This window comes from Streptomyces sp. NPDC006193, from assembly GCF_040613915.1.
GTDB lineage: Bacteria > Actinomycetota > Actinomycetes > Streptomycetales > Streptomycetaceae > Streptomyces.
Map to the genome: position 1 here is coordinate 56,340 of NZ_JBEXTB010000018.1, position 55,426 is coordinate 111,765.

47 protein-coding genes and 4 pseudogenes (1 of these 51 running past the window's edge) are annotated in these 55,426 nt (G+C 75.2%); 21 read left to right on the forward strand and 30 right to left on the reverse strand.

The window, feature by feature from the left end; translation table 11 throughout:
- Nucleotides 1–986 carry the 5' portion of an FAD-dependent monooxygenase gene (locus tag ABZ261_RS18165; protein ID WP_356860242.1) on the reverse strand. It extends 217 nt beyond the left edge of the window, so only the first 986 of its 1,203 coding nucleotides appear in the window; its start codon is at nt 984–986; the stop codon falls past the left edge of the window.
- Between the two features lie 4 nt (nt 987–990).
- On the opposite strand from ABZ261_RS18165, the pseudogene ABZ261_RS18170 reads away from it, so the two are divergent.
- Nucleotides 991–1,332: pseudogene (locus tag ABZ261_RS18170) on the forward strand (tyrosinase family oxidase copper chaperone); the annotation flags it as partial.
- A gap of 271 nt (nt 1,333–1,603) precedes the next feature.
- Here ABZ261_RS18170 and ABZ261_RS18175 read toward each other — a convergent pair.
- From ABZ261_RS18175 to ABZ261_RS18190, 4 genes are all read right to left on the reverse strand, one after another.
- Nucleotides 1,604–2,302, reverse strand: a complete 699-nt coding sequence (locus ABZ261_RS18175) for a ribonuclease H (protein ID WP_356860244.1) — start codon at nt 2,300–2,302, stop codon at nt 1,604–1,606.
- Nucleotides 2,303–2,335: 33 nt separating this feature from the next.
- Complete coding sequence (locus ABZ261_RS18180; RefSeq protein WP_356860246.1) at nt 2,336–3,130, reverse strand: VOC family protein; 795 nt, start codon at nt 3,128–3,130, stop codon at nt 2,336–2,338.
- A gap of 124 nt (nt 3,131–3,254) precedes the next feature.
- Nucleotides 3,255–3,737 (reverse strand): VOC family protein, encoded by a 483-nt coding sequence (locus tag ABZ261_RS18185; protein WP_356860248.1) that lies wholly within the window; start codon nt 3,735–3,737, stop codon nt 3,255–3,257.
- Nucleotides 3,738–4,652: 915 nt separating this feature from the next.
- Nucleotides 4,653–5,045: a helix-turn-helix transcriptional regulator gene (locus ABZ261_RS18190; RefSeq protein WP_356860250.1), complete on the reverse strand. Its 393-nt coding sequence runs from the start codon at nt 5,043–5,045 to the stop codon at nt 4,653–4,655.
- A gap of 282 nt (nt 5,046–5,327) precedes the next feature.
- On the opposite strand from ABZ261_RS18190, the gene ABZ261_RS18195 reads away from it, so the two are divergent.
- Nucleotides 5,328–6,218 (forward strand): RNA polymerase sigma factor SigF, encoded by an 891-nt coding sequence (locus ABZ261_RS18195; RefSeq protein WP_356860252.1) that lies wholly within the window; start codon nt 5,328–5,330, stop codon nt 6,216–6,218.
- Between the two features lie 57 nt (nt 6,219–6,275).
- On the opposite strand, the gene ABZ261_RS18200 is transcribed toward ABZ261_RS18195, so the two are convergent.
- Both ABZ261_RS18200 and ABZ261_RS18205 read right to left on the reverse strand, forming a co-directional pair.
- Nucleotides 6,276–6,728 carry an ATP-binding protein gene (locus tag ABZ261_RS18200; RefSeq protein ID WP_356860254.1) on the reverse strand — a complete coding sequence of 151 codons (453 nt, stop codon included), beginning with the start codon at nt 6,726–6,728 and terminating at the stop codon, nt 6,276–6,278.
- A gap of 526 nt (nt 6,729–7,254) precedes the next feature.
- Nucleotides 7,255–8,367 (reverse strand): annotated as a pseudogene (locus ABZ261_RS18205) (DUF6777 domain-containing protein); the annotation flags it as partial.
- A 179-nt stretch (nt 8,368–8,546) separates the two neighbouring features.
- Between ABZ261_RS18205 and ABZ261_RS18210 the strand changes: the two are divergent.
- Nucleotides 8,547–9,824 carry a streptophobe family protein gene (locus ABZ261_RS18210; protein ID WP_356860256.1) on the forward strand — a complete coding sequence of 426 codons (1,278 nt, stop codon included), beginning with the start codon at nt 8,547–8,549 and terminating at the stop codon, nt 9,822–9,824.
- A 16-nt stretch (nt 9,825–9,840) separates the two neighbouring features.
- Here ABZ261_RS18210 and ABZ261_RS18215 read toward each other — a convergent pair whose 3' ends face one another.
- The 4 genes from ABZ261_RS18215 to ABZ261_RS18230 all read right to left on the reverse strand — a co-directional run bounded on the left by ABZ261_RS18215 (nt 9,841) and on the right by ABZ261_RS18230 (nt 14,183).
- Nucleotides 9,841–10,812 (reverse strand): serine/threonine-protein kinase, encoded by a 972-nt coding sequence (locus ABZ261_RS18215; RefSeq protein WP_356860258.1) that lies wholly within the window; start codon nt 10,810–10,812, stop codon nt 9,841–9,843.
- A complete protein-coding gene (locus tag ABZ261_RS18220) occupies nt 10,812–11,354 on the reverse strand; it encodes a hypothetical protein (RefSeq protein ID WP_356860260.1) in 543 nt (180 codons plus the stop codon). Before ABZ261_RS18220 ends, ABZ261_RS18215 begins: the two co-directional genes overlap by 1 nt.
- Nucleotides 11,355–11,361: 7 nt before the next feature.
- Entirely contained in the window at nt 11,362–13,701 is a 2,340-nt protein-coding gene (locus ABZ261_RS18225; RefSeq protein WP_356860262.1) for an FHA domain-containing protein, read from the reverse strand.
- Between the two features lie 71 nt (nt 13,702–13,772).
- Nucleotides 13,773–14,183, reverse strand: coding sequence for a hypothetical protein (locus tag ABZ261_RS18230; protein WP_356860264.1), 411 nt, complete (start codon nt 14,181–14,183; stop codon nt 13,773–13,775).
- 325 nt (nt 14,184–14,508) lie between these two features.
- Between ABZ261_RS18230 and ABZ261_RS18235 the strand changes: the two genes are divergently transcribed.
- The gene (locus ABZ261_RS18235) at nt 14,509–14,892 is read left to right on the forward strand and encodes a nuclear transport factor 2 family protein (RefSeq protein ID WP_356860266.1); all 384 of its coding nucleotides are present in this window, start codon (nt 14,509–14,511) and stop codon (nt 14,890–14,892) included.
- Between the two features lie 228 nt (nt 14,893–15,120).
- On the opposite strand, the gene mgrA is transcribed toward ABZ261_RS18235, so the two are convergent.
- Complete coding sequence (gene mgrA / locus ABZ261_RS18240; RefSeq protein WP_356860268.1) at nt 15,121–16,113, reverse strand: L-glyceraldehyde 3-phosphate reductase; 993 nt, start codon at nt 16,111–16,113, stop codon at nt 15,121–15,123.
- A gap of 111 nt (nt 16,114–16,224) precedes the next feature.
- Between mgrA and ABZ261_RS18245 the strand changes: the two genes are divergently transcribed.
- Both ABZ261_RS18245 and ABZ261_RS18250 read left to right on the forward strand, forming a co-directional pair.
- A complete protein-coding gene (locus ABZ261_RS18245; RefSeq protein ID WP_356860270.1) occupies nt 16,225–17,139 on the forward strand; it encodes a LysR substrate-binding domain-containing protein in 915 nt (304 codons plus the stop codon).
- A 68-nt stretch (nt 17,140–17,207) separates the two neighbouring features.
- The gene (locus ABZ261_RS18250; protein WP_356860272.1) at nt 17,208–17,723 is read left to right on the forward strand and encodes a DUF664 domain-containing protein; all 516 of its coding nucleotides are present in this window, start codon (nt 17,208–17,210) and stop codon (nt 17,721–17,723) included.
- On the opposite strand, the gene ABZ261_RS18255 is transcribed toward ABZ261_RS18250, so the two are convergent.
- From ABZ261_RS18255 to sfnG, 8 genes are all read right to left on the reverse strand, one after another.
- Nucleotides 17,705–18,784 carry an adenosine deaminase gene (locus ABZ261_RS18255; protein ID WP_356860274.1) on the reverse strand — a complete coding sequence of 360 codons (1,080 nt, stop codon included), beginning with the start codon at nt 18,782–18,784 and terminating at the stop codon, nt 17,705–17,707. The two genes, ABZ261_RS18250 and ABZ261_RS18255, sit on opposite strands and share 19 nt — an antisense overlap.
- A gap of 91 nt (nt 18,785–18,875) precedes the next feature.
- Nucleotides 18,876–19,268: a VOC family protein gene (locus ABZ261_RS18260; RefSeq protein WP_356860276.1), complete on the reverse strand. Its 393-nt coding sequence runs from the start codon at nt 19,266–19,268 to the stop codon at nt 18,876–18,878.
- 389 nt (nt 19,269–19,657) lie between these two features.
- The gene (locus ABZ261_RS18265; RefSeq protein WP_356860278.1) at nt 19,658–20,008 is read right to left on the reverse strand and encodes a YciI family protein; all 351 of its coding nucleotides are present in this window, start codon (nt 20,006–20,008) and stop codon (nt 19,658–19,660) included.
- Nucleotides 20,009–20,186: 178 nt separating this feature from the next.
- Entirely contained in the window at nt 20,187–21,329 is a 1,143-nt protein-coding gene (locus tag ABZ261_RS18270) for an LLM class flavin-dependent oxidoreductase (RefSeq protein ID WP_356860280.1), read from the reverse strand.
- A gap of 13 nt (nt 21,330–21,342) precedes the next feature.
- Nucleotides 21,343–22,527, reverse strand: a complete 1,185-nt coding sequence (locus ABZ261_RS18275) for an SfnB family sulfur acquisition oxidoreductase (protein WP_356860282.1) — start codon at nt 22,525–22,527, stop codon at nt 21,343–21,345.
- A gap of 5 nt (nt 22,528–22,532) precedes the next feature.
- Nucleotides 22,533–23,087: an NADPH-dependent FMN reductase gene (ssuE, locus tag ABZ261_RS18280; RefSeq protein WP_356860284.1), complete on the reverse strand. Its 555-nt coding sequence runs from the start codon at nt 23,085–23,087 to the stop codon at nt 22,533–22,535.
- Nucleotides 23,088–23,150: 63 nt separating this feature from the next.
- Nucleotides 23,151–24,368 (reverse strand): acyl-CoA dehydrogenase family protein, encoded by a 1,218-nt coding sequence (locus ABZ261_RS18285; RefSeq protein WP_356860286.1) that lies wholly within the window; start codon nt 24,366–24,368, stop codon nt 23,151–23,153.
- A 57-nt stretch (nt 24,369–24,425) separates the two neighbouring features.
- Entirely contained in the window at nt 24,426–25,553 is a 1,128-nt protein-coding gene (gene sfnG / locus ABZ261_RS18290; RefSeq protein WP_356860288.1) for a dimethylsulfone monooxygenase SfnG, read from the reverse strand.
- 818 nt (nt 25,554–26,371) lie between these two features.
- On the opposite strand from sfnG, the pseudogene ABZ261_RS18295 reads away from it, so the two are divergent.
- Nucleotides 26,372–26,611, forward strand: a pseudogene (locus ABZ261_RS18295) (trehalose-6-phosphate synthase); the annotation flags it as partial.
- Between the two features lie 423 nt (nt 26,612–27,034).
- Here the strand turns inward: ABZ261_RS18295 and ABZ261_RS18300 are convergent.
- Together ABZ261_RS18300 and ABZ261_RS18305 are read right to left on the reverse strand one after the other, a co-directional pair.
- Nucleotides 27,035–27,211 carry a hypothetical protein gene (locus tag ABZ261_RS18300; protein WP_356860290.1) on the reverse strand — a complete coding sequence of 59 codons (177 nt, stop codon included), beginning with the start codon at nt 27,209–27,211 and terminating at the stop codon, nt 27,035–27,037.
- Between the two features lie 84 nt (nt 27,212–27,295).
- Nucleotides 27,296–29,416, reverse strand: coding sequence for an MMPL family transporter (locus ABZ261_RS18305; protein WP_356860292.1), 2,121 nt, complete (start codon nt 29,414–29,416; stop codon nt 27,296–27,298).
- 875 nt (nt 29,417–30,291) lie between these two features.
- Here ABZ261_RS18305 and ABZ261_RS18310 point away from each other — a divergent pair.
- Nucleotides 30,292–31,803: an SDR family oxidoreductase gene (locus tag ABZ261_RS18310; RefSeq protein ID WP_356860294.1), complete on the forward strand. Its 1,512-nt coding sequence runs from the start codon at nt 30,292–30,294 to the stop codon at nt 31,801–31,803.
- Between the two features lie 68 nt (nt 31,804–31,871).
- Entirely contained in the window at nt 31,872–33,248 is a 1,377-nt protein-coding gene (locus tag ABZ261_RS18315; RefSeq protein ID WP_356860296.1) for a deoxyribodipyrimidine photo-lyase, read from the forward strand.
- A 494-nt stretch (nt 33,249–33,742) separates the two neighbouring features.
- Here ABZ261_RS18315 and ABZ261_RS18320 read toward each other — a convergent pair whose 3' ends face one another.
- Nucleotides 33,743–34,834, reverse strand: a complete 1,092-nt coding sequence (locus tag ABZ261_RS18320; protein WP_356860298.1) for a MerR family transcriptional regulator — start codon at nt 34,832–34,834, stop codon at nt 33,743–33,745.
- A gap of 125 nt (nt 34,835–34,959) precedes the next feature.
- Between ABZ261_RS18320 and ABZ261_RS18325 the strand changes: the two genes are divergently transcribed.
- The 3 genes from ABZ261_RS18325 (at nt 34,960) to ABZ261_RS18335 (ending at nt 39,000) form a co-directional block, all read left to right on the forward strand.
- Nucleotides 34,960–35,619 (forward strand): sigma-70 family RNA polymerase sigma factor, encoded by a 660-nt coding sequence (locus ABZ261_RS18325; protein ID WP_356860300.1) that lies wholly within the window; start codon nt 34,960–34,962, stop codon nt 35,617–35,619.
- Between the two features lie 289 nt (nt 35,620–35,908).
- A complete protein-coding gene (locus ABZ261_RS18330; RefSeq protein ID WP_356860302.1) occupies nt 35,909–38,623 on the forward strand; it encodes a sugar-binding domain-containing protein in 2,715 nt (904 codons plus the stop codon).
- Between the two features lie 113 nt (nt 38,624–38,736).
- Entirely contained in the window at nt 38,737–39,000 is a 264-nt protein-coding gene (locus ABZ261_RS18335) for a GlsB/YeaQ/YmgE family stress response membrane protein (protein ID WP_356860304.1), read from the forward strand.
- Nucleotides 39,001–39,063: 63 nt separating this feature from the next.
- Here the strand turns inward: ABZ261_RS18335 and ABZ261_RS18340 are convergent, their stop codons facing one another.
- Nucleotides 39,064–39,918 carry a GNAT family N-acetyltransferase gene (locus ABZ261_RS18340; RefSeq protein ID WP_356860306.1) on the reverse strand — a complete coding sequence of 285 codons (855 nt, stop codon included), beginning with the start codon at nt 39,916–39,918 and terminating at the stop codon, nt 39,064–39,066.
- 636 nt (nt 39,919–40,554) lie between these two features.
- Complete coding sequence (locus tag ABZ261_RS18345) at nt 40,555–41,292, reverse strand: chaplin (protein ID WP_356860308.1); 738 nt, start codon at nt 41,290–41,292, stop codon at nt 40,555–40,557.
- Nucleotides 41,293–41,580: 288 nt separating this feature from the next.
- Here ABZ261_RS18345 and ABZ261_RS18350 point away from each other — a divergent pair, with 288 nt between their 5' ends.
- Both ABZ261_RS18350 and ABZ261_RS18355 read left to right on the forward strand, forming a co-directional pair.
- Complete coding sequence (locus ABZ261_RS18350; RefSeq protein ID WP_356860310.1) at nt 41,581–43,182, forward strand: alpha/beta hydrolase; 1,602 nt, start codon at nt 41,581–41,583, stop codon at nt 43,180–43,182.
- A gap of 154 nt (nt 43,183–43,336) precedes the next feature.
- Nucleotides 43,337–43,858, forward strand: a complete 522-nt coding sequence (locus ABZ261_RS18355) for a DUF4232 domain-containing protein (protein ID WP_356860312.1) — start codon at nt 43,337–43,339, stop codon at nt 43,856–43,858.
- Here ABZ261_RS18355 and asnB read toward each other — a convergent pair.
- Complete coding sequence (gene asnB, locus ABZ261_RS18360; RefSeq protein ID WP_356860314.1) at nt 43,851–45,692, reverse strand: asparagine synthase (glutamine-hydrolyzing); 1,842 nt, start codon at nt 45,690–45,692, stop codon at nt 43,851–43,853. The genes ABZ261_RS18355 and asnB overlap by 8 nt on opposite strands.
- A 484-nt stretch (nt 45,693–46,176) precedes the next feature.
- Between asnB and ABZ261_RS18365 the strand changes: the two genes are divergently transcribed.
- The 4 genes from ABZ261_RS18365 (at nt 46,177) to ABZ261_RS18380 (ending at nt 49,853) form a co-directional block, all read left to right on the forward strand.
- The gene (locus ABZ261_RS18365) at nt 46,177–47,268 is read left to right on the forward strand and encodes a chemotaxis protein (RefSeq protein WP_356860316.1); all 1,092 of its coding nucleotides are present in this window, start codon (nt 46,177–46,179) and stop codon (nt 47,266–47,268) included.
- Between the two features lie 91 nt (nt 47,269–47,359).
- Complete coding sequence (locus tag ABZ261_RS18370) at nt 47,360–48,385, forward strand: Gfo/Idh/MocA family oxidoreductase (protein WP_356860318.1); 1,026 nt, start codon at nt 47,360–47,362, stop codon at nt 48,383–48,385.
- Between the two features lie 139 nt (nt 48,386–48,524).
- Nucleotides 48,525–49,277: a TetR family transcriptional regulator gene (locus ABZ261_RS18375; protein ID WP_356860320.1), complete on the forward strand. Its 753-nt coding sequence runs from the start codon at nt 48,525–48,527 to the stop codon at nt 49,275–49,277.
- Between the two features lie 159 nt (nt 49,278–49,436).
- Nucleotides 49,437–49,853, forward strand: a complete 417-nt coding sequence (locus tag ABZ261_RS18380; protein ID WP_356860322.1) for a zinc ribbon domain-containing protein — start codon at nt 49,437–49,439, stop codon at nt 49,851–49,853.
- A gap of 84 nt (nt 49,854–49,937) precedes the next feature.
- On the opposite strand, the gene ABZ261_RS18385 is transcribed toward ABZ261_RS18380, so the two are convergent.
- Both ABZ261_RS18385 and ABZ261_RS18390 read right to left on the reverse strand, forming a co-directional pair.
- Nucleotides 49,938–50,324: a PPOX class F420-dependent oxidoreductase gene (locus ABZ261_RS18385; protein ID WP_356860324.1), complete on the reverse strand. Its 387-nt coding sequence runs from the start codon at nt 50,322–50,324 to the stop codon at nt 49,938–49,940.
- A gap of 58 nt (nt 50,325–50,382) precedes the next feature.
- Nucleotides 50,383–50,640 (reverse strand): annotated as a pseudogene (locus ABZ261_RS18390) (pyridoxal phosphate-dependent aminotransferase); the annotation flags it as partial.
- Between the two features lie 25 nt (nt 50,641–50,665).
- Here ABZ261_RS18390 and ABZ261_RS18395 point away from each other — a divergent pair.
- The 3 genes from ABZ261_RS18395 (at nt 50,666) to ABZ261_RS18405 (ending at nt 54,110) form a co-directional block, all read left to right on the forward strand.
- Nucleotides 50,666–51,706 (forward strand): hypothetical protein, encoded by a 1,041-nt coding sequence (locus tag ABZ261_RS18395; protein ID WP_356860326.1) that lies wholly within the window; start codon nt 50,666–50,668, stop codon nt 51,704–51,706.
- Between the two features lie 54 nt (nt 51,707–51,760).
- Entirely contained in the window at nt 51,761–52,588 is an 828-nt protein-coding gene (locus ABZ261_RS18400; RefSeq protein ID WP_356860328.1) for an SAM-dependent methyltransferase, read from the forward strand.
- 136 nt (nt 52,589–52,724) lie between these two features.
- Nucleotides 52,725–54,110, forward strand: coding sequence for a S1 family peptidase (locus ABZ261_RS18405; protein ID WP_356860330.1), 1,386 nt, complete (start codon nt 52,725–52,727; stop codon nt 54,108–54,110).
- A 116-nt stretch (nt 54,111–54,226) separates the two neighbouring features.
- Here ABZ261_RS18405 and ABZ261_RS18410 read toward each other — a convergent pair whose 3' ends face one another.
- Nucleotides 54,227–54,412 carry a hypothetical protein gene (locus ABZ261_RS18410; RefSeq protein ID WP_356860332.1) on the reverse strand — a complete coding sequence of 62 codons (186 nt, stop codon included), beginning with the start codon at nt 54,410–54,412 and terminating at the stop codon, nt 54,227–54,229.
- Nucleotides 54,413–54,581: 169 nt separating this feature from the next.
- Nucleotides 54,582–55,277 carry a L,D-transpeptidase gene (locus tag ABZ261_RS18415; RefSeq protein WP_356860354.1) on the reverse strand — a complete coding sequence of 232 codons (696 nt, stop codon included), beginning with the start codon at nt 55,275–55,277 and terminating at the stop codon, nt 54,582–54,584.
- Nucleotides 55,278–55,426: the final 149 nt, after the last annotated feature.

The window sequence follows — 55,426 nt, forward strand, 5'->3', positions numbered from 1 at the left end:
TACCACTGGGCGCTGTAGCGGGCCGCGCTCTGCACGGACAGCAGTTCGGCCTGTCGCCGGCGCTCATAGGCGGCGAGGGCCTCGGGCAGGGCGGCGTGCTCCCGCAGGGCGCCGGCCAGGCACACGGCGTCCTCCAGGGCGAGGGTGGTGCCGGCGCCGATGGAGTAGTGGGTGGTGTGGGCCGCGTCACCGAGCAGGACGAGGTTGCCGCGGTGCCAGGTGCGGTTGGTGAGGGTGCGGAAGTTCTGCCAGGAGGCGCCGGAGCGGGCGACGAGCGGGTGGCCGTCGAGGACGCCGGCGAACAGCTTCTGCAGCAGGACGAGCCCTTCGGCCGGGTCCGCGCGGTCGAGTCCGAGGCCGGTGAAGGTCTCCGGGGGGCATTCCACGACGCAGGTGCTGTGGTCGTCGCTGTAGCCGTAGCCGTAGGCCCAGATCCAGCCGTGGTCGGTCTCGGTGAAGGCGAAGGTGAAGGCGTCGAAGACCTTGGTGGTGCCGAGCCAGATGTAGTGGTTGCGGCCCGAGGTCGTCCGGGTGCCGAACTCGTCGGCACGGCGGGTGCGCAGGGCGCTGTGCACGCCGTCGGCCGCGACGACCAGGTCCGCGCCGGCGGGCGGCTCCGTCAGCTCGCTCTCGAACTCCAGGCGTACGCCGAGGGCGCGGGCCCGGCCGGCGAGCAGCTCCAGCAGCCGGTGCCGGCCGATGCCGAAGCCCTGGTCGCCGCGGTGACGGGTCGCCACGTCCCGCACCACGGCGATGCCGTCGCTCCAGCGCAGGGAGTGGGCCTCGATCGCCTGCGCCGATTCCGGGTCGTACGTCTGGAGCCGGTCGAGGAGACCGCGCCAGTACGTCACGCCCCAGCCGTACGTGGAGCCCTCGGGGTTGCGTTCGTGGACGGTGATGTCGTGGGACGGGTTCTGCCGCTTGAGCAGGATGGCGAGGTACAGGCCCCCGGGCCCGCCTCCGACAACGACGACCTTCACGCGCACACCCCTGACAGTCACCGAACGTGGCCGAACGGAACCGGAGGGTAGCAGGAAGGCGGTCCGCTCGATCGCGTCGGCTTGGCGCGGTGAGCCGCGTCACCCGGACGGACGGCGCCCGGGAAGGATCACCGGAAGTCCGGGCGGCCCGTCGGGCGGCGGGCACCACCACGGACACGGCGGCGCCTGCGCGGTGTTCGTCGACGGCGTGCGGCTGCAGGTGATGCGGAACGCCGACGGCAGCTGGATCAGCGCCGTCAGCCGCTACGACCCGGTGCCCACCCCGCGCGCTCCCGCCCGTGCCGCGGTGGACGAGCTGCAGGGCGCGCCGCTGCTGCCGTTCCCCGCCAACCGGCCGCCACAGCACAGGAATTCCGCGGCACCGCGCACCATGACCGTTCATGACGGACACCGACGAAGGCGAGCGGACCGGCCGCCGCTCCCCTCGTTCCTGCCCTGGCAGCGCAGGTTCCCGCTCGACTTCGAACGACGTACGACACCGCACAACCGCGTCCGCGTCCGGGTCGGCGGGCGCATGTCTCCCCCGACCACCCGGTGTTCTGGCTGCACGGCACCCGGACGCGGGCTACGCGCCCTCGGGCGGCACCGCGGACGACGCCTGATCAGTCCTCGGTGCCACGGCACTCGGGGTGGCCCCAGCCCTGCGCGTTCTTGGCGATCTTCTCGCCGGCCGCGTAGGACCGGCCGCACGGGCAGCGGCCGGGGAACTTCGCCTTGATGGTGCGCGCCCCACCGGCGCCGCCGGTGCGGCGGGGCGTCTTCCGGCGCGCCGCGCCGGCCGGCGCCGGGGTGTCGGGAGACGGCGGGGGCTCCGGCGAGCCGAGCGCGCTGCCGGCCGGTTCCTGGGCGGAGGCCGCCCGGCTGGCCGCGCGGTCGGCGAAGTCGTTCAGCGGGTCGCCGTCGACCTGGTGGGCGGGCACGTAGCGGAACCGGACGGAACGGCCGTCGAGCAGTTCGTCGATGCGGACCACCAGGTCCTGGTTGGCGACGGGCTTGCCGGCGGCGGTCCTCCAGCCGTTGCGCTTCCAGCCGGGCAGCCAGGTGGTGACGGCCTTCATCGCGTACTGGGAGTCCATCCGGATCTCCAGCGGCACGTCCGGGTCCACGGCCGTGAGCAGCCGTTCCAGGGCCGTCAGTTCAGCGACGTTGTTGGTGGCCCTGCCGAGCGGGCCCGCCGCCCAGCGGGCGGGGGTCCGCTCGTCGTCGTCGGAGACCACCCACGCCCATCCGGCCGGTCCGGGGTTTCCCTTCGAAGCCCCGTCGCACGCGGCCACCACACGTTCACGCATGCGTCCGATCATGCCATGGCCGTGCGCGCCGGCCGTCCGGGCGGGTCACACGTCTCTGATCTTCGGCTTCTCCCCCTCGGTGGTGGTGATGTCGATCACCGAGAAGCTGGCGCCCTGAGGGTCGCTCAGCGCGGCGAACCGGCCGAACGGGCTGCTCATCGGACCGAAGCGGAGGACGCCGCCGAGCTCGCCGGCCCGGGCGACGGCCGCGTCGCAGTCGTCGACGGTGAAGTAGACGTTGATGTACGACGGCATCTCGGGCGGGAAGTCGTCGGTCATCCGCATCCTGCCGAGAACGGTGTCCTCCCCGATGTCGAACATCCGGAAGTCCACCGCTTCGTCCTCGATCTCCTTCATACGGTAGGGGAAGACGGCGGAGAGGAAGGCGTCCGTCCGCTCCGGCTCGCGGGTGAAGACCTCGGCCCAGCAGTAGGCGCCCGGCGTGGCCGTGGCCTCGAAGCCCTCGTGGACGCCCGCCTGCCACACGCCGAACACGGCCCCGCCGGGTTCCCGCGCCAGGCACATGGTGCCGAAGTCACCGACCTGCATCGGCTCCATCAGCACCTCGCCGCCGTGCCGCCGGACCTTCTCCGCGGTGGCGGCGGCGTCCGGCGACGCCAGGTACAGGCACCACTGCGACTGGCCTTCCTGGCCGGGCATGGGCGGGACGACGGCGGCCACCGCCTTGCCGTCCGCGTAGGCCTGCGTGTAATTGCCGTACTGCGACGACGTCTCGCCGAAGGTCCAGCCCAGGACGCCGCCGTAGAAGCGCTTCGCTCCCTCGACGTCGCTGAACATCGCATCGGCCCAACAGGGGGTTCCCTCGGGTTGCACGGCCATGATCGCGGCCCTCCTGGTGTGGTGTGTCCCGCTTGTTCACGCTAGCCACACGGTGTCGGGGCCGCGCGCCGAACCGGAGGGGCACCGCTCGGCGGCCGGCCCGGCGCCGCCCGCGCGTGCGGCGCTACGCGCCGTCGTACGCCTTGTCCAGCGCGGCCGCGTCCAGCTTGTCCATGGTCATCATGGCCTGCACGGCACGCCCGGCCCTCCCGGGGTCGGGGTCGGCGATCATGTCGATCAGCCGGGCGTAGACCACCTGCCAGGAGACGCCGTACCTGTCCTTGAGCCACCCGCAGCGTCCGCCCTCGCCGCCGTTCTCGGTGAGCTTCGTCCAGTAGTGGTCGATCTCCTGCTGGTCGGAGCAGAGGATCTGGAAGGAGATCGCCTCGTTGAACGTGAACTGGGGGCCGCCATTGAGCGCGACGAACTTCTGGCCGTTCGCCGTGAACTCCACCGTCAGCACGGAGCCGGCCGGGCCGGGCCCGGACTCGGGGGAGCGGACGACGCGGCCGACGCCGGAGTCGTCGAAGACCGACGCGTAGTAGTGCGCGGCCTCCTCCGCCTGGCCGTCGAACCAGAGACACGTGGTGAATCCGTCGGTGGTCATGAGTACCTCCTGGGGGGACCCGGGCAGGGAACGGGGGACGAGGACGTATGTATGGACCGCTGCCGCGTCCCGTACTCATCGGCCGTGCCGCCGGAAAATGCGTACGGCCGAGGACGGCCCCCGCCGCCCGGACCCCGACCTCCCGCGCACCCGGTGTTCCGCCGAGCCGCCCGGTGCGGGCCGGCAGCATGCCGGGCGTCCGGCTGTCCGGCCCGCCGCCGGCCGGACCGGGAGGCCGGCCGGGTCGCCGGCGCCTGGGCGCGGCCGATGCGCGGGCCCGCTGTGAGCGGCTCGGCGTCGTGGGGGGCGACCGAGCGCGGCGATGCCCCGCGAGCCGGGCCGCGCCCGCCCCGGCCGGTGATCGGCGTCCGCCTCGGCCGGCTCCCGGCGGCCGAGCCGCCCGAGGAGGTGCCGGACCGGCTCGACCCGCAGAGCCGCGCCAGGACGCCGGGTGCCCGGCAGTCCACCCGGCCGGCCGGACACGGTCGGGTACGCCCTGGCGGACTCCCCCGTCCGCACCCCACGGCGACCCGATCCGCACGCCCGATCCGCACGCCAGGCACTGAGCGGGTTCGGCGGGGGCTGCCGCTTCGCGGCCGTGGCGAACCGGATCCGGGTGTGTCACCGACGGCTCCGGCGGGAGGAGGCGCCGGACCGGCTCGACCCGCAGGTCCGGGAGCGGACCACGGCCCTGGCGCGGCCGGGCCCGTGGCCGCGCCAGGACGCCGGGTGCCCCGCAGTCCATCCGGCCGGCCGGACACGGTCGGGTACGCCCTGGCGGACTCCCCCGTCCGCACCCCACGGCGACCCGATCCGCACGCCGGGCACTGAGCGGGGTCCGGCGGGGGCTGCCGCTTCGCGGCCGTGACGGAACCGGATCCGGGTGTGTCCGGCGGACGGGGCCGCGCGGCCGGGTCAGGCGGCCAGGCTGAGCCCCCGGTACGGCTGCCGGGGCGCGGTGGCCGGCCGGGCCGGTGCGGGCGTGCGCCGGACCAGTTCGCCGTGCACGCGCGACAGCAGGCCTCCGAGTCCCAGGCCGAGCGCCTCGGCCGCGGCGGCGAGGACCTCCGAGGACGCCTCCTTGCGGCCGCGCTCGATCTCCGACAGGTAGGGCACCGAGATCCGGGCCGCGTCGGCGACGTCCTTGAGCGTGCGCTCCTGCGCCCGCCGCTCGCGGCGCAGCACCTCGCCGACCAGGTCGCGCCAGAGCGGCTCCCTGCGTTTGGGAGCGGGCTCGGCCGCGTCGGGGCGGACGGGCGCCGGTCGGAGGGGGATCACGTGTGCTTCGTCGCTCAGCCGGTCGGTCATTCCGACAGCCTAGGACCGGGGGTGTTCCGGACGGCAAGGCCCGGGCGTTGCGCCCTGAGGGAAACCCCGTGCCGGCCCGTCCGGAAGCGGTGCTTTCCTGCCACTCCCGGCGGCAGGGCGCATGCGGCGCGTCACCGTGGGTACCCGCCGGGTGAGCTGCTCCGCGGGTATGCATGATCCGCGGCGTTCGGGGTACCCGACGGGGCACGCAACCTGCACAGGCTCGGCACGCTGAAGCCGCTGAAGGCAGACGTCGAACCGTGACTTTCGTGGGAGAGGTACATGAACACCGCCGCCGGGATCCGGTCGGAAGCAGAGGTCGCCGAGAGCACCGAGCAGGACACGACGGGCGGGGGGCCACTGCCCGGCATCGCGGACCCGGCGTCCGTCGCCCCGCGGGACGCACGCGAGCTGTCCCGCCAGTTCTTCCGCCGGCTGGCCGAGCTGGAGGAGGGCACGCACGAGTACCAGTACGCGCGCAACACCCTCATCGAGATGAACATGTCGCTGGTGCGGTTCGCGGCCGGACGGTTCCGCGGTCGGGGCGACGACATGGAGGACATCGTCCAGACCGGCATGATCGGCCTGATCAAGGCCATCGACCGCTTCGAACTGTCGCGTGAGGTGGAGTTCACCTCCTTCGCCCTGCCGTACATCGTCGGCGAGATCAAGCGCTTCTTCCGGGACACCACCTGGGCGGTCCACGTGCCGCGCCGGCTGCAGGAACTGCGGGTCGAGCTGGCCAAGGCCCGCGAGGAGCTGTCCAGCCGGCTGGACCGGGACCCGACGGTCGCGGAGCTGGCCACGCTCATGAACCTCACGCCCCGGGAGGTGGTCGAGGCCCAGCTCGCCTCCAACGGCTACAACTCCGCCTCCCTGGACGCGGCGCTCACCGGTGACGGACCCGAGGACGGCGAGGCCGTGCTCGCCGACTTCATCGGCGTCGAGGAGGAGGGGCTGCGGCTCGTCGAGGACTTCCACGCGCTGGCCCCGCTGATGGCGGAGCTCAGCGACCGGGACCGGCAGATCCTGCACATGCGGTTCGTGGAGGAGGCCACCCAGGCGGAGATCGGCGAGCGCCTCGGGTGCTCCCAGATGCACGTCTCCCGCCTCATCAAGCGGATCATCGCCCGCCTGCGCGAGGGGATGCTCGGCGAGCTCGGCTGCGCCTGACAGCGCGGCGGGGGCGCCGGCCCGGCAGGCGGCGTCCGCCGGGCGCTCCTCTCCTGCTCAGCGGCTGAGGTCGAAGCGGGCCCGCACTCGTTTGCCCACGGGCACGCGCTCCACGGTGACCTCCGACGCCAGGGCGTGCACGATCTCCAGACCGTGCCGCCCGACACGCCGGGGGTCCTTCGGATAGCGGCGGGGCACGGCGGTGCTGCTGTCGTACACGGACACGGTGACCGACGCGTCCGTGCCCTCCAGCTCCAGGATGTAGGGGCCGTTGCTGTGCCGGTCGGCGTTGGTCACCAGCTCGCTCACCACCAGCAGCAGCTCGCCGTCGGCACGGCTGTCGGCGGGGGCGCACCATTCCGTCCGCAGCTCCCGGAGGAACTGGGCGGCGAACGCACGTGCCTCGGCGATGCATCCGGATTCGCCGGTGTAGTGCGCCGCGCGCCGCAGCGGCTCCACGGGTACGTCGAAACCAGTCGGTATCACTGCCCCGCCCAGGTGCTCGGTCATGCTGTCTCTCTCGGGAAGCCCAGTCCGGCCGGTGTTGCACCACACCTCGTACCCCAACGCGGGGCCGCCAGTCCACTCGGCGTGTTCGCCGACCGCGCACAGGGACGAGGCTCACCCCGCCGGGGAGGGCAGCCGCGGGGGCCGGTCAGCCCTGGTCCGGGCCGGTGTCCTGCTGCTCGTTCCCCGGCTGCTGCCCGGTGTCCGGCGCCTGCGGGGTCTCCGGCCGGTCCGGGGCGGTCCCGTCGGGCTGCCCCGGTGTCTCCGGTCCGGGCGGAGACGGCTGCGAGGGCTCGGAGGGCTTCGTGGGCTCCGCGGGCTCGGTGGGTTGCGACGGCTCGGACGGCTTCACCGGCTTCGTGGGCTCCGACGGCTTCGAGGGCTCCGACGGCTCGGCGGGCTCGGAAGGCTTCGAAGGCTCCGACGGCTTCGAGGGCTTCGAGGGTTCGGAGGGTTTCGAGGGCTTCGACGGCTCGGCGGGTTCCGAGGGCTTGGCGGGCTTCGAGGGCTTCGAGGGCTTCGAGGGCTTCGAGGGTTCCGCGGGCCCGGACGAGGAGGACGGCCGCGACGACGGCGGGGTCGCCGGCGGCTCGGTCCGGCTCGACGCCGGCGGGCAGGGCTTCGAGCCCGGCGTCCCGGTCGCGCCCGGCTGCGGCGCGCAGTCGGCCGGCGGCCTGGACGGCGGGTTCGCGGGGTGCCACGGGTGCGCGGGCGGCTTCGCGGGCCGGTCGTGGCGGCCGGTGTCGCCGCTGGGGCGGTGGAGCCAGCCGTGATGGCGCGAGTCGTAGATCACGAACACCTCGACGGCCGTCGGGGCGGGCGTCACCCTGACGACGGTCGAGGGCCGGTACGACGCCCAGCGGTCGCCCGTCGTCCTCGGCGCGGTGGACCGGGCCTGCGCCGGGGTGAGCGGATTGCCGCAGGCGCAGCGCACCCGGGGCATGCCGCGGTCGTCCACCAGCACGGCGGTGCCCGCCTGCAGGACGGCCTGGTAGGGGGTGGCGGCCCCGTCCTGGTAGCCGTGGTTGGTGACGCGGGTGTCGGCACGCAACTGCAACGGGGTGAGGGAGCGCAGGTAGGCGGGGACGTCCGAGGGCCGGACGCCGGACACGGAGGCGAACGCCCGGTTCTTCGCGGGGTCGGCCCGCAGGGCCTTGATCTGCTTCTCCACGTCGCAGGCGGAGACGTTCCTGGTGCCGCCGTACAGACCCGGCGCCGCGCCGTCCACGCCCTGCACCACGTTGGCCGCCGTGGACGCCGAGGCGTCGTCCTTCCCCGGCGTGCCGGGCGGCGGTGACGCCGCCGGTGCCACCGCGGTCTCCTTCGCCGTCGACGGCGTGAACGGGTGCGGGCCGGTGCTGCCGGCGGGCTGCAGGAAGATTTCGCCGGCCTTGGCGGATCCGCCGCCCCCCGGCCGGACGAGGACCACCGCGAGGAGCGCGGCGACGACGAGGGCGGCGGCGAGGGCCACCACGCGGGGCGCCGACTTCCACCAGGGTCTGCGCGGGCGCGGCCCCTGCGGTCCGGGGCCGCCGGCCGGGGGCTGCGGGGGCGGTGGCCCCGACGGGGGCGGGGAGGAACCCGACAGGGGGCCCGAGGGAGGCCCGGTGGGGCGGCCGGAGGACGGAGGTTCGACGCTCACGAGGTCCTCTTCCCGTCGCGAGGCGCGGCTTTCTGCGATCGACCCGGTGGAAACCCTGTGTGAGGCGTTCGATTGTGCGTTCAGCCCCATTGTGTGCCGCAGTACGGCCGTGCTCGCAAGCCGGCGCGGACGGCGCACCCGGCGGGCGGGGCGCCCGGCCGCTGCCTAGCGTGGGGAGGGTGAGCCCCCCGACCGTCCCCGCCCGGGCCGGCGCCCGCCACGGCTGGGTGCGGGCCGCCGCCGTGGTGCTGGCGGCGGCGGCCGTGATGGCGCTGCCGGCGGCGCTCGGGCTGTGGGCGGCCGGCGCCGCCGGCCTGCCGGACGGCGCGTACCCGCGGGTGGTGGCCGCCACGGTGGTGGCCGCGGTCGGCGGCAGCGTGGAGGTCTCCGGTGACGCGGGGGTGTTCGCCGGGGCGCGGGCGGGTCCGACCGTGCTGCCGCTGTCGGTGACGCTCGCCGGCGCCCTGGCGCTGGGGGCGGGCTTCCTGCGGCCGCTGCGGCACCGGGCGGTCGTCCCGGCCGGGGAGCTGGCCGGCTGGGCGGCCCGGATCGCGGTGCTGTGGTCGGCGGCGCTGACCGGGCTGGGCCTCGCCGCCCGGCACACCTTCGCCGTGGACGTGGGCAGCGGTGACCTCCGGGACCTGACCGGCCTGTTCGACGCGGCGCCGGAGGCCGGCTTCGCCGCGGACGTGCCGCTGACCGTGCTGTTCGGGCTGCTGTGGCTGGCCGGGGTGCTGCTGCTGGCGCTGCTGGTCGCGCGCGGGGCTCCGCTGCCGGGGCGGCTGCTGCGCCGGCAGGAGTCGGTGCGCCCGGCGGCGCGCGCGATGCTGGAGCTGCTGCTCGCCTACGCCGGCGCGGGCCTCGTCACCGGACTGGTCGCGGCCGCCACCCGCGGGCCCGCCGCCGCGACGTTCGCGCTGATCCTGCTCGGTCTGCCCAATGTGGCCTGGCCGGCGCTGACCCTGAGCACGGGGGCGACCTGGGACGGCCGCCTGGACGGTCCGGCCGGTCTGCCGGTGCCGCACGTCCTGGACGAGCTCCTGCGCTGCCCCGGCGTCTGCGCGGTGAACCTGCGCTCGCTCGCCGGCCACGACGGCTGGATGTGGTGGCTGCCGGTCCCGGCGGTCGTCCTTCTGCTCGCCGTGGCCTTCCGGATGGCGGTGCGGTCGCCGGCCCGCGTCCGGCCCCGGCAGCACGCCCTGCACCTGGCCGTCGCGCTGGCCCTGACGGTGCTGATGATCTGCCTGACGGGCCGTGTGTCCGCGCAGTACGGGCTGTCCGTGCTGGGCATCGGCGACCTGGGCGGCTCTCTGTCCGGGGGGCTGTTCCTGCGGCCGCGGCTGTGGCAGGCGGTGGGACTGGGGGCCGTGTGGGGGCTGGCGGCCGGGTTCCTGGGCGGTCTGCTGGCGGGGCCGGTGCGGCGCAGGGGCCGCGTGGAGCACCCGCCCGCCCCCTGATCCGGACGCGGCTTCTCTACGTCCGGAACACCGGTCCGGCCCAGGGCGGGGGCGGCGGGGCCGCGCCGGGCGCCGTGCGGTCCGGTCGCGTGTCCGTGCGGGCGCTCGCGGGAGCGGCGGTCGCGGCGGCGCGCAGGGCGGCGACGAGGTCGAGGCAGGTGTCGTAGCGGGCGTCGGGGCTTTTCGCGAGGGCCCTGGCGAAGACGCGGTCGAGGCCCGGAGCGAGCCCGGGGCGGGCCGCGCTGGGCGGCGGCGGCTCGTCGTACTGGTGGGCCCACAGCAAAGCCATGTCGTCCTCGCGCTGGAACGGCGGGCGGCCGGTGAGGGTCTCGTACACGACGCAGGAGAGGCCGTAGACGTCGCAGCGGCCGTCGACCGGGCGTCCGGAGATCTGCTCGGGCGCCACGTAGTCGAGGGTGCCGACGAACTGGCCGACGCTGGTGAACCCGGTGAGGGACAGCGACTTCTTGGTGAGTCCGAAGTCGGTGAGGTACACGTGCTCGGGGTGGTCGCGGTCGGTGCCCTCGGCGATCAGGATGTTGCCGGGTTTGACGTCGCGGTGGACCAGGCCGTTGTCGTGGGCGGCGTCCAGCGCGGAGGCCACCTGCGCGGCGATCCGCACGGCGTCCGGCGGCGGCAGCGGTCCGCGCTCGTCGAGGAGGCGGCGCAGGTCGCTGCCGGGGACGTGGCGCATGGCGATGTAGAGCAGCCCGTCGGCCTCGCCGGCCTCGAAGACGGGCACGATGTGCGGGTGGTCGATGGCGGCGGCCACCCGCGACTCGTGGGTGAAGCGCTGCCGGAAGGTGTCGTTGCGGGCCAGTTCGGGGGCGAGCAGCTTGAGGGCGACCGTGCGGCCGAGGCGCAGGTCCCGGGCGCGGTAGACGACGGCCATGCCGCCGCGTCCGATCTCGCTCTCGATCAGGTAGCCCGCCACCTGCCGGCCGGCCGGCTCCGCGGGCGCTCCGGAGAAGAGGCCGGTCCCCGCCATCAGCCCTCGCCCTCGGGTGCGACCAGCCGGGTCGGGGCGTGCCCGGAGTCCGCCGCACCGGTGACCGTGCGGTCGGTGGCATAGGTGTGCAGGCTCCGTCCGTCGCCGTACACCCACCGTCCCTGCTGCGGGTCGTACAGCCACATGGACTCCCCGTCGACGACGACGCCGATCCGCAGGCCCCGGGTGCGGGCCCCGAAGGTCTCGCCGTCCAGGGCGCCGGCCGCCAGCGCCTCCACGGCGGCCCGGTAGTCGCCCAGCGCCCGTTCGGCCTGCGCGAGCAGGGGCCGGGGATCGGCGGCGCCGTCGGGGCCGCCGGCCGCAGGGGGGTCCTCGGGCACGGCGATCAGCCGCCGGCCGTCGACCCAGGCGCCCCAGCCGTTGGCGCAGCGGATGTGCCCCCAGTCGCCGCGCCGCTCCACGAGCTGCACGGGCAGCAGCGGGTCCAGGGGCAGGGTGGGCCGGGCCGGGTCGGGGGCCTCCCAGGCGGGCAGGCCGCGCGGGGGGACGACGTGCGTGGGCCGGAATCCGGGGGCGGTCATGGCACGTCTACTTCCGCATCACGGCCGGCTCGTGCCGGCGCAGCAGCCGGGCCACCGCGAACCCGCAGAGCGCGGACAGCACCAGCAGCATGGCCAGGTCGAGCAGCCAGACCCCGGTCGCGTGCCGCAGCAGCGGGTCGGAGGCCGGCTCGCCGGGCGCGATCCGGGCCAGCCCGACGGTGCCGGCCATGGCGCCGAGCGCCCAGCGGGAGGGGACCAGCCACGACAGCTGCTGGAGCCCGGCGACGCCGTGCAGGGGGAGCAGGGCGCCGCAGAAGACGACCTGGACGATGGCGAGCAGCACCAGCAGCGGCATCGTCACCTCCTCCTTGCGGACCAGCGCGGAGACCACCAGGCCCAGCATCATCGCCGTGAACGCCAGCAGGGCGACGGCGAGGGTGATCTCGGCGAGCGGCGGCAGCAAGACTCCCGTGCCACCGGGTGCGTTCAGGTCGACGCCGAACAGGGCGACCTGGGTGAGGACGACGGCCTGGGCGACCGTGACCGCGCCGAGCACCACCACCTTGGACATCAGGTAGGCGGACCGGGGCAGGCCGACGGCGCGTTCGCGCTGGTGGACGACGCGTTCCTTGACCAGTTCGCGCACCGCGTTGGCGGCGCCGGTGAGCACCGCGCCGACGCACAGGACGAGCAGCACGTCGACGGCGTTGTCCCGGGCGAGGCCGCCGTCGGCGAGGGCGCGGGCCATGGCGCCCATCACGAACGGCAGGGCGATCATGACGATCAGGAAGGTGCGGTCCGCGCTCAGGACGGCGGTGTAGCGGCGGACCAGCGTGCCGAGCTGGGCGCCCCAGCCGCGCGGGCGGGGCGGCGGCGCGGGGGCGACGGGGGCCGGGCCCGGGTGGTGGGGCCGGGAGGTGGCCTCGGCGACGTAGCGGCGGTGCGACGGCGACCTGCGGTACTCGCCGGCCCAGTCCCGGTCCGGGTCGCGGTCGAAGGCCTCGAAGGCCTCCGGCCACTGTGCGAAGCCGAAGAAGGCGAGGGCGTCGCCGGGCGGCCCGTAGTAGGCCACCCTGCCGCCCGGCGCCAGGACGAGGAGCCGGTCGCAGACGCTCAGGCTGAGGACGCTGTGGGTGACCACGATGACCGTGCGGCCGTCGTCGGCGAGGCCGCGCAGCATCTGCATCACCGACCGGTCCATGCCGGGGTCCAGGCCGGAGGTCGGCTCGTCGAGGAAGAGCAGCGAGGGCTTGGTGAGCAGTTCCAGGGCCACGCTGACCCGCTTGCGCTGCCCGCCGGAGAGGCTGTGCACGGGCTGGCCGGCGCGCTGTTCCAGGCCCAGTTCGCGGATGACCTCGTCGACCCGGGCGCACCGCTCCTCGCGGGCGGTGTCCTCGGGGAAGCGCAGCTCGGCGGCGTAGCGGAGGGCGGCGCGGACGGTGAGCTGGGGGTGCAGGATGTCGTCCTGCGGGACGAGGCCGATGCGCTGGCGCAGCTCGGCGTAGGCGCGGTACAGGTCGCGGCCGTCGTACAGCACGGTGCCGCGGTCGGCGGGCCGCTGCCCGGTCAGGGCGCCCAGCAGCGTGGACTTGCCGGCGCCGCTCGGCCCGACCACGGCGAGCAGGCACTTCTCCCCCACCGGGAAGGACACGTGGTCCAGCAGGACCTTGCGGCCGCGGTCGACGGCGACGGTGAGGTCCTGCACGTCGAGGGAGACCTCGCCGGTGTCGACGTACTCCTGGAGCCGGTCGCCGGCCAGGCAGAAGGCGGAGTGCCCGATGCCGATGATGTCGCCGGGGGCGACGGGGGCGCGGGTGACGGGCCGGCCGTTGAGATAGGTGCCGTTGTGGCTGCCGAGGTCGGCGATCTCGTAGGAGCCGTCCGCGAGGGCGCGCAGTTCGGCATGCCGGCGGGAGACGACCAGGTCGCGCAGGACGACGTCGTTGTCGGGGGCCCGGCCGATGCGGGTGGTGCGGGCGGGCAGCGGGCGGACGCTGGAGGGCCGGCGGAAGGCGCCGGTCAGCTCGGGCACGGACACCGCCGGGGGCCGGTCCGGGGCCGGCCGCGGGGGGCGGGCCAGGACGGCGCGGGGTCCGTCGGCGGGGTTGCCGAAGCGGATGACGGTGCCGGGGCTGAGGCCGCACCGCCGGATCCGGCGGCCGTCGGCGTAGGTGCCGTTGGTGCTGTCCTCGTCCGCCAGGGTCCAGTGTCCGTCGTCGCAGCGCAGCACGGCGTGGTGCCAGGAGACCCGCGGGTCGTCGAGGACGATGTCGCTCAGCGGGTCGCGTCCGACGTGGTAGTCGCGGCCCGGGCTCATCACCGTCGGACCCGCGTCGGTCTCCAGGACCAGTTCGGGCGCCGTGGGGGCGACCGGCCGCTCCGCCATGCCCCAGATTCTACCGATTCACCCGTCCACGTGCCGCTTTGTCCGGCTGTTGCCGCCTCCTCGGACGCGTGTCAGGCGACGGGCACGACGAGCGGCGGGACGGTGCGCTGCATCCGCAGGGCGTCGACGGACTCGGCGAGCAGTTCGTACTCCGTGGTGTCGTCACTGGCGGCGATGCGGACCAGCCGGCCGCCCGCCAGCTCCTCGGCCACCAGCTCCTGCCGCACGTCGTCGGCGCACCAGGAGCGCAGCAGGGTGGGGACGTCGGCCACCGTGTCCGCGACCGGCACCAGCGCGCCCGCCGGGAAGACCGGGTCGGCCGGGCTGGGGTCGAGCCGCTCGGCGATCCACGACGCCCGGTCCCGCAGCCACCACAGGGCCAGCGCCAGGGTCGGCGCGCGGTAGGTGCCGAGCGGCACGCCGATGCGCCGGCCGCCGCAGACGCCGTACGCCGTGACATGGCACAGGAATTCGTCGTGCACGTCTCACTCCCCCGTCGCCTCGCTGTCTGCCGGGCCGGCCTCTCGCTCTCCGTGCGGCTCCTGTGCGGTGAAGTGCCCCTGACCTTCGAGTATCGTCACTGCCGAAACAGTGTCACCATGCCTTTCCGGCCAGTCTGTTGGCATATTCGCCGCCCGTTCTGGCCGAAATGAGCCGGGCTGTGCGAAGCCCCTGGCGGAGCCGGGCATGACCTGCGGGGTAATCGACCCCTCCCCGGCCGCTCCGGCAGGGTGGTGCCACCGGATCGGCGAGACCCGCGTCCGGGGACCGACCAGGAAAGACGACCTCGATGGAGGATGCTTCGCCATGTCCGCGCACACCGACCGTCACGCTGCCGCCGCCGCCCGTTACTTCGAGGCCTGGAACGCCGTCGGGCCGGAGGCGGTCCGGAAGGCCGTCGCCGCCGCCTGGGCCGAGGACGGCGGCTACACCGACCCCCTCGCCGACGTCCGCGGGCACGAGCGGATCGCGGCCGTGATCGCGGCGGCCCACGAGCAGTTCCCCGGTTTCGTGTTCCGTCCGCTCGGCGCGGTCGACGGCCACCACGACACCGCGCGTTTCGCCTGGGAGCTGGTGAACGAGGCCGACGGCTCGGCGCCGGTGGCCGGGTTCGACGTGATCACGCTGGACGGGGAGGGCCGCATCCGGCAGGTGCTGGGCTTCCTGGACCGGGTGCCGGCGGCCGCCTGACGGCGCGGCCCGCGACGGGTTCGCCTCCGTCGGGGTTCCGGCGGCGGCAGGGGGCGGGGAGGGCGACCTGCCGTCGCCGGAGCGGCCCCGCCCGGAGGCGTCCCCGCTCTGCCGTCGCCGGAGCGGCCCGCCCGGAGGCGTCCCCGCGGCGCCTTCCGGAGCCTCCCCCCGGCCCTTCCGGAGCTCCGGCGCTTCCCCCGGTCCTCCCCGGACGGGCCGGCGCCGGCCTTACGGGCGGACCAGCGCGTCGATCCGCTTCAGCTCCTCGGCGTCGAAGTCCAGGTTGCGGATCGCGCCGACGCTGTCCTCGATCTGCCGCGGGCTGCTCGCGCCGACCAGGGCGGAGGTGACCCGGCCGCCGCGCAGCACCCAGGCCAGGGCCATCTGCGCCAGGGTCTGGCCGCGGGACCCGGCCATCTCGTTCAGCGCGCGCAGCCGGGCGACCAGATCCTCGGTGACGGCCTCGGAGTTCAGGAAGGGGCTGTCGCCGGCGGCCCGGGAGTCCTCCGGGATGCCGTCGAGGTAGCGGCCGGTCAGCAGGCCCTGCTCCAGCGGGGAGTACACGATCGAGCCGACCTGGAGCTCGTCCAGGGCGTCGAGCAGGCCCTCGTCCTCGGGGCGCCGGTCGAGCATCGAGTAGCGCGGCTGGTGGACGAGGAGCGGGGTGCCGAGGTCGGCGAGGATGCGGGCCGCCTCACGGGTCTGCTCGGCGGAGTAGTTGGAGACGCCGACGTACAGCGCCTTGCCCTGCTGCACCGCCGAGTGCAGCGCGCCCATCGTCTCCTCCAGCGGAGTGTCCGGGTCGGGGCGGTGCGAGTAGAAGATGTCCACGTATTCCAGGCCCATCCGCGCCAGGCTTCGGTCGAGCGAGGACAGCAGGTACTTGCGCGAGCCCCACTCGCCGTACGGGCCGGGCCACATCAGATAGCCGGCCTTGGTGGAGATCACCAGCTCGTCGCGGTACCGCGCGAAGTCGGCCTTGAGGGCCTCGCCGAGCGCGGACTCGGCGGCGCCGGGCGGCGGGCCGTAGTTGTTGGCCAGGTCGAAGTGGGTGACGCCCAGGTCGAAGGCGCGGCGCAGGATGGCGCGCTGGGTCTCGGCGGGCCGGTCGGGCCCGAAGTTGTGCCACAGGCCGAGCGACAGTGCGGGGAGCTTGAGGCCGCTGCGGCCGGTGCGCCGGTAGGGCATGTCGGCGTAACGGTCGGGGTGTGCGGTGTACAACGCGACTCCAGAGGGGTGGGCACATGATCTACCGGTTCCACTCTCACCCGGACGGCGTACAGCAGTCCAACAGGTGAATCCGATGGGATTCAGCGACTAGGCTGCTCAATCATGGAACTGCGCCACCTCCAGCACTTCGTCGCGGTCGCCGAGGACCAGCACTTCACCCGGGCCGCCGAACGCCTGATGGTGTCCCAGTCGGGTCTGTCGGCGTCCATCCGGGCGCTGGAGCGGGAGTTGCGGGCACCGCTGTTCGTGCGCACCACCCGCCGGGTGACGCTCACCGAGGCGGGGCGCGCGCTGCTGACGGAGGCCGAGCGGATCCTCGCCCAGGTGCGGGCGGCGCACGAGGCGGTGGCGGCGGTGCAGGGCGTGCTGCGCGGCACTCTGGCGCTGGGCACCGAGCAGTGCATCGCCGGGGTGCACGTGGCCCGGCTGCTGGCCGCCTTCCGGGGGCGGCACCCGGACGTGGAGATCCGGCTGCGGCAGGCCGGCTCGGGGGAGCTCGCCGAGGAGGTCGCCGCGGGACGGCTCGACCTCGCCTTCGCCTACCGCACCCAGGCGGACAGCGATCAGCTGCGCTCGGTGCCGCTGACCAGCGAGCCGATGACGGTGCTGTGCCATCCCAGCCACCGCCTCGCCTCGGCCGCGGCCGTGCTCGGCCCGGACGACCTCGCCGGTGAGGTCTTCGTCGACTTCCACCCGGACTGGGGCCCGCGCCGCAGCACCGACGCCGCGTTCGACGCGGCCGGCGTCCGGCGCACGGTCGCGCTGGAGGTCAACGACGTGCACAGTCTGCTGGACCTGGTGGACGAGAACCTCGGCATCGCGGTCGTCCCCCGGCACTTCCGGCACAAGCGGCCGGCGCTCACGGCGCTCCCGCTGAAGGGCACGGGCGAGGCGCCGTACGAGACCGTCGCGCTGCTGCCCCCGGAGCGGTCCACCAGCCCGGCCGCCCGGGCGCTGGTCGCCCTCCTGGAGGCGGACGGCCCGGCGCCGCCGCGGCACGGGTCCCGGTCCTCCTGACACGGCCGGCCGTCACGGATTCCTGGTTCCGGGCGCGTGAGCGGCGGCGGTTTGCGATGGTGGACGGTATGCACGCGAAGGACGTCCTCATCGACGGTTACGGCCGCATCCGGGAAGAAGTCCACGCCGTCCTCGACGGTCTCGGCCCGGACGCTCTGCACCACCGCCCGGCCCCCGGCGCCAACTCCGTCGCCTGGCTGGTCTGGCACCTGACCCGAGTCCAGGACGATCACGTCGCCGACGCCTTCGACCTCGACCAGGTGTGGCTCTCCCAGGGCTGGGAGAAGCGTTTCGGCCTTGGTCTGCCACGGCACGACACCGGCTACGGGCACACCCCCGCCAAGGTCGCCAAGGTGCGCGTCACCTCGGCGGACCTGCTGACCGGCTACTACGACGCGGTGCACGAGCAGACGCTGGGCGCCCTGCGCTCCCTGACCGCCAAGGACCTGGAACGGGTCGTGGACGAGCGCTGGGACCCCCCGGTCACGCTGGGGGTGCGCCTGGTGAGCGTCCTGTCCGACGACCTCCAGCACGTCGGACAGGCCGCCTACCTCAGGGGGCTGTGTCAGAGCACGGCCGCGTAGCCCGGCAGCACCACGTCCTCGATGAGGGCCTTGCGCTCGTCGAACGGGATGAACGCGCTCTTGACGGCGTTCACGGTGACCGTGCGCAGGTCCTGGGCGGTCCAGCCCGCCTGCTCGACCAGCAGGGACATCTCACGGGTCATCGTCGTGCCCGAGACCAGGCGGTTGTCGGTGTTCAGGGTGACCCGGAAGCCGAGGTCCTTCAGTGCGGTGATCGGGTGCTCGGCGATCGAGGCGGCGCAGCCGGTCTGAATGTTGGAGGTGGGGCACATCTCCAGGGCGATACGGCGGTCGCGCACCCAGGAGGCCAGACGGCCGAGCTTGCCGGCCGCCAGGTCGGGGATGTCCTCGGTCAGGCGCACGCCGTGGCCGATGCGCTGGGCCCCGCACACCTGGACGGCCTGGTGGATGCTGGGCAGGCCGTGCGCCTCGCCGGCGTGGATGGTGAAGGGCACGTTCTCGCGGCGCAGGTGCTCGAAGGCGGCGAGGTGGTCGGCGGGCGGGAAGCCGTCCTCGGCGCCGGCGATGTCGAAGCCGACGACGCCGGCGTCGCGGTAGGCGACGGCCAGGTCGGCGGCCTCGCGGACGCGGTCGAACATGCGCATGCCGCACAGCAGGGTGCCGACGCGGACCGGGGTGCCGGCCGCCGCGGCCTTGGCCATGCCGGCCGCCAGGCCCTCCTGGACGCTCTCCACGACCTCGCTCATCGTCAGCCCGCCGGCGGTGTTCAGCTCGGGGGCGTAGCGGACCTCGGCGTAGACGACGCCGTCGGCGGCCAGGTCGAGGACGTACTCCTCGGCGGTGCGCAGCAGGCCCTCGCGGGTCTGCATGACGGCGAGGGTGTGCTCGAAGGTGGCTATGTAGCGGACCAGGTCGCCGGAGCCGGCGGCCTCGACGTACCAGGCGGCCAGCTCGTCGGGGTCGGTGGTGGGCAGCGTGTGGCCGACCGCGGCCGCGAGTTCGACGACGGTGGCGGGACGCAGGCCGCCGTCGAGGTGGTCGTGCAGGACGGCCTTGGGGAGCCGGCGGAGGGTCTCGGTGTCGAGCGGGGACGCGGTCATGGCAGGGCTTTCCTCTGCGGGTGGTTCGGCGGGTCGTGCGGTGGGTGGTGCGGTGGGTGGTCCGGCGGGCCGTGCGGTGGCGCCCGGAGGGTCAGGCGGCGGGCTGGAGCAGGTCCCAGCGGTTGCCGTACAGGTCCTGGAAGACCGCGACCGTGCCGTACGGCTCGTGGCGCGGCTCCTCCAGGAAGGTCACACCGGCGGCGGTCATCCGGGCGTGGTCGCGGGCGAAGTCGTCGGTGTGCAGGAAGAACCCGACGCGGCCGCCGGTCTGGTCGCCGATCCGGGCCCGCTGCTCGGCGTCCCGGGCGCGGGCCAGGAGCAGTCCGGTGCCGGGCGCGTCGCCGCCGGGCTCCACGACGACCCAGCGCGAGCCGTCGGGGCGCGGGGCGTCCTCGGCGAGGCGGAACCCGAGGGCCCCGGTGTAGAAGCGGATGGCCTCGTCGTAGTCGTCGACGACGAGGGTGACCAGTGCGAGGCGGCGCATCGTGACCTTTCCGGCGAGGGTGGTTAGCCGGTGAGGTTATACGTAAAACTCGCGGGATGCCAGTCACGGTCTACGCGCGTCACGGCAGCGGCCGCGCGGGACGGGCACCGGCCGCGACGGGGGGGGCGGCGGTCAGGCGGGCCGGGACAGGCGGCCGGAATCCCCGGGGTCACGGTCCGGTTCCCCGGCGGCGGTGACGACCGAGGCGGCCGGATCCGGCGGCACGTGCCGGCCGCCCGGTCGGCGCGACGGCGAAGGCGCCGAGGGCCGCGTTCCCGGCGAGGCCGGTGTCCGCCGGGGAGGGGCCGGGCGCGGCGGCCGCGCCTCCGCACCCGGCGCGGCGGACGGCCTCGGCGCCCGGTGCCCCGCCCGTCGGTGCCGGTCCGCCGTCAGTGCTGGTCGACGAAGGGCCGTACCTCGATGGGCAGGGTGGTCGCCAGAGCGGCCTTGCGGCCCCACGCCAGCGCCTCGTCACGGTCGGCGGCCCGGATGAGGCAGAGTCCGCCCAGGTACTCGCCGCCCTCCGCGTAGGGGCCCTCGGTGACGAGCACGTCGCCGTCCCGGGGGCGGAGCACGGTCGCGGTCTCCGGGCCGTGCAGTCCGCCCGCGAACACCCAGGCGCCGGCGGCGCGCAGTTCGTCGTTGAAGGCCTCGACGTTGCGCATGATCCCGGCGAGGGCTTCCGGGCCGGGCGGCGTGCCGCCGGCCGGCTGGACCACGCTGAGCAGGTAGTGCTGCATGACGTCCTCCAAGGCGTCGGACCCGTGTGGGGCGCTTCGTCCCCTCCTACACGAGCCCGGGGGCCCCGGATCGACACCGCGCGCCGCGCCCGCGGAAAAAACCTCCGGAAGCGACGCGGGGGGGCGAGCCGGCGGGGCCGGGCGCCGCGGCGGCCGCGTCCGTGGCGGCGCAGGCCGCTCAGCCCGCGAACGGCACCTCCGCCGAGACGGCGTCCCGCCTGCCGTCGGGGTGCGCCCACAGCCCGCGCGCGGCGAGCCGGGGCAGTACGCCCTCGCCGAACCAGTACGCCTCCTCCAGGTGCGGATAGCCGGAGAGGACGAACTCGTCGACGCCCAGGGCGTGGTACTCCCCGATGCGCTCGGCGACCTCGTCGTGGCTGCCGACCAGGGCGGTGCCGGCGCCGCCGCGGACCAGTCCGATGCCGGCCCACAGGTTGGGGTGGATCTCCAGCCCCTCCCGGCTGCCGCCGTGCAGGGCGAGCATGCGCCGCTGGCCCTCCGACTCGCTGCGGGCGAGGCCCTCCTGGACGGCTCGCACGGTGGCCGGGTCGAAGCCGTCGAGCAGCCGCTCCGCCTCCGCCCAGGCCTGCGCCGAGGTGTCCCGCGTGATGACGTGCAGCCGCACCCCGAAGCGGAGGGCACGGCCGTGCTCCGCGGCCGTCTTCCGGATCCAGCCGGTCTTCTCCGCGACCTGGGCGGGCGGTTCCCCCCAGGTGAGGTACACGTCGGCGTAGCGGGCCGCGACCTGTGCGGCGGCGGGCGAAGAACCGCCGAAGTACACCTCGGGCACCGGATCGGGCAGCCGGCCGAGCCGGGCCTGCTCCACCCGCAGGTGCTCCCCGCGCAGGTCGACGGTCCTGCCCTGCCACAGGTCCCGCACGATGTGCAGGAACTCACCGGTACGGCGGTACCGGGCGTCCTTGTCGAGGAAGTCGCCGTAGGCCCGCTGCTCGTGGCTCTCACCGCCGGTGACCACGTTGAGCAGCAGCCGTCCGCCGGTCTGCCGCTGGAAGGTGGAGGCCATCTGGGCGGCGAGCGTCGGCGAGACGAAGCCGGGCCGGAAGGCGACGAGGAACTTCAGCCGCTCGGTGTGCTGGCTGACCATGGCGGTGGTGAGCCACGCGTCCTCGCACCAGGCGCCGGTCGGCGTCAGCACGCCGGCGAAGCCCAGATCCTCGGCGGCCCGGGCGATCTGGCTCAGATAGGCGACCGTGGGCGGCCGGTCCCGTCCGGAGGCCGTCGCCGGGGTGCCGTGGCCGCCGCCGACGACGTGGCGGCTGTCCCCGTTGGTGGGCAGGAACCAGTGGAAGGTGAGGGGCACGAGGGGTCTCCGATCAGAGCAGGCCGTGCCGGGGCGGCCGGGTGCCGTCGAGCACGTACCGGCCGATGTGCTGGATCTTCCAGCGGACCGGGTCGTGCAGGGTGTGCGTGCGGGCGTCCCGCCAGTGCCGGTGCAGGTTCAGCGAGTCGAGGGCCGACCGGGTGCCGGCCACCTCGAAGAGGGCGCCGGCCACCTCCACGGCGGCCTGCGCGGCCTCCGCTCTGGCGGCGGCGACCGCGATGGACGCCTCGGCCGCCGAGTCGTCCGTGAGGCGGTCGCGGGCCGCGTCGACCGTGCGTGCCGCCTCGCGCAGCAGCGCCTGGGCCGCCCGCACCCGCAGGCCGAGTTCGCCGAAGCGCTGCACGAGCAGCGGGTCGCCGCCGGCGGTCTCGGCCCCGCTCTCGAACCAGGGGCGGCTCCGGGTGCGCACGAACCGCGCCGCCTCCGTGAGCGCTCCGCCGGCGATGCCGGTGTCGATGGCCGCGTGCAGCAACTGGGCCACCGCTCCGTGCAGTTGCGGTCCCTCGAAGGTGAGGTGGTGGGGCAGCACCCGGTCCGCGGGCACCGGGACGCCGTCCAGCCGGACCGTGCCGCTGGCCGTCGTGCGCTGGCCCATGCCGTCCCAGTCGTCGATGACGGTGAGGCCGGGGGCGCCGCGGGGCACGTAGGCGACGTGCAGCTTGTCGTCCTCGGCGCGGGCCAGGACCGGGATCCAGTCGGCGAACAGGGCCCCGGTGCTGTAGTGCTTGACCCCGGTGAGCGTGTACGACCCGTCCGGCCGGGGTTCCAGGCGGGTGCGGATGTCCTGGACGTGCCGGGTGCCTGCCTCGGACTGGGCGTTGCCGAAGCGGCGGCCCGCGAGCACTTCCGCGAAGAAGAACTTCCGCTGCTCGTCCGTCCCCTGACGGCGGATCACATTGACGTACACGAAGTGGCTCTGCGGGATCTGGGCGATGCTGCCGTCGGCGGAGCCGAGCAGCCGGAAGATCTCCGCGAGGGTCTGTGCGCCGACGTCCGCGCCGCCGTGCCCGGCGGGCACGGTGACGGCGAGCAGCCCGGACGCGGAGAGGCGGTCGAGTTCGGCGCGCGGGAGCCGTCGTTCGGCGTCCCGCTCGGCGGCCCCGGAACGGAACTCGTCGGCCATGGCCCCGGCGACGGCGAGGGCCTCCGCGTCGTCGGCGATGACGTGGGCGGTCACGGCGGTCAGCTCGCCGCCGCCAGCACCGGGGCGCGGTGCAGGGCGGCCGCGAACTGGTCCACCACCCGGCCGAGCGCCTCCGCGGTGGCGGGCGGAAGGACCGTCGAGCCGTCCTCGGCGACGGTGATGTCCTTGTCGAGGGTGAACCAGCCCTGGACGACATGCGCGGCGCCCATGGAGCTGAGCACCGGGCGCAGGGCGTAGTCGATGGCGAGGACATGGGCCGTCGAGCCGCCGGTGGCCAGCGGCAGCACGGTCTTGCCGGTGAGCGCGTACTGCGGGAGCAGGTCCAGCAGCGCCTTGAGCACGCCCGAGTACGACGCCTTGTAGACGGGGGTGCCGACCACGACGCCGTCGGCGCGGGCGAACAACTCGCCGGCCTCGACGACGGCGGGGTGGCGGAGGTCCGCGCCGAGCAGGGCCTCGGCGGGCACGGTGCGGACGTCGAGCGGGATCACCTCGTGGCCCCGGGCGATGAGCCGCTGGTCCAGGTGGCGCAGCAGCAGGCCGGTGCGCGAGGAGGCGGAGGGACTGCCGGAGACGGACAGGACGGTGGCCATGGGTGCCTCTTCTCTGGGTGCGCCGGGCGCCCGTCCGCGAAGAGGCGCCCGGCAGAGGGTCGGTCAGGAGTACCAGGTGGGTTCGGGCAGTTCGCCCTCGAGGACCCAGCGGCCGACCTCGCGGCGCTTGTAGGCGACCGGGTCGTGCAGGGTGTGCGTGCGCACGTTCCGCCAGAAGCGGTCGAGTCCCTCGGCGGTGGCGGTGGAGCGGGCGCCGGTGACCTCGAAGATCCGGTTGGTGATCTCCAGGGCGACGTCCGTGGCGCGGGCCTTGACCGCGGCGACGCGGACCTCGAACTCGCCGCGGGCCCGCTCGGTGACCGCGTCGGGGTCCTCGTGCAGCCTCTGGCCCTCGGCGGCGACCGCGTCGGCGAGTGCCTCGACCGCCCACAGCTTGGCGGTGAGGTCGCCGTAGGCGTCGATGACGTACGGCTCGTCCACCGCGCGCTCGTGGCCGCCGTGCAGCCAGGGACGGGCCCTGGTGCGGGTGTAGGCGGCGGCCGTCTCCAGCGCGCCGGCGGCGATGCCGAGGTAGAGGCTGACGAAGACCAGCTGGATGGTGGGCACGTTGAGGGTGTTGTAGACCCGCGGCTGGAACTGCTTGTCCACGTAGCCTGCCGCCGAGGACCAGGGGGTGCGGACACCGTCGAGGGTGACGCTGCCGCTCTCCGTGAGCCGCTGGCCGATGTTGTCCCAGTCGTCGTGGAAGGTCAGGCCCGCGGTGTCGGAGGGCACGATGGCGAAGACATGCCGGTCGGTGCCGTCGAAGACGCCCTCCAGGACGGTGACGTCGGAGACCTTGCTGCCGGTGGAGAAGGACTTGCGGCCGGTGAAGACCAGGTCGTCGCCGTCCTCGGTGACGATCACGTCCTTGTCGCGCGGGTTGACGGCTCCGCCGAAGAACCAGCGGCCCCGGGTGGCCTCGGCCTCGACCTGTTCCCACTGCGCGCGGGTGCCGACCAGGCGGGCGGCCCAGAACCACAGGTAGTGGTAGCCGAGGAGCTGGCCGATCGACCCGTCGGCCTTGGCGATCTCACGGACGACCCGGTAGGCGGTCGGCCAGTCCTGGCCCCCGCCGCCGTGCCCGGCCGGGCCGAGCAGGGTGACGAGGCCGGCGTCCTTGAGCAGCCGGACCTCGGCGTACGGAGTGGCGCCGGCCCGGTCACGGGCGGCGGCGTCGGTGGCGAGGACGGCGGCCACCTCGGTGGCGCGGGCGATCCAGTCCTGGGCGGTCTGCGGGGCGGGGCGAGTGGTGAAGTCGGTCTGCGGGACGGTGCTCATGCCGGGTGACCTCTTTCGCGGTGCGGTGCGGTGCGGCGGGGCGCGGTGGGCGGGTGGTCAGGCGTGCGCGGGCACGGCCTCGGACGTGGCGTCCGGTCCCGGCTCCTGCGCCTCCAGCTCGCGTACGAGCGGCAGCACGCGCCGGCCGAAGTACTCGACCTCCTCCTGGTAGTGCAGGAAGCCGAGCAGGAGGAGGTCGACGCCGAGCCGCTTGTAGGCGACGATGCGCTCGGCGATCTGCTCCGGGGTGCCGATGAGACCGGTGCGGAAGCCGTCGTTGTACTGCACCAGGTCCTCGAAGGCGGAGTCCTGCCACATGCCCTTGCCGTCGGCCGTCGACCGGCCGGCCTGCCGCACGGCCGCGCCGAATCCCTCGACCGCCTCGGTGTCGGCCTTGGCGACGATCTCGCGCAGCGTCCCGCGGGCCTCCGCCTCGGTGTCGCGGGCGATGAGGAAGCCGTTGAGGCCGAACCTCGGTGCCGTGCGGCCGGCTCGGGCGGCGGACCGGCGGACGTCCTCGATCTGCTCGGCGACCCCGTCGGGGTCCCTGCCGTTGGAGAGGTACCAGTCGGAGACCCGGCCGGCCATCCGCCGGGCGGCGGTGGAGTTGCCGCCCTGGAAGATCTCCGGGTGCGGCCTACCGGGGGTGCTCAGGGGTTTGGGTTTGAGGGTGAAGTCACGCAGCCGGTAGAAGTCCCCGGCGAGTTCGGCGTGGTCCTCGGTCCAGACGCGCCGAAGGGCGGTGATGAACTCCTCGGAGCGGCGGTAGCGTTCGTCGTGCTCCAGCCAGGGTTCGCCCAGGGCGGTGAACTCGCCCTTGAACCAGCCGGAGACGACGTTCACGGCGAAGCGGCCGTTCGACAGGTGGTCGGCGGTGGCGCCGAGCTTGGCGAGGACACCGGGGTGCCACAGGCCGGGGTGGACGGCGGCGATGACCTTCAGCCGCTCGGTGGCGAGCAGCAGGGCGAGGCTGAAGCTGGTGGACTCGTGCTGGTACTCGGCGCCGTAGCTGGCCGTGTACCGGACCTGGCTGAGGGCGTACTCGAAGCCGTTGTTCTCAGCGAGGACGGCGAGCCGGCGGTTGTAGTCGTAACCCCAGTCGGTGCGCTGTTCGATCGTGCTGGTGACGAGTCCCCCGCTGACGTTGGGAACCCAGTAGGCGAATTTCAGGGGAGCTGCGGGCATGCGGAACTCCTGTCGCGGATCTCAGGATGCCGACCCCCGGGCGCACCGCACTCCGCGCCTGCGAAGACGGAGGTCATGCAGGCGGTGCGGGCGGGAAAGGGCGCGGCGGATCGTGCGGGACGTCGGCGATCAGGCCGCGGCACGACAGGAGGCGCTGGAGACGCGGGCGAGGTCGACATGGCGTCGCCGCGTGAGGTCCAGTCGCATCGTCATGCCGTCGATCGTGGCAGCGGCCGGTGGCGCCGTCAAGGAGAAGGCGGCCGGTCCCGTGTCGCGGACCAGTGATTTCACGAGCGTGTGACAGGAGAACCCCCCGAGCCGGCGCCGGCGGTGCGCGCATCGCGCGGCGGTGCGGACCGAACGGCTGGAACACGCCGGGGCCGTGACCCGGCTCGGCATGTCGCGCCGGGCGGCCGATGGGCCGGGCCGCCACCGGCCGGTGAGCGACAGCGTGCGGACCGCGGAGCGGCGGTCATCCGCCCGTCCGGCGAGCCGGGTGAGCGCGTGGGCGCTTACCCGGACAGCGCTCCGGGCGCGGTCGGCGACGGGCCGCCCGGCGTGCCGCTGGGCGTTCCGCTCGACGTGCCGCTGACCGGGACGCGCCGGTCGTGTGAGGCGTCGTCGTGCGCACGGGGGCTGTCCCGCGCGGAGGATCCGGCCGATGCCGCCGAGGGGCGCGGGGTGACGGGGTCGCCGGACGGCCGCGTGGCCGGAAACCCGCCGGAGCGACTTCCGCTCACCGACGACACCGTACGGGTGCGGCCGACGGCCGGCGCCTCAGGCGGCCCAGGCCCCGCACACCGCGCCCGCGCCGGGCGGACGGCGGCCGGGAGGCCGTACGGCGCGCGGATGGCGGGCTGCTGCCCGCCGAGGACACCGGCGGGCAGCGGGTGCGGATGCTGGACATCGACGCGGCCGTGCACGCCGAGGCGTACAACGGCATCGCCAACTCGGTGCTCTGGTTCGTGCACCACATGCTGTACCAGACGCCGCTGGAACCGGTCTTCGACGCGGAGTTCCGGCGGCAGTGGGCGTCCTGCAAGGCGTACCACCGGGCCCTCGCCTCGCCGCCGAACTGCTGACCGGCATCCTGAGCGCCGACCGCGCGGAGCTGTGCGACGGGCGGCCCGCCGGACCTGAGCGGCGGCCGGGGACGGACGGAGTCCGGGGGCGGACGGGACGCCCGGCCCCCGGCAGGGCCGCGAGACCGCGCCGGGCCCCGACACGGCGGCGGCGCCGGAGCACGGGCGCAGGTTTCCTGTGGAGGCCGACACGACCACGGGGCTGAGGGCCGCGCCGAGGACGACCTTACGCCCGACGCCGTGCGGAGCACGTCGCAGCGCAGGCACCCGACCGCGGCGCGGGGCGCGGGCTCCACGCCGCAGCCGGCGACGGCCGCACGGCCGACCGGCGGAGTCGCAGCACGAGCCGCAGGGCCTGCCGGCGCAACCCCGCGCGCTGGTCGGGACGGTGACCCCGCCTCAGGCGCGGCCGTCCTCCTCCTGCCCCTCGACCACGACGAGGAACGCGTCCGAGTTCAGGTCCATCACCACGGTCGCCGGTTCGCCCTCGGCGCGCCGGGCGGCCGCGAACTCCTCCGCCGGCCACGATCCGCGCGGAGACCCTGCGGGGAAACGCTCCAACACCTTCGCACTCATGACGGCGGCCACCTCCTGCGACGCTGACCCGGACGGGATGTACAGGGTGTACCGATCCTGTTGCCCCGGATCGGTAGGGGCATGTCATGGATCGCGGTGCGCCGTCTCCCGGAGCCCCGCCCCCTCCCCCGGGCGCCGGCTCGGCCGGCCGGGCCACCAGGCCGGGCGGCCGATGTCGCGCACCAGCGCGGGCACCAGCAGGGACCGCACCACCAGCGTGTCGAGCAGGACGCCGAAGGCGACGATGAACGCGATCTGGGCGAGGAAGGCCAGGGGGATGACGCCGAGGGCGGCGAACGTGGCCGCCAGCACCACCCCGGCCGCGGTGATCACCCCGCCCGTCGACACCAGTCCCCGTACGACGCCCTCCCGCACTCCGTGGCGCAGGGACTCCTCGCGTACGCGGGACATCAGGAAGATGTTGTAGTCGACCCCGAGGGCCACCAGGAACACGAAGGCGTACAGCGGCACGGACGGATCGGTGCCGGTGAAGCCGAACACGTACCGGAAGACGAGGGCCGAGACGCCCAGTGTGGCGAAGAAGTTGAGCGCGACGGTGGCCACCAGGAGCACCGGCAGGAGCAGGGAGCGCAGCAGGCCGGCCAGGATCACGAGGATGACGGCCAGGACGACGGGGACGATCTGCGTCCGGTCGTGTTCGGCGGTGCGCAGGCTGTCGTACTGCTGGGCGGTGTAGCCGCCGACCAGGGCGTCCGCGCCGGGGACCGCCCGCACGGCGGTGCGCAGCCGGGCGATGCCGTCCTTCGCGTCGTCACTGTCCGCGGCGGAGCGGAGGGTGACGTCGATGCGGACCCGGCCGCCGGCCACCAGGGGCTGTCCGCCGGGGCGGCCGGAGGCCGTGACGCCGGAGGCCGAGGCGACGCCCTCCGTCGCGCGGGCGGCGGCCAGCACCTGCGGCAGCCGGTCCGCGTCGGCGACCACGACGGCGGGATTGCCGGAGCCGCCGGGGAAGTGCCGGTCGAGGGTGTCCTGGGCGGTGACGGACGGAGCGTCCTTGAGGAAGATCTCGGACAGCGGCACGCCCTTGGAGGTGAGGGCGGGCGCGAGGGCGGCGCAGGCCAGCAGTGCGACGAGGCTGCTCGCCCACACCGTGCGCGGCGACCGGTCGACGACGCCGGCGACGCGCCGCCACACTCCGCGGGCGGCGTCCGGGCCGTCGGCGGGCCGGGGCCGGGCGGGCCAGTAGGCGGCACGGCCCAGGAGGAGCAGCACGGACGGCAGGAAGGTGAGGGCGCTGAGCACGGCGCAACCGACGCCGATGGCGCCGACCGGGCCGAGCGCCCGGTTGTTGGTGAGGTCGCTGAGCAGCAGGGCGAGCAGGCCGAGGGCCACGGTGGCCGCGCTGGCGGTGACGGGGCCCCAGGACTGCCGCAGGGCCGCCGTCACGGCCGTGAACCGGTCGGCGTTGCGGGTGAGTTCCTCGCGGTAGCGGGCGCTGAGCAGCAGCGCGTAGTCGGTGGCCGCGCCGATCACCAGGATGGAGAGGATGCCCTGCACCTGTCCGTCGACGCGGACCGCTCCGCGGTCGGCGAGGGCGTAGACGACGGCGCAGGCCAGCCCGAGGGCGAAGACGGCTCCCAGGATGACCAGGAACGGGAGCAGCACGCTGCGGTAGACGAGCAGCAGGATGACCAGGACGGCGGCGAGCGCGACGCCGAGCAGCAGGCCGTCGATGCCGGCGAAGGCGTCGGCCAGGTCCGCCTCGACGGCGGCGGGTCCGGCCAGGTGCGCGGCGGTGCCCGGCACGCGGTCCACGGCGGCGCGGACCCGGTCGAGTGCCGCCGGGACCCGGTCCCCGAGGTCGGGCCGCAGCGGAACGACGCCCTGCAGCGCCTCGCCGTCCTCGGAGGGCAGGGCCGGCGAGGGGCGGCCGGCCACGTCCGGGTTCGCGGCGAGCGAGGCGAGGGCGGCCGTGGCGGCGGCCCTGCGCCCGCGCACGGATCCGTCCCCGTCGGCGGTCCACACCACGATCACGGGCAGCGTCTCCTGCTGCCGGAAGGCACGCTGCTCGGCGAGGACCCGGGTGGACTCGGCGCTGCGCGGGAGGAAGGCTGCCTGGTCGTTGGTGGAGACCTCGTCCAGCCGCCCGGCGAACGGGCCCAGGAAGGCGCCGACGGCGAGCCAGACCGCGAGCAGCGCGAAGGGGACGAGCAGGCGGGCGGTGCGCAAGGGGCGGGCGGGCATGTCCCTCCAGGCGGCGATGCGATGTCCGACATCCCGGTCGGGAAGCCGTCTCGATGATCGGTTGCCTCGTCGCCGCGATCGTGACGCGACACCCGCTGCTTCCCGTACGGCGGGGCCGGCGGATGCGGAAGGGTTCCTCGGTGAGCGCGGCCGGGAACACCGCCCCCGTCGTCAGGCCGGCCGGGGCGGGCCGTCACCGGAAGCCCCGGCCGGCTCCCCGGGCGACAGGGAGCGGAACCGCGTCACCGGACACCCGCCGCCGCCCCGGCACGGGCGCACGGCAGTCCGGCACGGGCGGACCGCGCGAGCCCGGCAGGGGCGGACGGGAGTCCTGGCACGGGGGCACAGCAATCCCGGCGCGGATGGACCACGGGCCCCGGCACGGGCGGACGGCAGCCCCGGCACGGATGGACCACGGGCCCCTGGCACGGGCGGACGGCAGCCCCGCACAAGCGGACGGCGGCCCTGGCACGAGTGGACCGCGAGCCCTGGCACCGGTGAACGGCAGCCCGGCACCGGCGGACCGCGGGCCCCGTGCCGGTGGGGCGATGGCGTCGGTGCGCCCGCGCACCCGGTGGCCGTCGCCGGCGCGTCCGGCCGGTCGGGGCGGGCGGTCACGCCGCCGTAGGCCAGCACGTGCTCGCGGGCGGTCCGGGGTCATCGGCCGCTGGAGTGCGGGGTGGCCGACGACCCCGGCGGCCACCCCGCACGGCGAGGGACCGCGGGCCCGAAGCGCGCCCCCGCCACCGCCCGGCGCGCCGCCGCCGGTCGTCCCCGGCACCCCGCGTTCAGCCGAAGGGAGGACGCGCATCCGCAGACCGGGCCGAGCGGGAACCCATGGTGGGGGAGACACCGACGCGGAAGGCCTGGAAGCGATGGACCACGACGTCTCGGCGGGCGGGCTGCGCTGCCTGGTGACGGGAGCCACGGGCTACATCGGCGGCCGGCTCGTGCCCGAACTGCTCGCCGCCGGGCACCGGGTGCGCTGCCTGGCCCGCTCCCCCGGCAAGCTGCGCGACCACCCGTGGGCGGGTGAGGCGGAGGTGGTGCGGGGCGATGTCACGGACGCCGGTTCGGTCGCCGAGGCGATGCGGGACGTCGACGTGGCGTACTACCTGGTGCACGCGCTCGGCAGCGGCGGGGACTTCGAGGAGACCGACCGGCGTGCCGCCCGCGTCTTCGGGGAGCGGGCGAAGGCGGCCGGCGTGCGGCGCATCGTCTACCTCGGCGGTCTCGCACCGGCCGGGGTGCCCGAGGACCGGCTCTCCCCGCACCTGCGGTCCCGGGCCGAGGTGGGCCGCATCCTGCTGGCCTCGGGCGTGCCGACCGCCGTGCTGCGCGCCGCCGTCGTCATCGGCTCCGGGTCGGCCTCCTTCGAGATGCTGCGGTACCTCACCGAACGGCTGCCGGTCATGATCACCCCCAGCTGGGTGCGCACCCGGCTGCAGCCCATCGCGGTGCGGGACGTGCTGCGTCTGCTGGTCGGCAGCGCGCGCCTGCCCGAGGACGTGAACCGGGCCTTCGACATCGGCGGTCCGGACGTCCTCACCTACCGGGACATGATGATCCGGTACGCGCGCGTCGCGGGGCTGCCCCGGCGGCTCATCCTGCCCGTGCCGGTCCTCACCCCCCGCCTGTCCAGCCACTGGGTGGGGCTGGTGACGCCCGTCCCCGCGTCCATCGCCCGGCCGCTGACCGAGTCGCTGCGCCACGAGGTGGTCTGCCGCGAGCACGACATCACCCGGTACCTTCCTGACCCGCCGGGGCATCCCCTCGGCTTCGACGAGGCCGTACGGCTGGCCCTGCGCCAGGTGCGCGAGGCGCGGGTGAGCACGCGCTGGTCGTCCGCGGCGGTGCCCGGGGCGCCCAGCGACCCGCTCCCCACCGACCCGGGCTGGGCCGGCGGCAGCCTGTACACCGACCGGCGGGAGGCGGCGGTGGCCGCCCCGGCGCACGAGCTGTGGCGGGTGATCGAGGGCGTGGGCGGGGAGAACGGCTGGTACTCCTTCCCGCTCGCCTGGAGCCTGCGCGGCCTGCTGGACCGGCTGGCCGGCGGGGTCGGACTGCGCCGGGGCCGGCGGGACGCCGAGCGGCTGCGGACCGGCGACTCCCTGGACTTCTGGCGGGTGGAGGAGATCGAGCCCGGTCGTCTGCTGCGGCTGCGGGCGGAGATGCGGCTGCCCGGCCTGGCCTGGCTGGAGATGTGCGCGGAAGCGGACGGCGACGACCGCAGCCGGTACCGCCAGCGGGCCCTGTTCCATCCCCACGGGCTGCTCGGCCACGCCTACTGGTGGGGCGTCTCCCCCTTCCACGCCGTGGTCTTCGGCGGCATGGCCCGCAACATCGCGCGGACGGCCGCCCGGCGGGCCTCCGCGTCCGCCCGCTGACCCGCATCCGCCGGGCCCGCCGCGCCCGAACCGCCCAGCGTCCGCCTTCCTCGTCCCGGAGCCGCGCCATGTACGTCTCGGTCGTCCTGTTCACCGCCGATCTGCGCCTGCACGACCACCCGCCGCTGCGGGCCGCCCTGGACGGCGCCCGCCAGATCGTCCCGCTGTTCGTCCGCGACCGGCGGGTGGACGCGGCCGGCTTCACCGTCCCCAACCGGCTGGCGTTCCTCGCCGACTGCCTGCGGGACCTAGACGCCGGGCTGCGCGCGCGGGGCGGCCGCCTGGTGGTGCGCTCCGGCGACGTCGTCGAGGAGGTGTGCCGGGTGGCCGCGGAGGCGGACGCCGACGAGGTGCACCTGGCGGCCGACGTCAGCGCCTACGCCCATCAGCGGGAGCGGCGGCTGCGGCGGGCCCTGGAGGCCGAGGGCCGCCGGCTGCACGTCCATGACACGGTGACCACCGCGGTGGCGCCGGGCGCGGTGACCCCGGCCTCCGCGGACCACTTCGCCGTCTTCACGCCGTACTTCCGGCAGTGGTCGGGGCAGCGTCTGCGGGACGTCCTGGACGCGCCCGGCGCGGTCGGCGTCCCCGAGGGCATCGGCTCCGAGGAACTGCCGGCCAGAGCGGCGGTGGCAGGGCTCTCGCCGGGCCTGGCCGAGGGGGGTGAGACGGAGGGCCGCAGGCGGCTCGACGCGTGGCTCCGCAGCGGGGTCGCGGCCTACGAGGACCGGCACGACGACCTGGCCGGCGACGCGACCTCCCGCCTCTCGCCGTACCTGCACTTCGGCACGCTGTCCCCCGTCGAAGTGGTCCGTCTGGCGCGCCGGGCGGGCGGACCGGGAGGGGAGGCGTTCGCACGGCAGATCGCCTGGCGGGACTTCCACCGCCAGGTCCTGGCGGCGCGGCCGGCCGCGGCCCGTGCCGACTACCGCACCAAGCAGGACCGCTGGCGGTCCGAGCGGACGGCCGGGGACGACATCCAGGCCTGGCGGGAGGGCCGTACCGGCTACCCGGTGGTCGACGCGGCGATGCGGCAGCTGCGGCACGAGGGGTGGATGCACAACCGCGCCCGCCTGCTCGCGGCTAGCTTCCTCGCCAAGACGCTGTACGTCGACTGGCGCATCGGGGCCCGGCACTTCCTGGACCTGCTGGTCGACGGGGACCTGGCCAACAACCAGATGAACTGGCAGTGGATCGCCGGCACCGGCACGGACACCCGCCCGAACCGCGTCCTCAACCCTGTCACCCAGGGCCGACGGCACGATCCGGACGGCGTGTACGTCCGGCGCTGGGTGCCCGAGCTGAGGGAGGTCGCGGGCGCGGCGGTGCACGAGCCGTGGCGGCTGCCGGACGCCGACCGGGCGCGCATCAGCGGCTACCCCGACCCGATCGTGGACCTCGCCGACGGGCTGGCCCGCTTCCGGCAGGCCCGGGAACGCGGCTGATCCGGCCGCCTGCCCAGTACGGGTACGGGTGGGGCCCCTCGGGCGGGCCCCGAGGGGGCGGAGGCTCCGCAAGTCCGCTGCCGTCCGCGCCGGCCGCCCGACACCGGGGCGGATCCCACGACAGGCCTCCCGCGGCCCGACGCGACCGGCGTCAGGCCGGCCGGTCGGCCGGGGCCGGTCCGTCGGGGGTCGCCGGGGGCCGGGGTGCAGATTGGCTGGTGGGGCGGGCGCGCAGCAGCGTGGCCGGCGGTACGGCTAGGAAGGCGGTCACCACCGCGGGCCCGGCCTCCGCGCACCCGGTGCGGCCGGCATCAGGCCGCGCACCCGGCCGCGGCGGTCGCTTCGGCGCGGCCGGCGGGGGACTTCAGCCCCGCGTGCCCCCGCACGACCGGCCCCCGGCGACTCCCTGGGCGTCGGCGACCGCCAGGGCTCCCTGCGAGGTCCCTAACCGGGCGTGACCGCCAGGGCTCCCTGCGAGTCTCCCGTGACCGGCGTCAGGCCGGCCGGTCGGCCGGGGCCGGTCCGTCGGGCGCCCGCAACGGGGCGGGGCGCCGGGTGGGCCGGCGGCGAGCGGCGGGCGGTGCGGTTCCGCAGGCGGCCGTCAGGGGGTCGAGGGCCTCGGACAGGGCGGTCGGGCGGAGCATGCCGCGGGCGGGCCGTCCCGCCCAGCCGGGGCCGCCGAGCAGCATCAGCGGCCGGGCCCGGGCGCCCCTGACACCCCACTGCATCGCGGCGACGTGCTCGGCCAGCGGCGGACTCGCGGTGGAGCGCGCCTGGGCCCACAGCACCACGGCGGCCGGGCCGAGACGCCGTACCGCCGCCACGAGCGCCTCCGCCGGGACCGCGGCGCCGAACATCCGGGTCGGGACGCCGAGACTGCTCAGCGCGGCGTTGAGCGCCTCCAGCGGAAGGGTGTGCTGCTCGCCGGGGACGCAGGCCAGCAGTACGGGGCCCGCCTCGGCGGGTCCGGCCGGCGTCGTCAGGGGGCGCGTGTGACGGCGCAGGACGGTGGACACGTGCCAGGACAGCAGGTGCTCGACCTCGACGTACCGGTCCCCGGACGAGGCCCATCTGCGGCCCACGGCGTGCAGCGTCGGCACCATCACGTCCTGCCAGGCGGCGATGACGCCGTACCGGGCCACGGCCGTCTCCAGCCGCTCCTCGACGGCCGCGGCGTCGAGCCGGACGGCGGCCCGGGCCAGGCCCCGTCCCTGCTGCCGGAGGTCGCCCGCGGCCGGTGCGGCGACGGCGGGCGGCGCGGCGGCGGGCGGCGCGGCGGCGGGCGGCGCGGCGGCGGCCGGGTCGGCCGGGCGCGGGATCGCCGGGGGGTGCGTCCGCTCCTTCGCCGTCCGGGCCGCCTCGGCGGGCGGCACCCCCGCGGCGGTCAGCCGGCACATCGTCTCCAGCACCGTCACGTCCTGGGGCGTCCAGCGCCGGTGCCGGCCGTCGGTGCGGGCGGCGGGGCCTATGCCGTAGCGGCGGTCCCAGGAGCGCAGTGTGGTGGGCGGGACGCCGAGCCGGCGGGCCAGCGCACCGGTCGTCATCCTCGGCTCGGGGGCGGCTTCCGCGGTGTCGCTCGCGTCCATGCTCCGACCATACGACGCAGAATCGATGCACGTTGTCCTCCCTGTGCACCGGCTCACACGATGGAGTCGCCGGGGCGCCCCGACCACCCCGATGCGCCGCACGCCGAGGCGAAGGAGCCGTCGTCATGAGCCCGCACCCGACCGCCGTCGCGCCCGGCCCCGCGGCCAAGGGCGGGCGGCCCGCCGCCGCACCGCCGTCCCCGGCCGCCGGGGAGCCGCTCACGGACGAGGAACTGGTGCGGGGGCTGGTGGCCGGCGACGACGCCTGTCTCGCCGCGGTCCACCGGCGCTGGTCGCGGATGGTGCACGCGCTGGCGTGGCGCACGCTGGGCGACGCCGCGGAGGCCGACGACGTCACCCAGCAGGTGTTCCTCGGGGTGTGGCGGGGGCGCTGCGGCTACCGGCCCGAGCGCGGGACGGTGGCCGGGTGGATCGTCGGCATCACCCGCCGCAAGATCGCCGACGCCCTCTCCGCGCGGACGCGCCGCGGGGAGCTGCTCGCGGCCGCGGGCGCGGCGCTGCCGCCGGACGACAGCGCCGCCGGGCGGCCCGAGGCCGTCCTGGACCGGGTCCTCGTGCGCCGCGAGCTGGCCCGGCTCTCCGCGCCCCAGCAGCGTGTGCTGTGCCTGGCGTTCTACGAGGACCTCACCCAGACCCAGATCGCGGAGCGCACCGGGTGGCCGCTGGGCACGGTCAAGAGCCACGCGCGCCGGGGCCTGCACCAGTTGCGGAGCAACCTGCAGGGCAGGCCCGGGACCGGCGCGGAGGCGATCCGGACCGGGTGAGGGGCGCGGGCGGGCGGCGGCGTCCCCGGCCCCGGACCGCGAGGGAAGGCCGCGTCGGCGCGCGCCGCTCGCGCCCGGCGCGCCTGCGAGCGGATGCCCGGCATCCGGTTGATCTCCGCCTCGTCGGTCGTGGGCGGCGGCCCCGGACCCGGCATGATCGTCACCGGTCCGCCTCGCTGTCCTGCGACGGCGCCGTGCACGGCGGCCGGGTTCGTTGACACCGCCGGGGGCCCGCCCTAGCGTGACGGGGTTAGTAAAGTTTCCTAACTTTACGAGGCTGGAGACCGCCGTGTTCCCTCGCCGCGTCCGCCGGCTCACCGTCGCCGCCGCCCTCGTGGCCCTGGCCGGTTCCCTCACCGCCGGCGCCTGGGTGGCCCCCGGCGACACCGCCGAGCCCCTCCGGGCCACCCCGGTCACGCACGTCTCCTCGGCCGCCGGCGCCGGCACCCCGCTCGCCGGGTACGCCGTCCGGTCCACCGCGGAGGTGAGCGACCCGCCCGCCGCCGTGTCCTCCCCCGGCTACCCGGCGACGGGCTGGTACCCGACGGGCCCGCGCTCCACCGTGCTCGCCGCGCTGCTGGCGAACGGCGTGTACCCGGACCCGTTCCACTCCACCGCCCAGCAGCGGATCCCGCGGGCCCGCTTCGAGGTGCCCTGGTGGTTCCGCTCCGACTTCACCGTCGGCGACACGCGGCAGCGCACCCGCCTCGACTTCAGCGGCGTCGTCTCGGCGGCGGACGTCTACGTGAACGGCCGCCGGGTGGCCGAGGCCGCGCAGGTGACCGGCGCCTACACCCGTCACGAAATGGACGTCACCCCGCTGGTCAGGCCCGGCGTCAACACGGTCGCCTTCCGGGTCCGGCCCAACGACCCGGACAAGCACCTCACCATGGGCTGGCTCGACTGGCTCCAGCCGCCGCCCGACCGGAACATGGGCCTGGTCCGGGACGTCGTGGTCCGCAGGGGCGGCCCGGTCGCCCTGCGCGACGCGCACGTCGTCACCGAGCTGGCCGTGCCGTCGCTCGCCACGGCCGACCTGACGGTCAAGGCCCGGGTCCGCAACGACTCCGGGGCGCCCGTCACCGCGACGATCTCCGGCACCGCCGGCGGCACGCACCTCGCGCGGACCGTGCCGCTCGCCGCCCACGAGAGCAGAACCGTCGCCTTCACCCCCGCCGACACCCCCGGCCTGCACCTCACCGCGCCGAAGGTGTGGTGGCCGGCCGGCATGGGCGGACAACCGCTGTACGACCTGGAGTTGACCGCCTCCGTCGCCGGTGCGGTGTCGGACACCGCACACGAGACCTTCGGCATCCGGGACGTCCGCGCGCCGCTGAACGCGGACGGCGCCCGGCAGTACCGCGTCAACGGCCGCCGACTGCTGGTCAAGGGCGGCGGCTGGTCCCCCGACGAGTTCCTGCGCTGGGACCGCGCCTATGTCGAGGACCGCCTGAGGTACGCCCTCGACCTGGGTCTGAACACGCTGCGCCTGGAGGGTCACCTGGAGCCGGACGAGTTCTTCGACCTGGCCGACCGCCACGGCCTGCTCACCCTGCCGGGCTGGGAGTGCTGCGACAAGTGGGAGGGCGACGTCAACACCGACGGTTCCGGGGAGCCGTGGACCGCCGCCGACCACGCGGTGGCGAAGGCCTCCATGGCCGCCGAGGCCGCCCGGCTGCGCAACCACCCCAGCGTGCTGTCCTTCCTGATCGGCAGCGACGTCGCCCCCGACGCGGCGATCGAGGAGACCTACCTGGACGCGCTGCGGGCCGCCGACTGGCAGGCCCCCGTGGTGCCCGCCGCCTCCGACGACTCCTCGCCCCGACTGGGCCGTTCGGGCATGAGGATGACCGGCCCGTACGACTGGGTGCCGCCCGGTTACTGGTACGCCAAGCGCGAGGGCGGCGCCACCGGTTTCAACTCCGAGACCAGCGCGGGCCCGAGCATCCCCACCCTCGACACGCTGCGCCGGATGCTGACGCCCGCCGAACTCGACACCCTCTGGCGGGATCCGGACGCCCGGCAGTACCACCGCTCGCCGTCCCCCGTCTTCGGCACGCTCGCGATCTACGACAACGCCCTCGCCGGCCGCTACGGCGCCCCGACCGGCCTCACGGACTACGTGCGCAAGGCCCAGCTGGCCCAGTACGAGAACGTCCGCGCCCAGTTCGAGGCGTACGGGCGCAACGCCACCGACTCCGCCGAGCCCGCCACCGGGGTGGTGTACTGGCTGTTCAACAGCGGCTGGACCTCCCTGCACTGGCAGCTGACGGACCGCTACCTCGACCAGAACGGCGCGTACTTCGGCGCGAAGAAGGCCAACGAGCCCCTGCACGTGCAGTACTCCTACGACGACCGCTCGGTCGTGGTGGTGAACGGCCGGCACGCCCGGAAGCACGGCCTCACCGCCCGTGCCACCCTCTTCGACCCCGACGGCACACAGAGGTACGACCGGACCGTCGCCGGGATGACCGTCGGCGGCGACGGCGCGCGCCGCACGGCCCTCACCCTGCCGGCGTCGGTGCCCGGCCCGGCCCGGACGCACCTGCTGCGGCTGGTGCTGACCGACGCCGCCGGCAAGGAGGTGAGCCGGAACGTGTACTGGCTCTCCACCCGGCCGGACACCCTCGACTGGGACGGCACCGACTGGTACCACACGCCGACGACGGGCTACGCCGACCTCAAGGGCCTCGCCGGGATGACCCGGGTCCCGGTGTCGGTCGCCGCGGCCACCGCGTCGGCGGACGGCACGTCGACCACCACGGTGACCCTGCGCAACACCGGGACCGGCAGGACCCCGGCCCTGTTCACGGACGTCCGTCTCGTGGACGCGCACGACCGGCCGGTGCTACCGGTGCGCTGGTCGGACAACGAGGTGAGCCTGTGGCCCGGTGAGTCGGTGACGCTGACGGCTACCTACCGGAGCGGTGACCTGCACGGATCGGCGCCGCACGTGCGGGTGTCCGGCTGGAACACGCCCGCCCGCACCGCGCCGGCCGGCTGAGCGGGCGCGGGCGGCGGCTCGCTCCGGTTCCCGGCGCGGAGTGGCCGCGCCCGCAGCGGGCACACGGCACACCAGCGGTGTCCGTCGATCAAGGACGTGAGGGAGGGACGGCCATGGAGGTCTCCGGCGTCGTCAGCGCCGTCGTCATCGGCTTGCTCATCGGCGTGCTGGGCCGGCTGCTGGTGCCCGGGCGGCAGCACATCGGCGTTCTGTGGACGCTCGTCGCGGGCATCGCGGCCGCGCTGCTCGGCTCCGCGCTCGCCGCCCTCCTCGGCGTCGCCGCCACCGACGGCCCCGACTGGACCGAGTGGTTCGTGCAGATCGCCCTGGCGGCGGGGGCCGTGGCCGCGCTGAACCGCGCGCTCGCCCCGCGCTGATCCCCGCCCCGGGCGTGTCCCGCCCGGGGCACGCGGCCGCTGCTCCCGCAACGCGCCCGCCAATCAGCCCAGTTCGAGTGTGGTGACGCCGAACACGCGCTCCCGGGCGTGCTCGCGCACCGGGCCGGTGTACATGCGGGCGGTCTCGAACGAGGGGCGCAGTCCCGCCTCCTCGGCGAGGGCGACGCCGGCCGCGTTGGGCTCGGGGACGTCGAGGGCGACCTCGCGGCCGGCGACGTCCGCGGTGAGGGCGGCGAACAGGGCACGGGCGTCGTCGGCGCCGTCCGCGAAGAGGGGGCCGATGCGCAGGGTGTCGTGGCCGGGGCGGATCACGCCGTAACCCGTCAGCCGCCCGCCGACCTCGCGGACGACGGCGCGGTGGCCGGGCGCGGTGAGCCACGCGGCGAGGAAGCGCGGGCGGTCCGCGGGAAAGCAGGCGCTGTCGTAGGCGGTGAGCGCGGCCAGGTCGGCGGGCCCGGCCGGGCGGACGCCGGCCGGTGCCTCGGCCGCGGGGGCGGCGCCGGTGAACCGGACCGTGCGGTGCGCGAGCCGGAAGCCGGACCGGCGGTAGTTGTCCTGCTGGGCGACGACCCCGTCGAGGCCGACGGTCCGGTCCCCGGCGTGCGCCAGGGCGGCCTTCCAGGTGGTGAGACCGTGTCCGCGGCCGCGCAGGTCGGGGCGGACGAGGTAGCAGCCGAGGAAGGCGTACGACCGGCCGTAGGTGACGACCGACACGGCCGACGCGGGCTGCCCGTCGATCCGGCCGAGGAAGAACCCGTCGGGGTCCTGGGCGAAGAACGCGGGCCCGTCGGACAGCCCGGGGTTCCAGCCCTCCGCCGCCGCCCACCCGCTGATCACCGGCCAGTCGGCGAGGGTGGCCTGCGTGACGACGAGGTCCTCGGGGGGCGCGGCGGTCATGGGTGTGCTCCGTTTCGGTCGGCCGGTCTGCCGCGCAGCATCCTGACGGATCGACGGGGGGCGGCGCCACAGGAAGATCGGCCGCCGCGCGGGCAGGGTGCCACGGCCGGCACGGAGGCTGGGCCGGGCCGTCGGAGCGCCGGGGGCCGCAGGAGGCGGGACTCCCCGAACTCCTCGAGACGGAACCTGTGTTCGGCGGGCCGCCGTGGCCCGGGCGAGCGACTCGTCCGGTGAGGCGCGCACCCGGCGCCCGCGTCGCTGCTTGCCCGGGGCGGCCGCTCACTGAGACCACTGGTGCGCGGAGGCCGGCGAGCCGGTGCGTGCGGCCGCCGCCAGCCGGAAGCAGCTGGCCGCCGGTGCGACGCGGCCGCCGCATCGTGTCCCTGGCACCTGGCGGCCGCGTTCTTCGGCCTGCTCGGTGGCGGTCCGCCGGACGCCGGGCGGGACGGGTCCGGCGGCGCCCGGCCGGCCGTCCCGCCGGGCGCCGCGGACCACGGCAGGGCCGCCCGGCCGGACCGTCCGCGGCTGTGCGGCCGGGCGCACCGGGTGTTCCGGGCGCCGCTCCCCCGCGTCCGCCCGGAGGAGCACGGCGCGCCGACCGGCTGACCCGCTCAGCGCCCGGTGCGGCCGCGCGGGTCAGCGGGTGGGGCGGAAGCGGCGGTACAGGACCGCGCCCGTGACGATGAGCGCGGCGCTCCCGGCGACGGCGGGGGCCGTCAGGTCCGCTCCGGTGCGGGCGAGGGTGGCGGACGCCGGGTCCGGGGTGCTCGGCGCCTTCGGGCCGGCCGGGGCCGGGGCCGGGGGCTCCGGAGCGGGCTCCGGGTCCGGGGTGTGCGGGGGGCGGCGCGGCTGGTCGCCGGGGCCGTTGACCGACTCGTTGCCCACGGCCGGATTGCCCACGCCCACCACGTCGACACTGTTCCCGGAGACGTTCACCGGAAGATCGACGGGGAGCTGGACACCGTTGCCCGAGAGCACGCCGGGCGAACCCTCGGCGACACCTTCGGCGGACGCCCCGCCGGACCCGGCGGAGCCGCCGTCCTTCCCGGTCCCGCCGTCCTTCCCGGTCCCTCCGCTCTCGGCGGACTCGCTGTCCTTCCCGGCCCCGCCGTCGCCGTCCGTGCCGTTCGCGCAGGTGTTGCCGGCGGCCGGGTTGAGCAGCCCCACGACGTTCACCGTGTTGCCGCACACGTTCACCGGGACGTGCACCGGGAGCTGGATGTCGTTGCCGGAGATCACCCCGGGCGAGCCGACCGCTGAGCCCTGCGCGGCGGCCCCGCCGGCCGCGAAGGCGGCGGACGCCGGCAGCGCCACGGCCATCGCGCCGGATGCCGCGGCGACGGCGATCACACCGTTCCGGGTGGCCCGTTTCATAGGTTCCCTGCCTTCCAGACGTCGTCGCGGGCGCTTGCCCGCTCCTCTGCAAACGCGGCCGGACCGCCCGGGTTATGGCTTGTCGGCGTTTCACCCCATCGAGTGGCATCGCGGTCGGACCGCGGGCGGAGCCCGGCGAGGGTCCGCGGGGCGCGGGGCGCCCAGGGTGCGCAGGGTACGGCGGCCGGGGGCGTCCCGCTCGTCCGGAGGCGGGCCGTCCGGGGCCCGCTTATGGTGATCCAGGGCGCCGGCCCCGGTCTCGGCGGCCGCCGCCCCTGGAGGCGATCGATGCTGGCCAAGCTGTGCACACGGCTCGCCGTGCGGCGCTGCGCGGGCGCCTCGGTCCTCGCCCTGGCGCTGCTGGGAGCGGGACTGCCCGCGGCTGCCGCCGAACGGCCGCAGCCCGACCTGTCCCGGTTCTACCGGCAGAAGGTGGCGTGGAGGGCCTGTGAGGGCCCGGACATGCCGAAGGACCTCCAGTGCGCCGAGGTCACCGTCCCGCTCGACTACGCGAGGCCGCGCGCCGGCACGCTGGACGTGGCACTGGCCCGCTACCGCGCCACCGGCAGGTCGCGGGGCTCGCTGCTGCTGAACTTCGGCGGTCCCGGCGGCGCGGGCATCCCCCAGCTCGCCTCGGAGGGCCGGCAGTTCATGGACCTGACCAACGGCTACGACGTGGTCACCTTCGACCCGCGCGGCGTCGGACGGTCCTCCCCGGTCAGCTGCGGCGAGGGCGGCGAGGGGGCGTCCGGGGCGACGGGTGAGGACATCGACCTGGGCCGCCCGCAGGCGCTGCTGCGGCAGGTGCGGCAGGTTGCCGACCGGTGCGCGCGCCACTCCGGCCCGGTGCTGCCCCACATCGGCACCGTGAACGCCTCCCGCGACCTGGACGTGATCCGCCAGGCGCTCGGCGACGACAAGCTCAACTACCTCGGTTTCTCGTACGGCACCCGGCTGGGCGCGGTGTACGCGGCGCAGTTCCCGGGGAAGGTCGGCCGGGTCGCCCTCGACGGTGTGGACACGCTCACCGAGCCGCTGTCCGAGCAGGGCGCGGCGGGCGCCGAGGGACAGCAGACCGCACTGGACGGCTTCCTGGACTGGTGTACGACGGATGTCGGCTGTCCGTTCGGCCAGGACCGGCGCGCCGCCGGGGACGAGGTGGTCCGGCTGGTGCGCTCGCTCGACGAGAACCCGGTGCCGACGGACTTCGGGGGCGCCTTCTCCGGCCAGGACCTGGTGGGCGCCATCGGGCAGGCCCTGTACAGCAAGGAGATGTGGCCCTCGCTGGAGCGTGCGCTGGCCTCGCTGGTCGAGGACGGCGACACCCGGCGGGTGCTGGCCTTCGCCACGGGCGGCATCGGAGTGCTCCGCGACGGGCTCCGCGGGGACGGCGGGCTGACCGACGCCGAGGACGTCCCGCCGGACAATCTGCCCGCCGCGCTGATGGCGATCAACTGCGCGGACGACCCCGACCGGCCCTCCGCGGCGCGGATCGCCGAGGACCTGAAGGACCTGCGGGCCGCGTACGACAAGGCCTCGCCCGTCTTCGGCCGCTACCGGCTCACCCAGTTGCTGATGTGCTACGGCCGGCCCCGGGGCACGACGTTCATCCGGGACCGGGTGAAGGACGTGCACTCGGCGAAGATGCTGCTGGTGGGGACGCGCGGTGACCCGGCGACGCCGTACCGGTGGACCGTGGAGACCGCCCGGCGGCTCGGCCCGTCGGCCGTGGTGCTCGACAACAAGGGCGAGGGGCACACCGGCTACTCCTCCTCCACGTGCGTGCACCGCAAGGTCGACGACTTCCTGCTGTACGGTTCGCTGCCCGCGAGCGGCAGTTCGTGCCCGGCGGACGAGGCGCGCGGGAGCGGCGCCCGGACCGCCCGCTGAGGGCCGGCCGCGCGGCCGTGCAGGCGGCCGGGGCCGCGCGATCGGGTGACGGGCGCGGCTCCGGGCAACCTGCCGGCCGTCCCGTTCGTCACACTGGGCAGGGCGTGCTCCGGCCGCCGTATCCCGTTCCGGGCAGCTCCGAGGGGACACCGTCATGCGCATCCGCACCGCCGTCGCCGTACCCGCCGCATCCGCCGTCGCGGCCCTGCTGCTGACCGCACCGCAGAGCGAGGCGGCCGCGGGCCGGGACCGGCCCGCCCGCTGCGCCCCGGAGGTCCTCGCCTACCGGGCGAGAGCCGTGCCCGGCCACCCCACCGTGCTGCGGGCCGGCGTGACCAACCGCGGCTCCCGCGCCTGCCTCGTGGACCGCGTGCCCACGGTCACGTTCGGGGACCTGGACGGGGCCGCGCTGCCGGTGCCGGAGGGCCCCACCGGCGGGTACCGGCTCGCACCGGGCGGCACCGCCCACGCCGACGTGCGCACCATCGCCGACCCGGCGGACCCCGAGGCCCGCCGGGTGGACACGGTGACCGTGGCGGCGTCGGCCGCGCACTGGGGCCGCTCCTTCACCGCCGCCCGGCTCGGCGCCGGGCGGCAGGTCCTCGTCTGGGAGCCGGTGACGACGTGGTGGCAGCGGTCCGCGGCGGCCGCCGACCGGGCCATCGGGCTCAGCTGAGCTCCAGGTCGGGGCTGTAGAGGTCCAGCCACCCCGCGAAGTCCAGCGTGCGTTCCAGACCGCGCCGGGCCGCCTGGGTGCTGACCGGTTCGTCCCGCTCGGCGGCCTGCCGGACCCGGTCCCGGTCCACCAGGTCGAAGACCGGGTGGGAGGGCCGGGCGAGCAGTTCCTTGGCCTGCTCCTGCAGCGCGCGGGCGTACTGCGGGTCCTGCGTGGACGGGTACGGGCTCTTGACCCGCTCGTAGACCGAGCGCGGCAGGACGTCCGCGGCCGCCTCCCGCAGCAGGCTCTTCTCCCGGCCGTCGAAGGACTTCAGCGCCCACGGGGCGTTGTAGACGTACTCGACGAGCCGGTGGTCGCAGAAGGGAACCCGGACCTCCAGGCCGACGGCCATGCTCATCCGGTCCTTGCGGTCGAGCAGGATGCGCACGAAGCGGGTGAGGTGCAGGTGGCTGATCTGCCGCATCCGGTACTCGAAGTCGCTCTCGCCGTCCAGCCGGTCGATGCCGGCCACGGCGGTGCGGTAGCCGTCGGCGACGTAGCTGCGGAGGTCGAGGGACTTGGCCAGGTCGGCGCGCAGCACGTCGCTGTCCTCGCCGAAGTGGCGGCCCATGGTCGCCAGCCACGGGAAGGTGTCGGCGCGGCGCGCCTCCTCGTCGAAGAACTGCAGGTAGCCGCCGAACACTTCGTCCGCGGACTCACCGGACAGGGCGACCGTGGACTTCTCGCGGACGGCCCGGAACAGCAGCAGCAGCGAGGCGTCCATGTCGCCGAGGCCGGCCGGCAGGTCGCGGGCCCTGATCACCTGCTCGCGCACGGCCGGGTCGGCGAGGGACTGGGCGTCGAGCACGATGTCCTGGTGCTCGGTGTCGGCCAGCCGGGCCACGTCGTGCACGAAGGGCGTGTCGGGGGTGCCGCGCAGTTCGTCGGCGACGAAGTGGTCGGCCAGGCCGGCGAAGTCGACGGCGAAGCTGCGCACCTTCTCGCCGTGCGCGGCGAGCTGCCGGGCGGCGATCGCGGTCATGGCCGAGGAGTCGAGGCCGCCGGAGAGCAGCGTGCAGCGCGGCACGTCGGCGACCAGCTGGCGGCGCACGATGTCGTCGAGGAGCGAGCGCACGGTGGCGACGGTGGTGTCACGGTCGTCGGGGTGCGGGCGGGTCTCCAGCCGCCAGTACACGCGGGTGGACAGGCCGGAGCGGTCGACGGTGACGACGGTCCCGGGCTCCACCTCGCGCATCCCGTCCCAGACGGCGTGGCCCGGCGTCTTGACCGGGACGAACAGCTCGCGCAGACCGTCCAGGGTGACGCGGGGCCGGACGAGCGGGTTGGCGAGGATCGCCTTGGGCTCGGAGCCGAACAGGACGCCGTCGGCGGTGGGGTGGTAGTAGAACGGCTTGATGCCCATGCGGTCGCGGATCATCACCAGCTTGTCGTGCCGGCCGTCCCAGACGGCGAACGCGTACATGCCGTTGAGCCGTTCGGCGACCGCGTCGCCCCACTCCAGGTAGCCGTGCAGGACGACCTCGGTGTCGGAGTCGGTGGTGAAGCGGTGGCCGCGGCCCTCGAGTTCGCGGCGCAGCTCGGTGAAGTTGTACGCCTCCCCCGAGTAGACGAGGGCCACGGTTCCCCGCGGGGTCGGCAGGGACATCGGCTGGCGCCCGCCGGGCAGGTCGATGATGGCGAGCCGGCGGTGTCCCAGGGCGGCGGGGCCCTCGGTCCAGGTGCCGCGGTCGTCCGGGCCCCGGCAGGCCATCGTCTCGGTCATCGCATGCAAGGTGGTGGCCTCCGCGGTCAGGTCACGGTCGAAGGAGACCCACCCGGTGATGCCGCACATGCGTTACCTCCTGCCTCGGCTCCCCGTCCGCCCCGCCCACCTGCGCTTCTCCGCGAGGGCGTGGACGGCCGGGAAACCAGTTGTATCGAGCACCTATGTGATGAGCGTCCGTCAGGCGCTCGGCCCGGTCAACGCGGTCGCGCCCCGCCGCGGCCGGACACCCCATTGTTTCGGCCGTGTTTTGCCTCGGTGAAAAGCGCGGACAGGCGTGTCGCCGGGACGGGGGCGAAAGGAACCGGCCACAGGTAAAGACTTGCTCAAACCGCCTGCGCGCCGCGGTGTCGCCGCGGGAACCCGCCGATCGCCCCGGCGGTGGCACGGCCCTCGCCGGGGCACGGCAGGGCGCGGTCACCGGCCGGCGTGCCGTCCCGGCGCGGGTTCCGCGTGCGGGACGCCGGGGGCGCGGCGGACGGTCGGCGCAGCCCCGTCCGGGGCCCCGGTCACCCCGAATGCCGTACGGGGCAATGGGTCATATCGTGCTGTCATGGAGCACGCGCTGAGTCCCGCGACCCTCACCGAACTGCGGCGTCCGCGCCCTTATCCGGCGGTCTCCGTGCTGACCCCGACCCACCGCCGGGAACGGGGCGGCGGCCAGGATGCGGTGCGGCTGCGCAATGTCGTGACCGAGGCGCGCAAGCGCCTGGAGTCCGACCCCGCCGTGACCCGCGAGCGGCGCGCCGACGTCGTGGCGCAGCTCGACCGCGCGCTGGCGGAGGTGGACCTCACCCGCGCCGAGGACGGTCTGGTGATCTTCGCCGCGCCGGGCGAGCACCAGGTGTGGTCCCTGGCCCGTCCCGTGCCCGAGCGGGTGGTGCTGTCGGACACCTTCCTCACCCGCAACCTGGTGGCAGCGCAGTCCGCCGAGCGGCGCTTCTGGGTGCTGTCCGTCGCCGCGGACCGCGTCACCCTGTGGAGCGGCGGCCCGGACCGGGTCGTCGAGGACCGCTCCCGCGGCTTTCCGCTGCACCGCGGCCGGGAGAACTTCGACGCCGAGCGGCAGGGCCGGGTCGGCGACGCGCGCGCGTTCCGGGACGAGGGCACGCGCCGCTTCCTGCGCGAGGCCGACAGCGCGCTGGGCGCGGTGCTGCGCGAGCGGCCCCGCCCGCTCTACGTGCTCGGCGAGCAGGCGGCGCTCGCGCTGCTGGACGAGGTCGGCGGCGCCGCCGCGGGCGCCGTGCGGGTGCGGCACGGCGGGCTGGCGCACGCCGGGCCCGAGGCCGTGTGGCAGGCTCTCCGCCCGGTGCTGGAGGCGGCGGCGGAGGAGGAGGCCGCCTCCGTGGTCCGCGAACTGACGTCGGCGCGCGGCCACCGGACGTTCGCGGCGGGCCTGGACGAGCTGTGGCGCAGCGCGCGGGAGGGCCGGGTACGGCTGCTGGCGGTGGAGGAGAACCACCGGGCGGCCGTCCGCGACGTCGGCGGCCATCTGGTGCCGGCCGAGTCCGGGGACCTGGACGTCCGCGAGGACATCGTGGACGAGATCGTCGAGCAGTGCCTGGAGACCGGCGCCGAGGTCCGTTTCGTGCCCGACGGCACCCTGGGCGACGCGGACCGGATCGCGGGAGTGCTGCGGTACTGACCCGGCGCGCCTGCGGCACGGGCTGCGCCCACCGCGTCGGCGTACGCTGTCGCCGTGGTCGCCGGAGGGCGCCGACGGCAGGGAGGCGCACATGGGTGAGCTGCTGGGCGTGGCGGTACTGGGGGCCGGGCACATGGGGGCGGACCACATACGACGTCTCGACCGGGTGGTCAGCGGAGCGAGGGTCGCGGCCGTGGCCGATCCGGACGCCGACCGGGCCGGGGAAGCGGCCGCGGGCCTCGCCGGAGTCACCGTGCACACCGATCCGCCGGCCGCTCTGGACGCGCCCGGCGTGCACGCGGTTCTGATCGCCTCCCCCGGCCCCGCGCACGAGGAGGCGCTGCTCGCCGCCTTCGCCCGTGGGCTGCCGGTGCTGTGCGAGAAGCCCATGGTGCCGGACCCCACAGGCGCGTTGCGGGTCGTGGAGGCCGAGGCGCGGACCGGCCGCCGGCTGGCGCAGATCGGCTTCATGCGCCGCTACGACACCGAGTACCGCCGGCTGAAGGCGCTGCTGGACGCGGGCGGCCTGGGCCGGCCCCTGATGCTGCACTGCACCCATCGCAACGTCTCCTCCCCCGCCGGATTCACCAGCGCCATGCTGATCGACAGCTCGGTCTCGCACGAGATCGACGCGGCACGCTGGCTGCTCGGGCAGGAACTGACGGCGGTCACCGTGCTGCGGCCGGCGCCGTCCGCGGGCGCGCCCGCGGGGCTGGCCGACCCGCAGTTCGTGCTGTTCGAGACCGAGCGGGGCGCGCTGGTGGACGTCGAGGTCTTCGTCAACTGCGGTTTCGGCTACCAGGTGCGCTGCGAGGCCGTGTGCGAGGCGGGCAGCGCCCGGATCGGCGAGGGGCACACCATGGTGGTCACCGCCCGGGGCAGCGCCCGGGAGGAGGTGCCGCAGGACTATCTCGTCCGGTTCGCCGACGCCTACGACCGCGAGGTGCAGGCCTGGGTCGACGCGGCCCGGCGCGGGCAGGTCACCGGGCCCGACGTGTGGGACGGCTACGCGGCCTCCGTCGTCGCCGAGGCGGGGGTCAGGGCGCTGGGGACCGGCGCCCGGGTGACCGTCGACCTCCCTCCGCGCCCGCGCCTGTACGCGGCGCCGCCGCGATAGCCGCCGCCCGCCCGGAGCGGCGTCGCGGGCACGGGGGGAGGGCGGCTGCGGACGCCTGGACAGCACTCAGTCCCCCCGGATCGGCAGCTGCGCTGCACGGGGTGCCACGCGGCCGGTTCCGGGTGCTACGTTCCCGTCCATGAGCTCCAGCACCGCGGCGCCGGCCGCGAAGCCGCCGATGCGGGACGCCCTGGTGGAGGCGGCGTTCCGGCTCTTCCTCCGGCACGGGTACGAACGGACCACCGTGGACGACATCGTGGCGCTGGCCGGGGTCGGCCGGCGGTCCTTCTTCCGGTACTTCCCCACCAAGGAGGACGTGGTCTTCCCCGACCACGAGCGCTGCCTCGCCGACATGACCGCCTTCCTCGCGGCCGGCGGCCCGGAGCACGATCCGGTGCGGCGGGTGTGCGACGCGGCCCGGCTCGTGCTGCGGATGTACGCCGAGAACCCCGCCTTCTCCGTGCAGCGCTACCGCCTGACCCGGCAGGTTCCGGGCCTGCGCGCCTACGAGTTGTCGGTGGTGTGGCGCTACGAGCGCGCGCTCGCCGAGTATCTGCGCGGCCGGTTCGCCGGACGGCCGGACGGGACGCTGCGCGCCGACGTGATCGCGACCGCGGTGGTCGCCGCCCACAACAACGCCCTGCGGTCCTGGCTGCGGTCGGGCGGCACGGGCGACCCGGGCGCCGCGGTGGACCACGCGCTCGGGTACGTGCAGGAGACGTTCGGCCGGCCGGCGGGCGCCCCGGCGGCGCCGGTCTGGGCGGGGCCGGTGCGGGACGGTGAGCCGGCAGGGCGGTCCGGGCCGGACGACGTGGTGGTGCTGGTGTCCCGCCGGGACGCGCCGCTGTGGCGGATGGTGCAGGAGCTGGAGACGGCGCTCGGGCGCGCCTGACGCGTGCGGCTGCCGCCGACGTGTGGTACGGAGTGTCTTTACGAGTGACACTCAGTGCCATACCCTGTCGGCGTGCGCGGCGGCACGGCACTCGCGCACACGCGTGCACGGCCCGCCCCGGCACGCGGGATTCCGGCCCAGCGCAGGGAGTTGACCAGCGTGTTCCACCACTCAGCAAGCACCTCGCAACCGGCGGCCGGTTCCGCGGCGGGTGTTCTCGATCCCGCCTCCGCGGACTCCCAGGACGCCCTCCTCTTCCAGCGCTGCACCTGGTGCGGCACCGCGACCTACCACCGGCTGCTGTGTCCGGTGTGCCAGGGCAGCGAGCTGCGCACGGAGCGCAGCGAGGGCGTCGGCACGGTGCGGCACTCGACCGTGGTGCACCGCAACACGCCCGCCGCGCGCAATGTGTCGCTGATCGAGATGGCCGAGGGGTTCGTCGTACGGGGCCGGGTCATGGGCCCGCCGGTCGGGATCCACAGCGGGGACCGGGTCCGGCTGACCACCGCCGAGGACCCGGTGCGCGGTGAGCCCGTCTTCCAGCTCGTGGACGAGCCGTACCGGGCCTGGACCTGACGCCCCGACACCGCGACGCCGCGGCGCACGACCCCGGGTCCTTCGCCTCGCAGTCCCCGTCCCGCAGCCCGGTCGCGGGGGGCCCTACTCGGCGAGGGTCACCCGGATCCCGACCGTGCCGTCCTTTCCGCGCCGCAGCCGGCTGCCCAGCAGGGTGAGACGGCCGAGGAGGCCGTACTTGCGGGCGATGAGGGCGCGATAGCGGTCGGTGGTGACCGGGTCGGTGATCTCGGCGGTGGCCGGCTGCTGGTCGCCGGTGGGGTTGCCGCGCACGTCGCAGGGTCCGACGAGGACGCCGGGGCGCTGCCGGATCCGCTTGACCTTCCAGCTGTCGGCGGCCGTCCACACGCCGAGGGCGCCGCCGTCCCGGACCACCCACACCGGGGTGGCGACCGGGGTGCCGTTCTTGCGGTAGCTGGTGACCAGCAGGTACTTGCCGGAGCCGAGCCGGTCGAGCCGCGTGTCGTCCATGCCCGGCAGTCTAGAAGCCCGCGCGCCGCCCGGGGAGGGCCGCAGACCCGGGACCGGCGCCGAGCATCACGTCCGGGACGAGCGCGGCGCGCTCGACGGCGACCCCGTCCCAGCTCCACCGCTCGGCGGCGAGCGCGTCGGTGACGGCGCGGACGACGGGTTCCGCGAGCGGGACGTCCATCTCGGCCACCCACAGCGGCAGCACGTCCTCGGGGCAGGTGCGCCACTTCATGCCCGTACGGCGTCGCAGCCGCTCCAGGCCGAGCGCGCGCAGCGGATCCGGTTCGCCGGGCGCGCCGTGCGGGATGCTGGTCATGGGGCTCAAGACAGGGGGTCGTGGCGTGAGCGGAGACGGGGCCGACGGGACGGGCGGGCGGCACGGGGCGGCGGCGGGCCGCTTGCCGGAGATCGCCTGCGACGAGTCCGGTTCGGACGGGGAGAACCTGGTCGGCGGGAACACCGACGTGTTCGCGCACGCCAGTGTGGCGCTGCCGGTCGACGTGGCCGCGGAGTGCGTCGCGGAGATCCGGCGGCGGATCCGCTCGCCCGCCGAGGAGTACAAGGCGAACCATCTGCTGCGGGAGAAGCACCGGGCGGTGCTGGAGTGGCTGCTGGCGCCGGGCGGGCCGATCCACGGGCGGGCCCGGGTGCTTCTGACGGAGAAGGCGTTCCTCCTGGTGGACCGGACCGTGGGACTGCTGCTCGGGGACCCGGCGGACGCCGTCCCGCTGTTCCGGCAGGGGCCGGACGCGTTCGGGGAGGAGGGGTGGCGGGAGTTCCTGGCGGCCGCCAACGGGCTGCTGCGCGTCCGCCACGGCGCAGACCCCGCGCCGAGCGGCGAGCCGTTCTTCCGGACCGTGGACGCCCTGGTGCGGGCGCACCCGGAGGCGGAGGCGGCGTCGGTCCTGCGGCGCCTCGCGGCGGGCCGGGCGCACGCGGATGCCTACCTCGCCCGGACGCGGTCCGTGCCTGCGCTGTTCCCGGTGCTCAACCCGCTGTTCCCGGCGATCCGGCTGACGGCGGCCCACTGGAGCGCCGGCGGCCGGACGGTCGTGCTGGTGCACGACCGGCAGAACGCGCTGACGCCGGGGCGGATCGCCCGGCTCGTGCAGGCCGCGCGGCGGGACGGGATCGGGCTCGGCGGGCTGCGGCTGGTCGATTCCCGGGACGACGCCCGGGTGCAGATCGCCGACTTCCTGGCCGGCATCGCCCGCAGGATCGCGTCCGACGAGCTGGCCGGCCGCGGGGACGCGGACCTCACCGCATGCCTGCGGCCGTACGTGGCCGCGGGGTCGGTGTGGGGCGACGAGCGCAGCTGGTCCCGGCTGGCTCCGGCGGCGAACGGCCCGGGGCGCGCGACGGAGATCAACTCGGGCGTCTAGATTGCGTCTTGAACGGTGTAACTCCCGCCCGGCATCCCACAGGAGCTGACCCACGTGACCGACAACCCGGCAGCCACCAACGACGTGGCCGCGTCGCTGCGCGCCCGTATCAACACCGGCCAGCCGCACACCGCCCGGATCTGGAACTACTGGCTCGGCGGCAAGGACAACTACGAGGTCGACCGGGCGGCCGGCGACCAGATCCGCCGACTGCACCCGGGCATCGGGGAGTACGCGCGGGCCGACCGGCTGTTCCTCGGCCGTGCCGTACGGCACCTGGTCGCCGAGGAGGGCATCCGGCAGTTCCTGGACATCGGCACCGGGCTGCCCACCGCCGACAACACCCATGAGGTCGCGCAGCGCCTCGCGCCGGAGTCGAGGATCGTGTACGTCGACAACGACCCGCTCGTCCTGGCGCACGCGCGTGCCCTGCTGACGAGCACGCCCGAGGGCCGTACCGACTACCTGGACGAGGACCTGCGCAACGTCGACGCCGTTCTCGAACACGCCGAGAGGACGCTGGACTTCAGCAAGCCGGTGGCGCTGATGCTGCTCGGCGTGGTCATCTTCATCGGCGACGACGAGGACCCGTACGGTCTGGTGCGGCAGTTGACCGACCGGCTGCCGTCGGGCAGCCACCTGGTGCTGTCGCACACCGTCACCAGCCCGACGATGCCGGACGTGGACGAGGCGGTGAAGTTCTGGAACGAGCACGGCACCCCGAAGCTGACCCAGCGCACCCCCGAGCAGGTCGCCCGGTTCTTCGACGGTCTGGAGCTGCTGGAGCCGGGGGTGGTGTCCTGCTCGCGCTGGCGGCCGGAGGGCGGCGGGCCGGAGCCGGAGGAGGTCGCCATGTTCGGCGGGGTCGCCCGCAAGCGCTGACCGCGCACGGTGTTCACCGCCGGCGGTGAACGCCCCGGCCCCGGGACCCGTATGGAGGAGCGGGCCCTCGACCACGCGAGGGCTCCGCGCCGCCGAGAGGGCGGCGCGCGTTCGGGTTCGGCCAGGGGAGCCATGCATGCGGCACGCACGACGACGGGTCGTCCGGCGAGTGACACGGCTGGCGGCGGTCGGCGGTCTCCTCCTGGGAGGGGCGATGGTCGCCGAGGCGGCCATGGCGAGCGAGCCACCGCCCGCCTCCGCACGTCCGCTCGGCTCGGCCGGGGACACCGGCACCGCCCTGGTGGCGCGGCTCGGCACCGCGCGCACGGCGGGCAACTGGGTCGGCGCCGACGGGCGTCCGGTCGTGGCGGTGACCGACGACGCGGCGGCGCGGGCGGTCAGGAGGGCCGGGGCCGAGGCGAAGGTCGTCTCCCACAGCATGGACGAGCTGAAGTCAGCCACGGCGACGCTGCGTTCGGCCCCGCGGGTGCCGGGCACGGCGTGGGCGGTGGACTACCGCGGCAACCGGGTCGTGGTGAAGGGGGACCGCACCGTGTCCGCCGGGGACTGGTCGCGGCTGACCCGGGTCGCCGCGCGGATCGGCGGTTTCGTGCAGATGGAACGCACCGAGGGCGCCTTCACCACCCGGCTGAACGGCGCCCAGCCGATCCTGTCGGCCGGCGGTCGCTGCTCGGCCGGCTTCAACGTCACCGACGGACGGTCCGACTTCATCCTCACGGCCGGCCACTGCGGGCCCGCCGGAGCCGTCTGGTTCGCCGACGGCCAGGGCGACCGGCAGCTCGGCGCGACCGTGAACAGCGCTTTCCCCGGCAGTGACTTCTCCCTCGTCCAGTACGCCTCCGGCAAGGCCGGCCCGGGCGCCGACGTGGTCGCGACCGGCGGGGGCAAGGGGGTGCGGATCACGGGGGCGGCCGATCCGGCGGTGGGGCAGCGGGTGTTCCGCAGCGGCAGCACCAGCGGTCTGCGCGACGGCCGGGTCACCGCGCTGAACGCGACGGTCAACTATCCGGAGGGCACGGTCACCGGACTCGTCGAGACCGACGTCTGCGCCGAACCGGGCGACAGCGGCGGCCCGTTGTTCTCCGAGGGCATCGCGCTCGGCATCACGTCGGGCGGCAACGGCGACTGCAGGACGGGAGGGACGACGTTCTTCCAGCCGGTGACCAAGGCGATGTCGGCGCTCGGGGTGCGGCTGATCGTGTCGGCGCAGAACGCGGGCGGCGCGGGGGGCGACCGGAGCGGGGCGCCCTCTCCGGCGCCGGCGGGCTCCGCGGGCCAGGGCGGGATGACCCCCAGCGCCGCCTCGCCGGGCTCCTCGGCGCCGGTCACCGGCGCGCCGGAGGGCAGGACCCTGCTGTCGCGGCTGACGGACACCCGGAACATCGGGCCCGGTCTGCTGGTGATCGCGGGCAGTCTGATCGCGCTGGTCGCCACCCGGTACATCCGGACCGAGCAGGACCGCAGGGCGTACCAGCGGTACTACTCGGCGACGTGGGGGTGAGCGGGGCGGCGAAGCGGCGACAGGCCCCGGCTCGGCGCCGGGGCCGGAGGTCCCACGAGAAGGACTCCCGTGCGCGACGGGCGCCCTGGGCGGCGCGGTGCGCGGGCGGTCCGGTGTCAGGCCGCCCGGTGCGACTGCGGGGCCGCGGCGGCCCACTCCATCACGAGGCGCTGGTACTCCGCGCGCTGCTCGGTGGTCAGTGTCCCGCCCGACCGGCGCCACAGGGCCCGGATCTCCTCGTTGACCTCCGCGGCCGATCGCTCGGTGACGGCTTCAACAGTGGTGGACATGCTGTGAAGCATATGCCGGTCGACGTGAAGGCGCTGTGAGTAAATACCCCCCGATACGGACATTTCGGACCGTGTTGCTCATCACGTCGGTGCGGTGGCCGGAGGCTGCCGCGGGACGGGGCCCGGCCGCCGGTCCCGGCCGCCGGGAGGGCTCTCGGGGGGCGCCGGGACCGGCCGCTGATCAGGTGCCCGGCTTGCGGCCGTACACGTAGACGTCGTCGCCCTTCTTCAGCAGCGACCAGTACTTCTGCGCGTCCTTCGTGGTCATGTTGACGCAGCCGTGCGAGCCCGGCGGGTTCCACATGCTCAGGCCCACCGAGTGGAACGCCTGGCCGCCGTCGAAGAACTGGCTGTAGGGCATGGGCACGTTGTAGAGGGTCGAGACGTGGTCGATGTCACGCCAGTAGACCTTCTTCAGACCGGTGCGGGTCTCGTAGCCGTCGCGTCCGGTGCGCACCGGCACCGGGCCGTAGACCAGCCGGCTGCCGTCCTGGATCCAGCTGAGCTGCAGCGTGAGGTTCACGCAGGCGATGCGGCCCTTGTTCACCGGGCACTTGCCGTCCTTGTTCGGCTTGTTCCCGACGGCCTTCTGCTTGTTCATCAGGTCCATCACACCCCAGGTGACCGGCCCGGCGTAGCCGATGGCGGGGGTGATGCCGTGCTTGTTCTGGAAGGCCTGCACGGCCTTGCAGTCGGCGGCCGACTGCTTGCCGTCGACCGGCCGGCCCAGGAACTTCTCCACCTGCTTCTGGTACGGCCCGGTCTGCGTGGTGCAGCTCGCGGCCTGCGCCGGCGCCGCGGTGAAGGCCAGCGCGAGCGGCGCCACCAGTCCCGTGACCCCCGCTGCGACGACCCCTCGTCTGTGTGTGACGCCCATCATGACCTCTTCCCCTGTTCCCCTGGTGCGCCCAGGGCCTCCCCCGGTGCTCCCCATCGCGGTTCCCGCGCCTGCGGACTACTAGACCCGGCCCGGCCGCCGATGGTTGTGGTTCCGGTCATGCTGTGACGAAACGGTGAACTCGTCAC

Excerpts from the sequence above, each read along its gene's own strand:
- ABZ261_RS18175 (WP_356860244.1), bottom strand. The coding sequence starts at position 2,302 with ATGATCGGACGCATGCGTGAACGTGTGGTGGCCGCGTGCGACGGGGCT.
- ABZ261_RS18180 (WP_356860246.1), bottom strand. The coding sequence starts at position 3,130 with ATGGCCGTGCAACCCGAGGGAACCCCCTGTTGGGCCGATGCGATGTTC.
- ABZ261_RS18185 (WP_356860248.1), bottom strand. The coding sequence starts at position 3,737 with ATGACCACCGACGGATTCACCACGTGTCTCTGGTTCGACGGCCAGGCG.
- ABZ261_RS18190 (WP_356860250.1), bottom strand. The coding sequence starts at position 5,045 with ATGACCGACCGGCTGAGCGACGAAGCACACGTGATCCCCCTCCGACCG.
- ABZ261_RS18195 (WP_356860252.1), top strand. The coding sequence starts at position 5,328 with ATGAACACCGCCGCCGGGATCCGGTCGGAAGCAGAGGTCGCCGAGAGC.
- ABZ261_RS18200 (WP_356860254.1), bottom strand. The coding sequence starts at position 6,728 with ATGACCGAGCACCTGGGCGGGGCAGTGATACCGACTGGTTTCGACGTA.
- ABZ261_RS18215 (WP_356860258.1), bottom strand. The coding sequence starts at position 10,812 with ATGGCGGGGACCGGCCTCTTCTCCGGAGCGCCCGCGGAGCCGGCCGGC.
- ABZ261_RS18220 (WP_356860260.1), bottom strand. The coding sequence starts at position 11,354 with ATGACCGCCCCCGGATTCCGGCCCACGCACGTCGTCCCCCCGCGCGGC.
- ABZ261_RS18225 (WP_356860262.1), bottom strand. The coding sequence starts at position 13,701 with ATGGCGGAGCGGCCGGTCGCCCCCACGGCGCCCGAACTGGTCCTGGAG.
- ABZ261_RS18235 (WP_356860266.1), top strand. The coding sequence starts at position 14,509 with ATGTCCGCGCACACCGACCGTCACGCTGCCGCCGCCGCCCGTTACTTC.
- ABZ261_RS18245 (WP_356860270.1), top strand. The coding sequence starts at position 16,225 with ATGGAACTGCGCCACCTCCAGCACTTCGTCGCGGTCGCCGAGGACCAG.
- ABZ261_RS18250 (WP_356860272.1), top strand. The coding sequence starts at position 17,208 with ATGCACGCGAAGGACGTCCTCATCGACGGTTACGGCCGCATCCGGGAA.
- ABZ261_RS18255 (WP_356860274.1), bottom strand. The coding sequence starts at position 18,784 with ATGACCGCGTCCCCGCTCGACACCGAGACCCTCCGCCGGCTCCCCAAG.
- ABZ261_RS18260 (WP_356860276.1), bottom strand. The coding sequence starts at position 19,268 with ATGCGCCGCCTCGCACTGGTCACCCTCGTCGTCGACGACTACGACGAG.
- ABZ261_RS18265 (WP_356860278.1), bottom strand. The coding sequence starts at position 20,008 with ATGCAGCACTACCTGCTCAGCGTGGTCCAGCCGGCCGGCGGCACGCCG.
- ssuE (WP_356860284.1), bottom strand. The coding sequence starts at position 23,087 with ATGGCCACCGTCCTGTCCGTCTCCGGCAGTCCCTCCGCCTCCTCGCGC.
- ABZ261_RS18285 (WP_356860286.1), bottom strand. The coding sequence starts at position 24,368 with ATGAGCACCGTCCCGCAGACCGACTTCACCACTCGCCCCGCCCCGCAG.
- sfnG (WP_356860288.1), bottom strand. The coding sequence starts at position 25,553 with ATGCCCGCAGCTCCCCTGAAATTCGCCTACTGGGTTCCCAACGTCAGC.
- ABZ261_RS18300 (WP_356860290.1), bottom strand. The coding sequence starts at position 27,211 with ATGAGTGCGAAGGTGTTGGAGCGTTTCCCCGCAGGGTCTCCGCGCGGA.
- ABZ261_RS18305 (WP_356860292.1), bottom strand. The coding sequence starts at position 29,416 with ATGCCCGCCCGCCCCTTGCGCACCGCCCGCCTGCTCGTCCCCTTCGCG.
- ABZ261_RS18310 (WP_356860294.1), top strand. The coding sequence starts at position 30,292 with ATGGACCACGACGTCTCGGCGGGCGGGCTGCGCTGCCTGGTGACGGGA.
- ABZ261_RS18315 (WP_356860296.1), top strand. The coding sequence starts at position 31,872 with ATGTACGTCTCGGTCGTCCTGTTCACCGCCGATCTGCGCCTGCACGAC.
- ABZ261_RS18320 (WP_356860298.1), bottom strand. The coding sequence starts at position 34,834 with ATGGACGCGAGCGACACCGCGGAAGCCGCCCCCGAGCCGAGGATGACG.
- ABZ261_RS18325 (WP_356860300.1), top strand. The coding sequence starts at position 34,960 with ATGAGCCCGCACCCGACCGCCGTCGCGCCCGGCCCCGCGGCCAAGGGC.
- ABZ261_RS18335 (WP_356860304.1), top strand. The coding sequence starts at position 38,737 with ATGGAGGTCTCCGGCGTCGTCAGCGCCGTCGTCATCGGCTTGCTCATC.
- ABZ261_RS18340 (WP_356860306.1), bottom strand. The coding sequence starts at position 39,918 with ATGACCGCCGCGCCCCCCGAGGACCTCGTCGTCACGCAGGCCACCCTC.
- ABZ261_RS18345 (WP_356860308.1), bottom strand. The coding sequence starts at position 41,292 with ATGAAACGGGCCACCCGGAACGGTGTGATCGCCGTCGCCGCGGCATCC.
- ABZ261_RS18350 (WP_356860310.1), top strand. The coding sequence starts at position 41,581 with ATGCTGGCCAAGCTGTGCACACGGCTCGCCGTGCGGCGCTGCGCGGGC.
- ABZ261_RS18355 (WP_356860312.1), top strand. The coding sequence starts at position 43,337 with ATGCGCATCCGCACCGCCGTCGCCGTACCCGCCGCATCCGCCGTCGCG.
- asnB (WP_356860314.1), bottom strand. The coding sequence starts at position 45,692 with ATGTGCGGCATCACCGGGTGGGTCTCCTTCGACCGTGACCTGACCGCG.
- ABZ261_RS18365 (WP_356860316.1), top strand. The coding sequence starts at position 46,177 with ATGGAGCACGCGCTGAGTCCCGCGACCCTCACCGAACTGCGGCGTCCG.
- ABZ261_RS18370 (WP_356860318.1), top strand. The coding sequence starts at position 47,360 with ATGGGTGAGCTGCTGGGCGTGGCGGTACTGGGGGCCGGGCACATGGGG.
- ABZ261_RS18375 (WP_356860320.1), top strand. The coding sequence starts at position 48,525 with ATGAGCTCCAGCACCGCGGCGCCGGCCGCGAAGCCGCCGATGCGGGAC.
- ABZ261_RS18385 (WP_356860324.1), bottom strand. The coding sequence starts at position 50,324 with ATGGACGACACGCGGCTCGACCGGCTCGGCTCCGGCAAGTACCTGCTG.
- ABZ261_RS18405 (WP_356860330.1), top strand. The coding sequence starts at position 52,725 with ATGCGGCACGCACGACGACGGGTCGTCCGGCGAGTGACACGGCTGGCG.
- ABZ261_RS18410 (WP_356860332.1), bottom strand. The coding sequence starts at position 54,412 with ATGCTTCACAGCATGTCCACCACTGTTGAAGCCGTCACCGAGCGATCG.
- ABZ261_RS18415 (WP_356860354.1), bottom strand. The coding sequence starts at position 55,277 with ATGGGCGTCACACACAGACGAGGGGTCGTCGCAGCGGGGGTCACGGGA.